This is a genomic window from Actinomadura flavalba DSM 45200 (genome assembly GCF_000374305.1).
GTDB lineage: Bacteria > Actinomycetota > Actinomycetes > Streptosporangiales > Streptosporangiaceae > Spirillospora > Spirillospora flavalba.
This window is the reverse complement of the sequence record NZ_KB894099.1, coordinates 166,442-220,331: the sequence shown is the minus strand read 5'-3', so window position 1 is coordinate 220,331 and position 53,890 is coordinate 166,442. Positions and strand designations below refer to the sequence as shown.

The window sequence follows — 53,890 nt, the reverse complement described above, 5'->3', positions numbered from 1 at the left end:
CGTCGAGATCAAGATCGACGGCCAGCTGGTCTCTGTCAAGGGGCCCAAGGGCACGCTGTCGCACACCGTCTCGGAGCCGATCTCGGTCGCTCTCGAGGACGGCCAGGTCAACGTCACCCGGCCCAACGACATCAACACGGTGCGCGCCCTGCACGGGCTGACCCGCTCGTTGATCAACAACATGGTCGTGGGCGTGACCGAGGGGTACAAGAAGACCCTGGTCATCCAGGGCGTCGGTTACCGCGTTGTGGCCAAGGGCAAGAACCTGGAGTTCTCGCTCGGCTACAGCCACTCGATCACGGTCGAGCCGCCGGAGGGCATCACCTTCACGGTGGAGAAGCCGACCCAGCTCACCGTCGAGGGCATCGACAAGCAGCTCGTCGGTGAGATCTCCGCTCGCATCCGCAAGCTCCGCAAGCCCGACCCGTACAAGGGCAAGGGTGTGCGGTACGAGGGCGAGCAGATCCGTCGCAAGGTCGGAAAGGCTGGTAAGTAGTCATGGCAGGCACCAAGACCCTGGCCGGAAAGGCCACGTCGGCGCGGGCCAAGTCCCGCAAGCGCCGGCACCTGCGGGTCCGGAAGAAGGTCGTCGGCAGCGCCGCGCGTCCTCGCCTGGTCGTGACCCGCTCCACCAAGCACGTGTTCGTCCAGGTCATCGACGACATCAAGGGCCACACGCTGGCCTACGCGTCGACGATGGAGGCGGACCTGCGCAACGACTCCGGCGACAAGACGGCCAAGTCGCGCAAGGTCGGCGAACTGGTCGCCGCCCGTGCCAAGGAGGCCGGTGTCTCCGCGGTCGTGTTCGACCGTGGCGGCAACAAGTACCACGGGCGCGTCGCCGCCGTCGCGGACGGTGCGCGCGAGGGGGGCCTGGAGCTGTGATGGCCGCCTTCCCGACCAACGAGAAGAGGAACCACTGATGGCAGCGCAGAGGCGCGGTGGCGGTCAGGGTGGCGACCGTCAGGGCCGCCGCGACGACCGCCGCGGTGGCGCCGACAAGGGTCAGTCGTACATCGAGAAGGTCGTGGCGATCAACCGTGTCGCCAAGGTCGTCAAGGGCGGTCGCCGCTTCAGCTTCACCGCCCTGGTGATCGTCGGTGACGGCAACGGCACCGTCGGTGTCGGCTACGGCAAGGCCAAGGAGGTGCCCGCGGCGATCGCCAAGGGCGTCGAGGAGGCCAAGAAGCACTTCTTCAAGGTGCCGCGCATCCAGGGCACGATCCCGCACACCGTGCAGGGCGAGGCGGCGGCGGGCGTGGTCCTGCTGCGTCCGGCCAGCCCCGGTACCGGTGTGATCGCGGGTGGCCCGGTGCGCGCCGTGCTGGAGTGCGCCGGTATCCACGACGTGCTGAGCAAGTCCCTCGGCACCGACAACGCGATCAACATCGTCCACGCGACGGTGGCGGGCCTCAAGTCGCTGAAGCGGCCCGAGGAGATCGCCGCCAAGCGCGGTCTGCCGATCGAGGACGTCGCCCCCGCGGCGATGCTCCGCGCCCGCGCCGCGGGCAGCGAGCCCCGGCAGGAGGTCGCGTCGTCGTGACCAATCTCAGGATCACGCAGACCAAGTCTGTGATCAGCGAGAAGCAGAACCAGCGTGACACGCTGCGCACCCTCGGCCTGAAGAAGATCGGGCAGAGCGTGGTCCGCGAGGACCGCCCCGAGGTGCTCGGCATGATCCGGACGGTGGCGCACCTCGTCGCCGTCGAGGAGGTCGACTGACATGGCGGACACCAACGAGGGCGCGCCCCTCGGGGTGCACGACCTGCGTCCGGCCCCCGGCGCCAACCGCAGCAAGACCCGCAAGGGCCGCGGCGAGGCGTCCAAGGGCAAGACCGCGGGCCGCGGCACCAAGGGCACGAAGGCCAGGAGCACGGTTCCGGTCGGGTTCGAGGGCGGTCAGATGCCCCTGATCCGGCGGCTGCCCAAGCTCAAGGGCTTCAAGAACCCGAACCGCGTCGAGTTCCAGGTCGTGAACCTGGACAAGCTCGCCGAGCTGTACCCCGACGGTGGCGAGGTCACCGCCGAGGACCTGGCGGCCAAGGGCGCGGTGCGCCGCGGCAAGCCGGTGAAGGTGCTCGGCCAGGGCGACATCTCCGTCGCCGTGCAGGTGAAGGTGCACGCCTTCTCCGGCTCGGCCAAGGAGAAGATCGCGGCGGCCGGCGGCAGCGCCGACGAGCTGTAAGCGGGCGATGGTGAACCGGGGCCGCTCCCGTCGCGCGTCACGGACCGTGAGGTCGGTGCGTGCGGGGGAGCGGCCCCGGTCACATCTGCTGTTAGAGTCACTTCGGTGAGGAGGGCCTGTCATGCCTCCCCGCTACTTCGAGTCCTGAAACCGGCCCCACGGCTGCCATGCATAAGTCAGTCGCGCAGGAGGAATGGTGCTGACCGCGTTCGCTCGGGCTTTCCGTACGCCTGACCTGCGTAAAAAGCTGTTGTTCACGCTGTTCATCATCGTGGTGTTCCGCGTGGGCTCGATGCTGCCGTCCCCTGGTGTGAACACCAAGGTGCTGTCCGAATCCGCCGACGCCGCGCGGGACACGAGCCAGCTCTACGGGCTCGTCGACCTGTTCAGCGGTGGAGCGCTGCTGCAACTCTCGGTGTTCGCGCTGGGCATCATGCCCTACATCACGGCGAGCATCATCCTGCAGCTCCTCACGGTCGTGATTCCCCGGCTGGAGGCCCTGAAGAAGGAGGGCCAGGCCGGTACCACCAAGATCACCCAGTACACGCGGTACCTGACGATCGGTCTCGCGATCCTTCAGGCGACCGGCATCGTCGCGATGGCGAGCACGGGGCAGCTCCTGCAGAACGTGCCGGGTGCCGAGAACATCCTGTACGAGAAGGACATGTTCACGATCATCACGATCGTCATCGTGATGGTGGCGGGCACCTCGGTGATCATGTGGCTCGGTGAGCTGATCACGGACCGGGGCGTCGGCAACGGCATGTCGATCCTGATCTTCACGCAGGTCGTCGCGGTGTTCCCCGCCCAGTTCTGGAGCATCTACCAGTCCAAGGGCGGCTTCGTCTTCGCGATGGTCCTGATCGTGGGCCTCGCCATCATGGCGGGCGTCGTGTTCGTGGAGCAGGCGCAGCGCCGCATCCCGGTGCAGTACGCGAAGCGGATGGTCGGCCGGCGCATGTACGGCGGCACCTCGACCTACATCCCGCTGAAGGTCAACCAGGCCGGCATCATCCCTGTGATCTTCGCCTCCTCGCTGCTGTACCTCCCGGTGCTGGCGACGCAGCTCTGGCCCGACACCAAGTGGCTCCAGAACATCCAGCCGTACCTCCAGCCCAGCAACGGCTGGCACATGGCGGTCTTCTTCGTCTTCATCATCTTCTTCGCCTTCTTCTACGTCGCGATCACCTTCAACCCCACTGAAGTCGCCGACAACATGAAGAAGTATGGTGGGTTCATCCCAGGTATCCGTCCGGGGCGGCCGACCGCCGAGTACCTCGACTACGTGCTGACGCGGATCACCACTCCCGGCGCGTTGTACCTGGGGCTCGTCGCCCTGATCCCCATGGTCGCGTTCGCCCTCCTGGAGGCGACCAACGACTTCCCGTTCGGTGGCGCGAGCATTCTCATCGTCGTCGGCGTCGGACTGGATACCGTGAAGCAGATCGAATCTCAGCTCCAGCAGCGCAACTACGAGGGTTTCCTCCGGTAGATGCGTATCGTTCTGGTGGGCCCCCCCGGCGCGGGCAAGGGGACGCAGGCCCAGTTCATCGCCTCGCATCTGTCGATCCCGAAGATCTCGACCGGTGACATCTTCCGCGCGAACGTGTCCGGTGGCACCGAGCTCGGCCGCAAGGCCAAGGAGTTCATGGACCGCGGCGACCTCGTCCCCGACGAGGTGACGATCGCCATGGTCCGTGACCGGCTGTCCGAGGACGACGCCCGCGACGGATTCCTGCTCGACGGGTTCCCGCGCAACGTGCCGCAGGCCGAGACGCTCAAGAAGATGCTCTCCGAGTGGGACGCCCGGCTCGACATCGTCCTGGAGCTCGTCGTCGACGAGGAGGAGGTCGTCCGCCGCCTCTCCGGCCGCCGCACCTGCACCAAGTGCGGCAAGATCTGGCACGTCGACTTCGACGACAAGCGCGACGACATCTGCGACGACTGCGGCGGCAACCTGTTCCAGCGTGACGACGACAAGGAGGACGTCGTCCGTCACCGGCTGGAGGTCTACCAGGAACAAACCGCCCCGCTCGTGCAGTTCTATGAGGACGAGGGCATCCTCGCCGGTATCGAGGCGACCGGTTCGGTCGAGGAGGTCACCGGGCGCGCGCTGGCGGCGCTGGCACCGCTGGAGAGCGCCTAGCCGTCCGGTAGGGCTCCGACGTACGTATCCCGCCTCGCAGACCGCACGGTCTGCGAGGCGGTCGTCTTCCCGGCCGCGGTGCCGCGGCCACCAACGCGTGAGGGGTTGCAGATGTTCAAGCGGCGCCGTCCGGCCGTCCAGATCAAGACGGCCGAGCAGGTCGAGCTGATGCGTGCCGCGGGCCTGCTGGTCGGCCGCACGCTGGAGTTGCTGCGGGCGTCGGTGCGGCCGGGCATCAGCACGCTCGACCTCGACACGGTCGCCGAGCAGCACATCCGCGACCACGGCGGCGTGCCGTCGTTCAAGGGCTACCACGGGTTCACCGGCACGATCTGCGCCTCGGTCAACGAGGAGATCGTGCACGGCATCCCCAACGGCGGCAAGGTGCTGCGCGACGGCGACGTGATCTCGATCGACTGCGGCGCGATCGTCGAGGGCTGGCACGGCGACGCGGCGGTCACCGTGCCCGTCGGGGAGATCACGCCCGAGCTGCGCACGCTGCTGGACGTCACCGAGACGTCCCTGTGGCACGGCCTGGCGGCCGGTCGAGCCGGGGCTCGTATGACTGACATGTCGCACGCGATCGAGACGTACGTGCGGTCTCAGGGCCCGTACGGCATCGTCGAGGGCTATGGCGGGCACGGCATCGGCACCGAGATGCACATGGACCCGCTCATCCCGAACCACGGCGCGCCCGGCCACGGCCCGGTGCTGGAGCCGGGCATGTGCTTCGCCGTCGAGCCGATGGTGAACCTCGGGACGAAGGACACGGTCGAGCTGGACGACGGCTGGACGGTCGTCACGGGCGACGGCCGGTATTCGGCGCACTTCGAGCACACGTTCGCCGTCACCCCGGACGGCCCCCGTGTGCTGACGGCCCTTGACGAGGGCCGGGAGTGGTTCGCCAAGCTGGGGATCACGGCGTCCGCCTGAGACGCCTCCGCTGACCTTGAGGAGCCTGGCCATGGCACCGAACCCTGAGATGCGGGCTTCGGACGTCGACCGCGACCGCGTCGCCGCGAGCCTGCGCGAGCACTGCGCGGTCGGCCGCATCACGACCGAGGAGCTCCAGGAGCGCATCGAGGCGGTCTACGCCGCCCGCACGCTCGGTGACCTGGACGAGGTGACCGCCGACCTCCCCGAGGAGGACCCGCACCGCGACCACTACCCGGTGCCGTCCTCGCAGCGGTACGAGACGTCCCCGGCCCACCGCGACGGCAGGCCGGTGGTGGCGCCCCCGGCGGGCACGGTCGCGTGGACGTCGTGGGCCGTCGTCAGCGGCCTCAACCTCGGCGTCTGGGCCATCCTCGCCCTGACCGGCACCCTGGTCTACCCGTGGTGGCTCTGGGTGGCGGGCCCCTGGGGCATCGTCCTGATCATCGGCACCCTGGCCCGCCGCGCCCAGCACTGAGCGGCTACTCCACGTCCATCAGGGGGCGGTAGTTGCCGGTGGGGACGAAGTGGGTCGTCGTGGTCGTGGTGGTGACGAGGTGGACGGCGAAGCCCGCGGGTTCGCCGGTGACGGCGGCGTGGCCGGGCTGGGTGAGGTCGAGGAAGAGCTGCCGGTAGGTGCTGGGGCAGGTCGTCGCGACGATGCCGCCGAGCGACCCGGCCGAGCCCCGGTGGACGTGGCCGCTGATGACGCGGACGACCTGCGGGTGGCGGCGCAGCACGCCGCCGAACGCGGCGGCGTTGGTGAAGCGCATGTCGTCGATGAAGCGGATGCCGACCGGGTAGGCCGGATGGTGCGTGGCGACGACGGTGGGACGGTCCGGCACGGCGGCGAGGGTCGTGTCGAGCCAGGCGAGGCGGTCGTCGTCCATGAACCCGTACGGCTGCCCCTGGACGCTGGTGTCGCAGCAGACGAGCCGGACGTCGCCGATGTCGACCGCGTACTGCAACGGGGCCCGCACCGACGTGCCGGTGGCGGAGACGGCGGGGTGGTCGGCGAAGACGGCGCGCAGCGCGTCGGGGTCGTCGTGGTTGCCGCACAGCGGGTAGACGGGCATCGGGAGCGGCGAGAGCAGCGCGTGCAGCCGGGTGTACTCGGCGGCCAGGCCCGCGTCGGCGAGGTCGCCGGTGAGCACGACGGCGTCCGGCCGGGCCGGCAGCGACAGCAGGCTCGACACGGCCGCGCGCAGCGCGCGGACGGGCCCGGAACCGTCGTCCACGGCCCCGTCGCGCCCGGCCGCGAGGTGGATGTCGCTGAGCTGCGCGATGATCGCCATTGATCTGTGCCCCCTTGTGTCGAGCGCGCCCGGCGGGACCGTCCGCCGGAAGCGCTGGAATGATCTTTACGTCTCCGTGATCAGCATGTCGACGCGGCCCGGGGAGACAAGGAACACCGGTGTCGTCCGACCACGGCCCGGATGGGGGAGACGCATGATGCGCGACAGGAAGGCCGCCGGGGTGGGTGCGTCACCGCTCACCGTACTCCCGGTGGCGTACCGCCGGGTCCTGGGCGGAGCGCGGCGATGATCCGGCACTGCCGGCTGGGTCCGGTCGGTGACCGGCGCCGGTGCGGTACGCCGGTCCTGCCCGAGTTGCCGCCGGTGCGTCCGCAGCCGCGTCCGCTGGCGGGCGAGCTGGGCGCGGCGCTGCCGAGCACGCTGGCGATCCCGTCGATCGGGGTGGCGTCGCCGCTGAGCGCGGTGGGCGGGGACGCGTCCGGCGTGATCGTCGCGCCGCCCGCCGCCGAGGACGGGCTGGCGGGCTGGTACGCGGCCGGTCCGACGCCGGGACGGCCGGGCGCGGCCGTGATCGTCGGGGGACGGGTGCTGGCCCGGCTGCGCGACCTGGTGCGCGGTGACATCGTCGGTGTCGTCCGCGCGGACGACACGGTCGCGGTGTTCCGGGTGACGACGGCCGAGCGGCTGCCCGAGGTGCCGTATCCGCGGGCGCGGCTGCTGGCGCCGTCCGACGAGCCGGAACTGCGCCTGCTGACGACGGCGCACGCGGTGCACGTCCTCGTCTACGCGACGTTCACCGCCGCCTACGCGCTGGACGACCTGGCGCTCACCGCGCCGGACGAGTGAGGCGGGGCCGGGTCAGGCGACGTGCACGACGGCGTCGAGCGCGGAGGTGACCTCGGCGGCGGCCGGGGCGATGTCGGGGACGACGTCGCGCAGCGCGAGCCATCCGTTGATGGCGCGGACGGTCGGGCGGGCCTCGCGCAGCACGGGGTCGTCCAGGCCGTACCAGTCGGCGACCTTGGACCAGCGCCAGAGCCGGTGCCCGCCGGTCGACATCTCGGCGGGCGGGAACCGGTCGTCGCTGCCGCCCCGGCCGGGGCCGCGCGCGCCGGTGATCGCCAGCCGGACCGAGTCGATGGAGCGGTGGGTGCGTTCGGCGATGTCGCGGATGGTCAGCAGCGGGTCGGCCTCGACGCGCAGCGCCCGCGCGCCGGGCGCGCTCTCCTCGACGTGCTCCAGGACCTCCATGATCGCGGCGGCGAGGGTGCGGCCCTGCCAGGCGCAGGAGGCGTTGCCCGGCCGGTCGGCGTGCCCGGGGTCGGTGATGATGGAGACGGTGACGCGGCCGTGGGTGCGGTCGAAGAGGCCGTCCAGCTCCTCCTCGAAGTACGGGCGGCTGAGGATCAGCGCGAAGTCATAGCTCGGCATGCCGACCCTCCCTGGACGTCTTCCCACTGGAAAGGTACAACGCGAACGCGGGGTATGCTGGTATCGGGAGCGGTCTCCGGTGCAGCGGTACGTGTTCGTTTCGCGTAAGGCGGCGCGGTGGCGTAGACTCCTGTGCCGGTCCGTTTTCGGCCGCCTTGATCCCCGGTGACCTTCCGTCACCGTGTGGAATGCGGCCGGTTCCCTCGGTGTTCCACACTCGGTGTGGTCTTGCCCTGGGCGGCCGACGTCCAATGAGCCGATCAGCGAAGCGCGGAGGACATGCCCAAGAAGGAAGGCGCCATCGAGATCGAGGGCACCGTCATCGAGTCCCTCCCGAACGCCATGTTCCGGGTGGAGCTCGACAACGGGCACAAGGTGCTCGCCCACATCAGCGGCAAGATGCGGATGCACTACATCCGAATCCTGCCGGACGACCGCGTCGTCGTGGAGTTGAGCCCCTACGACCTCACGCGCGGTCGGATCGTCTACCGCTACAAGTAGTACTCACCCCACTGGGGTTGCCTTCCCCGCGCGTGGCGGCGCGGGGGTGACCCTGAGAATTTCGAGGAGACCCAGTGAAGGTCAAGCCGAGCGTCAAGAAGATCTGCCAGAAGTGCCGCGTCATCCGCCGGCACGGCCGGGTCATGGTCATCTGCTCCGACCCGCGCCACAAGCAGCGCCAGGGCTGACGCCCTGTCGTGCAGTGCTTCCCCGCGCCTGCGGGGTTGATCCTCACGTATCGCTGCCTTCGCAGGACCGCCGTACGGCCTTGATCGGGTCGTACGGCTCGGTCGTGTGAAGGGACGACCCTCGGACGGAGGCCGAGGCCGCCACCCGGGCAGGGTGTGTGCGGACGCGATACGCCGATACCTCCGCCAATGAAGGGAACTGCCCACGATGGCACGCCTCCTCGGCGTCGATCTTCCGCGCGACAAGCGGCTGGAGATCGCTCTCACCTACATCTTCGGGATCGGCCGTACCCGTGCGCTGGAGACCCTCGCGGGCACCGGCGTCGACGGCAACCTGCGGGTGCACCAGCTCGGCGACGACGAGCTGGTGAAGCTCCGTGACTGGATCGAGACGAACTACAAGGTCGAGGGTGACCTTCGTCGCGAGGTCCAGGCCGACATTCGACGCAAGATCGAGATCGGGTCCTACCAGGGCATCCGGCACCGCCGCGGGCTTCCGGTCCACGGCCAGCGCACGCAGACCAACGCGCGCACCCGTAAGGGCAAGAAGAAGACCGTGGCCGGCAAGAAGAAGGCCGGCAAGAAGTAGTCCGCACGGACCTCATCCGGTCCGCCGGATCGACGACCTCACGAGTAGAGAGAGCAGATGCCTCCTAAGAGCCGTGTCGGCGCCAAGAAGGTGCGCCGCAAGGAAAAGAAGAACGTCGCTCACGGGCACGCCCACATCAAGAGCACGTTCAACAACACGATCGTCTCGATCACCGACCCCAACGGCAACGTGATCTCCTGGGCCTCCTCCGGCCACGTGGGATTCAAGGGTTCGCGCAAGTCCACCCCGTTCGCCGCGCAGCAGGCCGCCGAGGCCGCCGCGCGCCGCGCGATGGAGCACGGCATGCGCAAGGTCGACGTCTTCGTGAAGGGCCCGGGCTCGGGCCGCGAGACCGCCATCCGCTCGCTCTCCGCGACCGGTCTTGAGGTGGGCTCGATCCAGGACGTCACGCCCGTCCCGCACAACGGCTGCCGCCCGCCCAAGCGCCGGCGCGTCTGAGCCGAAGGGGAGATACAGGAATCATGGCTCGTTACACCGGTGCCGACTGCAAGCTGTGCCGTCGGGAGAAGATGAAGCTGTTCCTCAAGGGCAGCAAGTGCGATGGCCCCAAGTGCCCGATCGAGATCCGTCCTTACCCCCCGGGTGAGCACGGTCGCGGTCGGCCGAAGGAGACCGAGTACCTGCTTCAGCTCCGTGAGAAGCAGAAGGCCAAGCGCATCTACGGCATCCTTGAGCGCCAGTTCAGCAACTACTACGTCGAGGCGAACCGCCAGGGCGGCAAGACGGGTGAGAACCTGCTCACGCTGCTCGAGCGCCGTCTCGACAACGTCGTGTACCGCGGCGGTTTCGCCAAGTCCCGCGACATGGCCCGGCAGCTCATCCGCCACGGCCACATCCGGGTCAACGGCAAGAAGGTCGACATCCCGTCGTACCTCGTTCGCGAGTCCGACATCGTCGACGTCAAGGGCAAGTCGCAGGACATGACGCCGTTCCAGGTCGCCAAGGCCGAGGCCGGCGAGCGTCCCGTCCCGGCGTGGCTCGGGCAGGACTCGGAGAAGATGCGCATCCTCGTGCACTCGCTCCCGGTCCGCCAGCAGATCGACGCTCCCGTCCAGGAGCAGCTGATCGTCGAGCTCTACTCCAAGTAGCGGCTCCTCTCGGACGGGGGCCGGGTTCGTCCCGGCCCCCGTCCGGGCACATCGAAGAAGAGATCGCGGTCGTCAAATAGCGGGCACCGCGGGAAGAAGGAGCACTCATGCTCATCGCACAGCGTCCCACCCTCACCGAAGAGCAGGTGGACGAGTACCGCTCCCGGTTCACCATCGAGCCGCTGGAGCCGGGCTTCGGCTACACGATCGGCAACTCGCTGCGGCGCACGCTGCTGTCGTCCATTCCGGGCGCGGCCGTGACCAGCATCCGCATCGAGGGCGTGCTGCACGAGTTCTCGACCGTTCCCGGGGTCAAGGAGGATGTCACCGACATCATCCTGAACCTCAAGGAGCTGGTCGTCTCGTCCGAGCACGACGAGCCGGTCGTCATGTACCTGCGCAAGCAGGGGCCGGGCGACGTCACCGCCGCCGACATCGCGCCGCCGGCCGGTGTCGAGGTGCACAACCCCGACCTGCGCATCGCCACGCTGAACAACAAGGCGAAGCTGGAGATGGAGCTGACGGTCGAGCGCGGCCGCGGCTACGTCTCGGCGGCGCAGAACAAGCAGCCGGGGCAGGAGATCGGCCGTATCCCGATCGACTCGATCTACTCGCCCGTCCTCAAGGTGACCTACAAGGTCGAGGCGACGCGCGTCGAGCAGCGCACCGACTTCGACCGGCTCATCCTGGACGTCGAGACCAAGCAGTCGCTGCTGCCGCGCGACGCGGTCGCGTCGGCCGGTAAGACGCTGGTCGAGCTGTTCGGGCTGGCGCGCGAGCTGAACGTCGAGGCCGAGGGCATCGACATGGGCCCGTCCCCGACGGACGCCGCGCTCGCCGCCGACCTGGCGCTGCCGATCGAGGAGCTGAACCTCACGGTCCGCTCCTACAACTGCCTCAAGCGCGAGGGCATCCACTCGGTGGGCGAGCTGGTGGCCCGCTCCGAGCAGGACCTCCTGGATATAAGGAATTTCGGCGCCAAGTCGATCGAAGAGGTCAAGCAGAAGCTCAACGACATGGGCCTCTCGCTGAAGGACTCCCCGCCCGGGTTCGACCCGAGCGCGGCGGCCGACAACTACGGCGACGACGACGGCGGTTACGCGGAAACCGAGCAGTACTGACGAAAACCGCAGCGCAGCGGAGGTTTTCGGCAGTGCTGCTGCCGGGGGTCTGGGGGTTGTCCCCCCGAAGTGACACGCACAGTACTGACCCTCGGAGCACGACCCCCGGGGCCGCCCGGCCCCGGGGCAAGCTGACGTCGGTACCTGATACGGCCGGCGCAGGAAGGACGAGACATGCCTCAGCCCACCAAGGGTGCCCGCCTCGGCGGTAGCGCCGCGCACCAGCGTCTGATCCTCGCGAACCTGGCGACGTCGCTGTTCGAGCACGGCCGCATCACCACCACCGAGGCCAAGGCCCGCCGGGTCCGCCCGCTGGCGGAGAAGCTGATCACCAAGGCCAAGAAGGGCGACCTGCACAACCGTCGCCAGGTCGCGCAGGTCATTCGCGACAAGAGCGTCGTGCACGAGCTGTTCACGGTGATCGGCCCGCAGTTCGCGGCTCGTCCGGGTGGCTACACCCGCATCACCAAGCTCGGCCCGCGCAAGGGCGACAACGCGCCCATGGCCGTGATCGAGCTGGTGCAGGAGCCCCTGGCGGCGGCGACCGGCACGACCGCCAAGTCGGCTCCGGCCGAGGACACCACCGCCAAGGCGGACGCCGCCGAGGCGAAGGCGGACGCCGCGGAGGCCAAGGCCGAGGCCGCGGAGGCGAAGGCGGAGGCCGCGGAGGCCAAGGCGGACGCCGAGGCCGACGCCGAGAAGTAAGAGATCGCGCGACATGCGCAAGGGCCCGCCGTTCCGCTACGGGACGGCGGGCCCGATCTTTGCGAGACTGGTGCCCCCATCCGAACGGCACGGCCAGGGCGAAGGAGACACCCCCGCGATGACCGCACTCGTGCGACTCCGGCTCGACATCGGCTATGACGGTGCCGGTTTCGCGGGCTGGGCACGGCAGCCCGGCCAGCGCACGGTGCAGGGGGTCATCGAGGACGCGCTCGCCAAGCTGCTGCGGCTCGACCCGGCTCCGATGCTGACGGTCGCGGGCCGCACCGACGCGGGCGTCCACGCGCGGGGCCAGGTCGCGCACGTGGTGCTGCCCGTCGCGGCGTACTCGGCGGTCGGCGCGGCGATGCCCCGGCGGCTGGCGGGACTGCTGCCCGCCGACGTCCGCGTCTGGAACGTCTCGGTGGCGCCCGACGGCTTCGACGCCCGGTTCTCCGCGCTGACGCGCCGGTACGTGTACCGCGTCTGCGACGACCCGGTCGGCGTCGATCCGCTGCGCCGCCACGACGTCGTCTGGCATCCGCGTCCGCTGAACATCGAGCGGATGAACGACGCGACCGCGCTGCTCGTCGGCGAGCACGACTTCGCGGCGTACTGCCGCAAGCGCGAGGGCGCCACGACGATCCGCGAGCTGCTGCGCTACGAGTGGACGCGCGAGGCCCCGCGCCTGGCGTCGGCGACGGTCGAGGCCGACGCGTTCTGCCACTCGATGGTCCGCGCGCTGGTCGGCGCGCTGCTGGTGGTGGGCGACGGGCGGCGCGACGTGGAGTGGCCGTCGCAGGTGCTGTCGGCGCGGGTCCGCGACTCGTCGGTGAACGTGGCCCCGGCGCACGGGCTGACGCTGGAGGAGGTCCGCTATCCCGACGCGGAGAACCTCGCGCAGCGCGCGCAGCAGACCCGCCGGGTCCGCACGTTCTCGCCCGCCGTCGCGGTGGAGGACGTCTGACCGCTTGACCTCGACCAAACTTGAGGTTGAACGATGGTCTCGTCCGTTGTTGAACGAACGAGAGGGGGCCGTCATGCGCGCGGTCGTAGTGCGTGAATTCGGTGGACCGGACGTGCTGACGCCGGTGGAGCTGCCCGATCCGGTGGCGGGGCCGGGAGAGGTCGTGGTCGAGCTGGCCGCGGCCGACGTCATCTTCCTCGACACCCTGCTCCGGCAGGGCTGGGGCGGGGACACCTTCCCCCGCGAGACACCGTACGTCCCCGGTGGCGGGGGCGCGGGCGTGGTCGTGGCAGTCGGGGAGGGCGTCGATCCGGGCTGGGTCGGGCGGCGCGTCGCCGCGCGGTCATCGACCGGGTACGCCGAGCGGATCGTGGCGTCGCTGGACGGGGTCGTCCCCGTCCCGGACGGGCTGGACCTGCGCACGGCCGCGGCCGTGCTGCACGACGGTGTGACCGCGCTGTGGATCGCGTCGCTCGGGGAGATCGAGCCGGGCGCGTGGGTGCTGGTCGCGGCGGCGGCCGGGGGCGCCGGGTCGCTGCTGGTGCAGCGGGCGCGGGACGCGGGGGCGCGCGTCGTCGGGGCGGCGCGCGGTGAACGGAAGCTGGCGCTGGTGGAGGAGTCCGGCGCGGAGATCGCGGTGGACTACTCCGAGCCCGGCTGGGTGGAGCGGGTCCGCGAGGCGACCGGGGGCGGCGCGGCCGTCGTCTTCGACGGCGCGGGCGGCGCGCTCGGCCGCGCGGCGTTCGACGCGGCCGCCGACGGCGGGCGGTTCGTCACCTATGGGGCGTCGGACGGTCTCACCGAGATCGACGCGGCGGAGGCGTCCAAGCGGGGCGTGACCGTGGTCGCGCCGCTGCTGGACGGGCCGCCCGAGGCGGCCTCGGCGCTGGAACCGCTGGCGCGGGCGCTCGAACTGGCGGCGGCCGGGCGGCTGCGGCCCGCGATCGGGGCCACGTATCCGCTCGACCGCGCCGCCGACGCGCACGCCGCGCTCGCGGAGCGCGCGACCGTCGGCAAGTCGCTCCTGATCATCTGAGGCCGGTCGCGGTTCAGGAGCGGGCGTCGATCGGGCGGACGGTGTAGTCGATGAAGCGGGCCGTCGCGGCCTTCAGGGCGGCGGTGTCGGTGTCGGGGCGGCCCGTGGGGTGCTGGGCGTAGGCGTAGATGACGTAGCGGCCCCGGACCGTCGCGGCGGCGTAGCCGCCCGCGCGGTCGATCTGCTGGGAGCGCTTGCCGCCCATGCCTCGGAACCACTCGTAGCGGCTCGGGTCTCCGGCGCGGCCGACGCGGAGCGCGGCGGCCTTCGTCGGCAGGACGGCGACGCCCGCGGTCACCGCGACCGATCCCGCCCGCTCCAGGAACGTGACGCGGACGACGCTGCCGCACTTCTCCCGGAGCAGCGCCGCCGCCATCGCGCCGCGCGCGGTCAGCCGGCAGTCGTGGTTGACCGAGGCGCGGTCGCGCACGTAGGCGCGTCCGTCCAGCGTCACCGCCGACGCGGGGAACACCTCGGTGAGCGCCAGCGGACGCGGGTCGGTGCGGGCGCTGTCGATCCGGGACGCCTCCGCCGGGGCGGTCGGCCGCAGCGGGGGCTGTCCGGCGGGCGTGGTCGGCGCCGGGGCGGGGCTGCGCGTCGGCGCCGCGACGGGCTCGTCCTCGCCGCCGAAGGCGAGGGCGAGGGCGCCCGCGCCGAGGATGACGGCCACGGCCGCTCCGGCGGTGATCACGGCGACCCGGCGTCGCTTTCCGGCGTTGGCGGGCTTGTGCGGCGCGTCCGGCACGAAGCCGGGCACGACGGACTCTCCGGACGTGGACGCTCCGGCGTTCACCGCCCACGGGGCGGGCGGGACGCCGGGCGTCGCGGGGAGATCGGTGCGGGTGGGCGTCTCGGTGTCGTCGCGGGGCTTCTCGGGAGCCGCCGCGGGGAGGTCGGTGCGGGTGGAGGCGTCCGCGTCGTCGCGGGGGCCTTCGCCGGTGGACGCGTCCGCTTCTTCGCCGGGATCGTCGCTGCGCGTCGGGGCGTCGTCCCGCTCCGGCGGGGCGAGGGTCGGGATTCCGTCCGGGTCGGTGTCGGGGTAGGCCGGGGACTTGGAGACGGCCGGCGGGCGCGGGACCGCGCCGCGGCTGTCGATCTCCGGGGAGCCCGCGCCCGCGACGAGCCGTCCCGGCGGCACCTCGGGCCGCTCGGCGGGCTCCTCGTCGGGTGACGGGGCCGCGTCGTCGGTCGCCCACCAGGGCTTCTCCAAGGCGCGCGGCTTGATGCGGAGGACGGGTTCGTCCGCGTCCGCCGCCTCGTCCGGGCTACCGAAGCCGGGCGGGACGGGGGGCGGGGACGCCGGGTCGCGGGGGTCGACTGGTTCGGGCATGAGTTCTGCGTACCGCTCAGTTCTTGAAGGGGACGCCTTCGGTCTCCCGGTAGGCGAGGGCGAAACCGAGGTTGCTTCCCTTGATCATCTGCTGGCCGAACGTCGCGACCGTCTTGTGGTGCGCGGCCGGGATCTTCTTGCCGTCCGGCCGCTGGACCCACGTCATCACGAGGTAGTGCCCGCGCGCCTGCGCGGTGCCGAGCGCCTCGCCCTTGCCGATCGTCCGGCTGTGCCCGCCGCCCGGGACGGGCCGCAGGTAGGCGTTCTGCGCGGCGGCGGCGCGCTCGGCGTACTTGGCGCCCTTCTCGGTCTTGAGGTTGAGGACGCCGACGGTGCCGACGAGCTTGCCGTCCTTGCGCGCGTAGGTGGCGCGGAGCGTCTGGCTGCACCCGGCCTTCTTGACCGCCGCCGCGAACGACGCGCCGGTCACCGCGCCGGTGCACGAGCCCGACTTCCACGCCGTCCGCGTGTACTTCTGGCCGCCCGCCGTGTACGTCGCCTTGCCGAACGCCTCGGCGAGCGTCATCGGCTTGGGGTCGGTGGCGCGGCTCTTGAGCTTGACGGGGTCGAGCGGGGACACGCTCGGCTTCGGTGACGCCGACGGCTCGGGCGTCTCGGCGGCGGGCGCCGCCTGGGGGGCGGGCTTCTTCTCGTCGTCCTGGAGCATGGACGATCCCGCGTATCCGGCGCCCATCAGCACCAGGCCCGCGACGGCGGCACCGGCGATCACGAGCGGCAGCCGCCGCGACCGGCGCGGGGCGTCGTCGCCGCGGTCGGTGAAGCCCTCGTCGGGCGGGCCCTCGTAGCGTCCGCCGTCGTAGGGGCCGGGGTCGTCGTACGCGCCGCCCTGTTGCTGCCAGGCGGCGCGGCCCGCGACGGGGAGGCCCTCCGGCGGTTCGGCGCCGAACGCGCTCGGCGGCGCGTGCCGGGTGGCCGCGCCCGGGTCGTCGAAGCGGTCGTCGTGGGGCGGACCGTCCATGCGGGACGCCGGTCCGACGACGGGCTGCCCGCCGGTGTGGCCGCCGCCCTGCGGCGTCCAGCCGTCGTCGCCCCGGGGGGCGCCGCCGGACCGTTCCGCGTCGGGAGCCCACGGTTCGCGCCGCTCCCACGGAACGCCGCCGGGATTGCCTTGATCGCCCGGGTAACCCATGGCCGTGACCTTACCCAACCGTGCCCGGAGCCTGGGCCGGAACGGACCCGGCCCGGCCTCGGACGACGTGCCGTCGCACGGTCACGACCAGCCGAAGTTCTGCGTCCAGTACGGTCCGCCACTGCTCACCATGCCGACGCCGATGGCCTTGAGCTTGCAGTTGAGGATGTTCGCGCGGTGTCCCGGGCTCTTCATCCAGGCGTCCATGACGGACGCGGCCGTGCGCTGCCCCTTGGCGATGTTCTCGGCGCCGGGGCTGCGGTAGCCCGCGTCCTCCATCCGCTTCCACGGGGAGTCGCCGTTCTGCGAGTCGTGGGAGAAGTAGTTCTTGGCGGACATGTCGGCGGAGTGCCGTCGCGCGGACGTCATGAGCCGCGCGTCGGTGCGCAGCGCGGGGCAGCCCGCCTTCGCGCGTTCCTTGTTGGTGAGCGACACCACGGCCACCTCGGCGGCGTTGCCACCGCCGCCACCACCGCCACCGCCACCGCCGGACGGCGGCCTGGGCGCCGGCGCGCCGCCTCCGCCGCCGTTGCCGGAGCCTGGACGGGCGGACGTGGACGGCGACGCCGACGCGGACGCCGACGGCTTCACGACGGGCCCGCGCACGGCCTTGAGCGGCGGCGCGGTCGCGAATCCGGGCCGCGCGGCGGCGGCGCGGGTGGGGTCGGCGGCGCGCGGCGCGAGCTCGTCGGCCGCCAGGGGGTCGGCGGCGGGACGTTCGGCGGCGCCGTCGGTGGACGCGGCGGGTGCGGTGCGCACGTCGGGCAGCAGGACGCGGTCGAGCACGACGCCGGTCGCGACGGCCAGTCCGGCGGCGGTGACGGACGCGATGAGCACGCCGGAGCGGGAGCGGCGCGGCGGGCGCGGGGCGGGCCGCAGCTCGCCCGGCCGGTCGCGGCCGTGCTCGTCGAGATGGGCGAAGGGGTCGGAACGGCGGGGGCGGCGGGAGGAGGGCAGGGGGTGCTCCTCGGGACGGGCCGGGTCATGCCGGCGGGGGACCGGTCGGGCGGCACCCTACCGTCTTCGTCCCAGATGCGCCCGGATTCTTGTTAAATGACCGTTCGACCGGGGGAGCGCCGCCGTCCCGGCGGTCCGCGCACCCGCCGGAACGTGGCCGGTGTGGGCGGTTCCCGGTTGCTTTGACGTGCGTCCGCGCGGGCGGATATCCTGGCGGGCCGTGGTCTGTGTCGTCGCCGTGCCCCGTCCGGGCAGGTGAGAACGCAGGCCCGTGTGCCGGCCACCGGTCCCTCGTTCGGACCGGGTTCCGGCCTCCGCGAGCGCCAAGTCCAAGCCGTCCCTCGGTCGGCGGGACGTCTACGCCGCCGCAAGGCGCCCCTCCACCCGTGGTGGGGCGTGCCGACAGCCGACAAGGAACGAAGGTCCACGACCGTGCGCACGTACACCCCTAAGCCCGCTGACGTTCAGCGTCAGTGGCATGTCATCGACGCGACCGACGTCGTGCTCGGCCGGCTCGCCAGCCAGGCCGCGCAGTTGCTGCGGGGGAAGCACAAGCCGATCTACGCTCCGCACCTCGACACCGGTGACTTCGTCGTCATCATCAACGCCGACAAGATCTCCCTCTCCGGCAACAAGCGTGAGCAGAAGCGCGCCTACCGCCACTCGGGCTACCCGGGCGGACTCCGCTCGGTGTCCTACGGCGACCTGCTGGAGAAGAACCCCGAGCGCGCCGTCGAGAAGGCGATCAAGGGCATGCTGCCCAAGAACAGCCTCGGCCGCCAGATGTTCGGCAAGCTGAAGGTCTACGCCGGTCCGGAGCACCCGCACCAGGCGCAGAAGCCCGAGGCGTTCGAGATCAAGCAGATCGCGCAGTAACACCCGCAGCACCCCGTACGACCTTCCGCAACAGTGGCCGCCGGGGCGCCCGCACGCACGCGGGTCCGCCGCCCTGGCCAGAAGACCTTCCTAGGAGAACCGTGACCGAGCAGTCCGGCACCGAGACGCCCGTCGAGGGCGCCGAGATCGACACGTACGAAGACGCCCCGTCGGAGTACAGCACCGAGAGCCCCGACGCCGCCGAGGCCGGCCTCGTCGGCCAGCCCGTCGCCACCGGCCCCGCCGCCGGCACCGGCCGCCGCAAGCAGGCCATCGCCCGCGTCCGGATCGTGCCCGGCACCGGTCAGTGGACGATCAACGGCCGCTCCCTCGACCAGTACTTCCCGAACAAGGTGCACCAGCAGATCGTGAACGAGCCGTTCGTGCTGCTCGGCCTGGAGGACCAGTTCGACGTCCTCGTCCGCGTGTCCGGCGGCGGCACCACCGGCCAGGCCGGTGCGCTGCGCCTCGGCATCTCCCGCGCCCTCCAGTTCGGCAACATCGACTACCGCCCCGCGCTGAAGAAGGCGGGCTTCCTCACCCGCGACGCGCGCGTGCCCGAGCGTAAGAAGGCCGGTCTCAAGAAGGCCCGTAAGGCTCCGCAGTACAGCAAGCGCTGACCCGTGGCACGAGCCGTCGTGCCCCTCGCTTTCCCGATCCGGTTTCGGCCGGACGGGAACGCGGGGGCGCGGCGGCTCGTCTGCGTTTCCGGGGGTATGTAGACACCAGCTTCGACCACGCGACGGCCGGGGGGCGGGTTCGCGCGGTCTTTCGTCTTTCCGGGAGTGGAACTGTGGGTCGTCTGTTCGGGACCGATGGCGTGCGCGGGCTGGCCAACCGCGACCTGACGGCGCCGCTGGCCATGGACCTGTCCGTCGCGGCGGCGCGGGTCCTCGGCGAGGCCGGGGCGTTCGAGGGGCACCGGCCGCTGGCGGTGGTCGGGCGCGATCCGCGCGCCTCGGGCGAGTTCCTGGAGGCGGCCGTCGTCGCCGGGCTCGCGTCCGCCGGAGTGGACGTGCTGCGGCTCGGCGTCCTGCCCACCCCCGCCGTCGCCTACCTCACCAGCACGCTCGACGCCGACCTCGGCGTCATGCTGTCGGCGTCGCACAACGCGGCGCCCGACAACGGCATCAAGTTCTTCGACCGCAGCGGCTACAAGCTCGCCGACGAGATCGAGGACCGGATCGAGGCCGCGCTCGGCACCGACTGGACGCCGCCGACGGGCGCGGGCGTCGGACGCGTCCGCGACGCGCACGGCGCCGTCGAGCAGTACGTCGCGCACCTGCTGACGACGCTGCCGGTGTCGCTGCACGGGCTCAAGGTCGTCGTGGACTGCGCGAACGGCGCGTCGTGGGAGGTGGCTCCCGAGGCGCTGCGCCGCGCGGGCGCCGAGGTCGTCACGATCGGCGCCGCGCCGGACGGGCTCAACATCAACGACGGCTGCGGCTCGACGCACCTGGACGCGCTCGCGGAGGCCGTCCGCAAGCACGGCGCCGACGCGGGCATCGCCAACGACGGCGACGCCGACCGGTGCCTGGCCGTGACGGCGGCGGGCGACGTCGTCGACGGCGACCAGATCATGGCGATCCTGGCGCTGGAGCTGCGCGAGGCCGGGAAGCTGGCGGGCGACACCGTCGTGGCGACCGTGATGTCCAACCTCGGCTTCAAGATCGCGATGCGGGACGCGGGGCTGAACGTCGTGGAGACGGCCGTCGGTGACCGGTACGTGCTGGAGTCGATGAAGGAACACGGCTACAACTTCGGCGGCGAGCAGTCCGGGCACGTCATCATGCTCGACTCCGCGACGACCGGCGACGGCGTGCTGACGGGCCTGCACCTGCTCGCGGCGGTCGCGCGGAGCGGCCGTCCGCTGGACGAGCTGGCCAAGGTCATGACGCGGCTGCCGCAGGTGCTGGTCAACGTCCGCGACGTCGATCGCACGCGGGTGAAGACGTCGCCGGAGCTGTCGGCGGCGATCGAGGCGGAGGAGGCGGCGCTCGGCACCACCGGCCGCGTGCTGATCCGGCCGAGCGGCACCGAGCCGATGGTGCGCGTCATGGTCGAGGCGCCGACGCAGGAGGAGGCGGGCTCGGCGGCCGAGCGGCTGGCCGACGTCGTCCGCACCGCGCTGCGGTAGAACGTTCCGGGCCGTCCCCGGGCGGGGCGGCCCGGTCCGGGTCAGCAGCGGCTGAGGAAGTCCTGGAGGGCGTCGTGGTCGGCGCGGGTGACGGGCAGCCCGTAGGAGTCGGCGACCTGGACGTAGCGGACGCCGTAGGCGCACTGGAACGCCTTCTGCGGCTTCCAGTCGGCGGGGCCCTTGTCGCTCTTCTGCCGGTTCGGCACGCCCCAGACGGCCAGCAGGTTCGCGGGGTCGTTGGCGAACTTCTCCCGCTTGTCCTCGGCCCACCGCGCGGCGCCCATGCGCCAGGCGAGCGCGAGCGGGATGACGTGGTCGATCTGCACTTCGGCGGCGTCGGCCTTCCGGAAGCTGATGGACTTGCCGCTGTAGGGGTCGTCGAGTTTCCCGGCGACGACGACGCACTTGCCCTGCCGCTCGACGGACTCCAGATCGCGCGCGAGGACGTCGTTGCGCTGGTCGCAGCCGTTGCGGTCGGTGTCCTTCCACCGCACCCCGAACTCGGTGCGCGCGTACCCGGACCCCGACCCCTCGCTCGCGATCCGCAGCCCGGACAGCGCCGAGCGCGCCTTCCGCACGTCCTGCCCGGCCGGTTTGGCGCTCGGCGCTCCGCCGTCCGCGCCCGCCCCCGGCTCGGTGAGGCCGACGTCCCCCTCGCACCCGGCCACCCCGGTCAACGCCACCGCCACGCCCAGTGCCGTCGCGACAGTCCGCGACCGGAGCCCGTTCCGCACCTCAAGCCCACCCATCTTCCGCTGTGCGCCCACACATTCCCCATCCGAGCGCCCTAAACGTGCCATAACGCGGGCGCCGATGCTACGTGCGACGGTGCGGGGCCCCTACCTCCGTCGCAGTCACGGGCCGGGATGAGTCGGCCGTGAGGCGGTGGGGAAAGGGCCGAAAGGCTGAGGTCGGGGCGGGCGGGAGCCGCTAGGTTCGGGGACATGCCGATCATTGCCGCCGAAGGGCTGACGATGAGGTTCCCCAGGGTGACCGCCCTGGACGACCTCACGTTCGCCGTGGAGCCAGGTGTCGTGGGCCTGGTCGGGGCCAACGGCGCCGGGAAGTCCACGCTCATCAAGATCCTGCTGGGGCTGCTGCCGCCGTCCGCCGGACGCGCCGAGGTGCTCGGGCTCGACATCGCCCGGCAGGGCGCCGAGATCCGCGCGCTCGTCGGGTTCATGCCCGAGTACGAGTGCCTCCCGCCGGACGTCTCGGCCACCGAGTTCGTCGTGCACATGGCGCGGATGAGCGGGCTGCCCGCCACGGCCGCCCGCGAGCGCGCCGCCGACGTCCTGCGCCACGTCGGCCTCTACGAGGAGCGGTACCGCCCCATCGGCGGCTACTCCACCGGCATGCGGCAACGGGTCAAGCTCGCGCAGGCGCTCGTGCACGACCCGCGCCTGGTCTTCCTCGACGAACCCACCAACGGCCTCGATCCGGCCGGGCGCGACGAGATGCTCGCGCTCATCCGCCGCATCGGCGCCGAGTTCGGCATCAGCGTCCTGGTCACCTCGCACCTGCTCGGCGAGCTGGAACGCGTCTGCGACCACGTCGTCATCATCGACGGCGGGCGGCTGCTGCGCTCGCAGGCGGTCGCGTCGTTCACCGAGGCCAGCGGCACCCTCGTCGTCGAGGTCGAGGAGGGCCGCGACGTCCTCGGCGAACGGCTGCACGCCGCGGGCGCCGCCGTCCGGCCCGACGGCCGCGTCCTCGCCGTCGAGATCGCCGGCGAGCAGACCTACGACCTCATCCGCGACACCGTCGTCGACCTCGACCTGCGCCTGGTCCGGCTCGAACAGCGCCGGCACCGCATCGAAGAGGTCTTCACCGCGCCGGTTCCCCCGCCCGCGCCGCCCCAGGGAGCGATGCGATGACGAGCGCCATCCACGACATCGGCTACCGCCACTACGACGGTCCCCGGCTCGGCCGCGGCTACGTGAGGCGGTCGCTGTACCTGCACAACCTGCGCGCGGCGTGGGGGCTCGGCCGTCCCGCTCGGTCCAAGGTGCTGCCGTTCCTGCTCGCCGCGATCGTGCTGCTGCCCGCGCTGGGCTCGGTCGCCATCGCGGTCGCCACCAAGATGCCCGGCGAGCTGATCCGCTATTCGGCGTACGCGATCTACCTCCAGGTCGTCGTCGCGATCTTCCTGGCGACGCAGGCGCCGGTGCTCGCCTCGCGCGACCTGCGCTTCCACGTCGTCCCGCTGTACTTCTCGCGCCCGGTCGGCCACCTGGACTTCGTGCTCGCCAAGCTCGGCGCGATGGCCACGGCGCTGTTCGTCCTGCTGGCCGCGCCGGTGATCACGCTCTACATCGGCTCGCTCATCGCCAAGACGCCCGACCGGGGCACCCAGGCGCTCGAAGCCGCCGGGGCCCTGGTCGGCTGCGCGGTGTTCGCGCTGGTGCTCGCGTCGCTCGGTCTGGTCATCGCGGCGTTCACGGCGCGGCGCGGGCTCGGCGTCGCGGCCGTCATCGCCTTCTACATGATCAGCACCGCGTTCGTCTCGATGCTCCAGGGCATCGCCGAGGCGCGGACCAACTTCACCCTCGTCGGCTGGCTGGGGCTGCTGTCGCCGTTCAACCTGGTCGACATCGTCCAGGTGCGGCTGCTCGGCGCCGAGCTGACGGCCCTCGGCGCGCCGTCCGGCATCGGCGGCGGCCTCGCCGCGCTGGCGATCTGCGTGGCGATCGTCGCGCTGGCGATCCCGATCCTGGGCCGCCGGTACCGCAAGGCGGGGCTGTCGTGAGCACCGTGGACCGCCCGGCGACGAGGGCCCGCACCGACGGAGGAGACGCGTGAGCGAGCTGAGACTGGACGGCGTCTCGCGGTGGTACGGCAACGTCGTCGCCGTGAACGGCGTCTCGATGACGATCGGGCCCGGCGTGACGGGGCTGCTCGGCCCCAACGGCGCGGGCAAGTCCACGATCATCCACATGATGGGCGGCTTCCTGGAGCCGTCGTCCGGCACGGTCGCGCTCGACGGCGCCCCCGTCTGGCGCAACCCCGACGTGTACCGCACGCTCGGGCTCGTCCCCGAGCGCGAGGCCGCCTACGACTTCCTCACCGGCGGCCGGTTCGTGCGGGCCATGGCCGAACTGCACAAGCTGCCCGATCCAGGCGCGGCGGCCGCGCGGGCGATCGCGCTGGTCGAGATGCAGCCCGCCGCCGACCGCTCGATCGGCACGTACTCCAAGGGCATGAAGCAGCGCATCAAGATGGCGTCGGCGCTCGTCCACGACCCCGCCGTCCTGCTGCTCGACGAGCCGTTCAACGGCATGGACCCGCGTCAGCGCCTCCAGCTCATGGACCTCATCCGGCGGATGGCCGCCGAGGGCCGCACGATCCTGTTCAGCTCGCACATCCTGGAGGAGGTCGAGCGCCTCGCCCAGCACATCGAGGTGATCGTCGCCGGGCGGCACGCCGCCTCCGGCGACTTCCGCGAGATCCGCCGCCTCATGACCGACCGCCCGCACCGCTTCACCCTGCGCTCCACCGACGACCGCGCCCTCGCCGCCGCACTCATCGCCGACGGCTCCGCACGCAGCGTCAACCTCACCGCGCAGGGCGTCGAGATCGAGGCCGTCGACTTCGCCCGCTTCACCTGGCTCCTCCCGCGCCTGGCCCGGGACGCGTCCATCCGCCTGTGGGAAGTGGCCCCGTCCGACGAGTCCCTGGAAAGCGTCTTCTCCTACCTGGTGGCACGATGAACTCGACGATCGCGATGATCACGTTCCGGGCGATGCTGGGGCGCCGCCGCGCGGTGCTGCTGTTCCTGCTGCCGGGGGCGCTGCTCGTCCTGGCGCTGCTGCTGCGCGTCACCGGCACCGCCGACCTCGACATCTCCGCGAACGTTCTGCAGGCCCTCGGCGTCGCGACGCTGCTGCCGCTGCTGGCGCTCATCGCGGGCACCGGCGTCATCGGCCCGGAGATCGACGACGGCCAGATCATGTACGTCCTGACGACGCCCGTCCCGCGCCGCACGGTGATCATCACCAAGTTCGTGGTGGCGCTGGTGCTCGTCGTCGGGTTCGCGGTCGTCCCCGTGACGCTCGCCGGGCTGATCCTCACCGGCACCACGGCGGGCGTCGTCCCGGCCTACGCCGTCGCCATGCTCGCGGGAGCCGTCGCGTACACGGCCGTGTTCACCGCCCTGGCGGTCGCCAGCCGCAACGCCGTCGCGATCGGCCTGATCTACGCGCTGGTCTGGGAGGCGCTGCTCGCCAGCTTCGCCCCCGCCGCCGGAACGGTCTCGGTCCAGCAGTGGTCGCTGTCCATCGCCGACGCGCTCACCGGCGCCTCCCAGATCGACTCGTCGGTCTCCCTCCCGCTGTCACTGACCCTGCTCGCCACCGTCACCGTCGCCGGCGTCCTGCTGGCCATCACCCGCCTCCGCTCCCTGACGGTCGCCTCCGCCGACTAGCCGTCAGACGCGGCGGAGGCGGATGCGCTGCACGGCGTGGTCGCGGTCCTTGGCGAGGACGAGCCGGGCGCGCTCGCGGGTGGGCAGGATGTTGGAGACCAGGTTGACCTCGTTGACGTCGCGCCAGACGCGGTGGGCGAACGCGGCCGTCTCGTCCTCGTCGATGTGGGCGTAGCGGTGGAAGTAGGAGCGCGGGTCGGCGAAGACGGTGCGGCGCAGCGCGAAGACGCGGTCGATGTACCAGCGGCGGATGTCCTCGATGCGGGCGTCCACGTAGATCGAGTAGTCGAAGAGGTCCGCGATGCCGAGCCGCCCCGGCGCGGGCGCCTGGAGCACGTTCAGGCCCTCGACGATGAGGATGTCGGGCCGCCGCACGACGTGCCGCGCCCCCGGCACGATGTCGTACGCCAGATGCGAGTACACGGGCACGGCCGCCTCCGGCGCCCCGGCCTTGACCGACGCGACGAACCGCACCAGCGCCCGCCGGTCGTACGATTCGGGGAACCCCTTGCGGTCCGCGAGCCCGCGCCCGGCCAGCTCCGCGTTGGAGTACAGGAAGCTGTCGGTCGTCACCAGGTCGACCGCGGGGTTGCCGGGGCCGCGCGCCAGCAGCGTCCGCAGCAGCCGCGACACCGTCGACTTCCCGGCCGCGACGCTGCCCGCCACGCCCACGATGAACGGCACGGGCCGTGCCGTCTCGCCGAGGAACGCGGCGACGGCGCCGTGCACACCGCCGTTCGCGTCGCGCAGCGAGCTCACCAGCCGCGCCAACGGCAGGTAGATCTCCCGGGTCTCGGTGAGGCCGATCGGCTCGCCGAGGCCGCGCAGCGCCGTCAGTTCGGCGTCGGTGAGGGGCAGCGGCGTTCCGGCCGCCAGGTCCCGCCACGCCTCGCGTGACACGTCCGCATAGAGGCCCGGCACGTCGACGGTCATAACGGAACCCTGGCACGACGGCGGACCCGGCGCGCGCATGTCAGGCCCGGGGCCACGGTCGCGTGTGGTCGATGTCACTGATCGGCAAGCGTCCGGGCGGGCCGTGTGGGAAACACCCCGGCGACGACATAGGCTGGCCGCCATGTGCGGAATCGTGGGGTACGTCGGTGGGCAGCCGGCGCTGGACGTCGTCGTCGAGGGTCTCGCGCGGCTGGAGTACCGGGGTTACGACTCGGCCGGCGTCGCGCTGGTCGCGGGCGGCGAACTCGCCGTCGAGAAGCGCGCGGGCAAGCTCGTCAACCTGCGCAAGGCGCTGGACGAGGCGCCGCCGCCCGCCGCGTCCACCGGCATCGGGCACACCCGCTGGGCGACGCACGGCGCCCCCAACGACACCAACGCGCACCCGCACGCCGACTGCTCCGGCACCGTCGCGGTGATCCACAACGGCATCATCGAGAACTTCGCCGCGCTCCGCGCCGAACTCGCCGAGAACGGGCACACGCTGACGTCCGACACCGACACCGAGGCCGTCGCGCACCTCCTGGAGGACGAGGTCAAGGCCGGTGCGGGCCTGGCCGACGCGATGCGCCGCGTCTGCGGGCGCCTGGAGGGCGCCTTCACGCTCGTCGCCGTGCACACCGGCGAGCCCGATCTGGTCGTCGGCGCCCGCCGCAACTCGCCGCTGGTCGTCGGCCGCGGCGACGGGGAGAACTTCCTCGCCAGCGACGTCGCCGCGTTCATCGCCCACACCCGCGACGCGATCGAACTCGGCCAGGACCAGGTCGTCGAGCTGCGCGCCGACGGCGTCGTCGTCACCGACTTCTCCGGCGCCCCCGCCGACGTCACCGAGTACCACGTCGACTGGGACGTCTCCGCTGCCGAGAAGGGCGGCTTCGACTACTTCATGCTCAAGGAGATCGCCGAGCAGCCCCGCGCCGTCGCCGACACCCTGCTCGGCCGCATCGGCGCCGACGGGCGCCTCACCCTCGACGAAATGCGCATCTCCGACGCGCAGCTCCGCGAGATCGACAAGGTCGTCATCGTCGCCTGCGGCACCGCCTACCACGCGGGCCTCATCGCCAAGTACGCCATCGAGCACTGGGCGGGCCTGCCGTGCGAGGTGGAGCTGGCGCACGAGTTCCGCTACCGCGACCCGATCCTCACCCGGTCGACGCTCGTCATCGCGATCTCCCAGTCGGGCGAGACGATGGACACGCTGATGGCGGTCCGGCACGCGCGCGAGCAGCGCGCCCGGGTGCTCGGCGTCTGCAACGTCAACGGCTCGACGCTGCCGCGCGAGTGCGACGGCGTCCTCTACACGCACGCCGGGCCGGAGATCGCGGTCGCGTCCACCAAGGCGTTCCTGACGCAGCTCGTCGCCGTCTACCTGATCGCGCTCTACCTCGGCCAGGTGCGCGGCACCAAGTTCGGCGACGAGGTCCGCGACATGATCAAGGTGCTGTCCGGCATGCCCGACAAGCTCGACCAGGTCCTGGAGACGATGGGACCGGTCCGCGAACTGGCGCGGTCGCTCGCCAACGAGCACTGCGTGCTGTTCCTCGGCCGCCACGTCGGGTTCCCGGTCGCGATGGAGGGCGCGCTCAAGCTCAAGGAACTGGCCTACATGCACGCCGAGGGCTTCGCCGCCGGTGAGCTGAAGCACGGGCCGATCGCGCTCATCGAGCAGGACCTGCCCGTCGTCGTCGTGGTGCCGCCGCGCGCCCGCGACGTCCTGCACGACAAGATCGTCTCCAACATCCAGGAGATCCGCGCGCGCGGCGCCCGCACGATCGTGATCGCCGAGGAGGGCGACACGTCCGTCGAGCCGTACGCCGACACGCTGATCAGCGTGCCCGCCGTGCCGACGCTGCTCCAGCCGCTCGTCGCGACGGTGCCGCTCCAGGTGTTCGCGTGCGAGCTGGCCACCGCCAAGGGCCACGACGTCGACCAGCCCCGCAACCTGGCCAAGTCCGTCACGGTCGAATAGCCGGGAACCGCCGCGCGCCATGGCGCATCTCACCTTCCGACGCGGGAGGTGGCGGTGGACGACGGCATCGCGGTGCGGCAGGTGACGCGCCGGTTCGGCACCCACGAGGTCGTGCGCGGCGTCGACCTCGCCGTCCCCTACGGGCGGATCACCGGGCTCATCGGCCCGAACGGCGCGGGCAAGACGACGCTGATGCTCATGCTGGCGACGCTCCTCGCCCCCGACTCGGGCTCCGTCCACATCGCCGGACGCGACGCCGCGACCGACCCGGGCGGCGTCCGCGACATGCTCGGCTGGATGCCCGACACCCTCGGCGTCTACGACCGGCTGAGCGCCGCCGAGTACCTGGCGTTCTTCGCCGCCGCGCACCGCACCCCCCGCGCGGAGCGAGCCCGGCGCCTGCGCGCGCTGCTGGCGCTGGTCCGCCTGGAGGAGTACGCGGACGTCCCCGTGCACGTGCTCTCGCGCGGCCAGAAGCAGCGGCTCGGCGTCGCGCGGGCGCTCGTGCACCGGCCCCGCGTCCTGATCCTGGACGAGCCCGCCTCCGGGCTCGATCCGCACTCCCGGCTGATGCTGCGCGACCTGCTGCGCAGGCTCGCAGGCGACGGGATGGCGGTGCTGCTGTCCAGTCACGTGCTGGCCGACCTGGAGGAGACGGCCGACGAGGTCGTGCTGATGAACGGCGGCCGGATCGCCGCGACGCACTCGTCCGCCGCGCCCGCCGCGCAGCGCGTCCGGCGCCGCGTCCACGCCCTCGACCCCGCCGCGCTGACGGCGGCGCTCGCCGCCCGTCCCGGCGTCGGTGAGATCACCTCCCTGCCCGGCGGCGCCGAGGTCGGGCCGCTCACCGACGCCGACGCCGCCGCGCTGCTGGCCTACCTGACGGCGCGGGACGTGCCCGTCGTCGATTTCGCGCCCGCCCGGGGCGCCCTCGACTCGGCTTACCTCGCGATGACGGAAGGCGGAGCGGCATGACGCTCGCAGGCATCGGGCTCATCGCCCGGCAGGAGTTCCGCACCCGCATCCGCACCGGCCACTGGAAGGCGCTGCTGGCCGTGTGGTTCGTCCTGGTCAACGGCCTCGGGCTGCTGTTCCGGCTGACGATCGGGGTGGGCGACGACGCGGCGCTGGTGATGTTCGGCAGCGTCATGCTGGCCGTCCTGGTGCTGGTGCTGCTCATCGCGCCGGCGCTGTCGGGCCAGGCGATCAACGGCGACCGGGAGCGCGGCACGCTCGCCGCCCTCCAGGTCACCCGGCTGAGCCCGGCCGACATCGCGCTCGGCAAGCTCGCCGCCGCCTGGGGGACCGGCACGACGGTCCTGGTGCTCGCGCTGCCGGTGACGCTGGTGCCCGTGCTGGAGGGCGCGGTGAGCCCGTTCCACCACCTCGCGGTGGTCGGCATCATGATCGTGCAGGTCGGCGTCGTGGTGACGCTCTCCCTCGGCTGGTCCGGCGTGGTCGCGCGGGGCGTCACGTCGGTGCTGCTGTCGTACCTGACGGTGTTCGGGCTGCTCGTCGGGACGATGGTGGTGGGCGCGATCTTCGACGGCCTCGCGACCCGTGGCGGGGACCTGGACGGACCCGGGACCGCACGCAACCACGCGTGGTGGGTCATGTCGCCCAATCCCGTCGTGGTGCTGGCGGACGCCGCCCCGCGACTGGAGGCGCGGCACGAGATCGTCACGCTGCGGAGCGGGCGGCGCGTCGTCGTGGACGACGACGTCGACGGCGACCTGCTCGGCGAGCTGAGCCGGGACCTGCGCGAGATGCGCGAGCCGAAGCCGTCCTACCGGCCGGACGGCTCGTACCGGACGGACCCCGGCGAGGGCGGCCCCGTCTGGCCGTACGGCCTCGCGGTGCAGCTCGCCCTCGCCGGCCTGGCCCTCGGCTCGGCCGTGCGCGGCCTCCGGACTCCCGTCCGCATCCTCCCGTCCGGCGTCCGCATCGCCTGATCCGACGGCGTCGTGCCCCGCGCGGCTCGGGGCGGCGGTCAGCGGCCGCCGGGGCGGCCCGGCAGGTCGGCCAGACCTGCCTTGAGCCCGTGGGCGAACGCCCGCCAGGCTGCCGGGTCGAAGGTCAGGACATGGTCGGACGTCGTCTCGGGCACCGTGGTGTCACGCATGCCGATGAGGCGCGGGCCGACGAGGGCCACGGCGACGCACGTTCCGGTGGCGGCGCAGCGGCTGCTTGTTCTCCAGTGGGGGACGGGCGTGCCTTGTCTCGGCATCGGGCCTCCTGCCGGGGGGTGGAAGTGATCTGGCCGGAGTGACGCCATCGTCAGCGGAACTGTACCCACCGGCCGAAGTTGATCATCTGGCCCCGGGGACTCGGCTTCCTGGCCGCGCGGATACCCAGGCGTTGATGTCCGGGGAAGTGCCGCTGCGGCGTTTCGTCGTGTTCGACACCTGGCGTTGCAACTTTCACGGTACCTGTCGTCCCGGGAAAGGTACGCGGGGCCGACGCGGTCATTCATCGTGGAGTGCCAGAAATGATGCTGATCGGTCTTGTCCGCGTGGCGACTTTGATAGCCCGCTGAGTGATTCGACGATCAGGTTCGCGTCCGTCGTCCGTCGTCCGCCGAACCGGGGAGGGCGCAGGGCCGAGCCGATCGACTCGGCCCTCGATCGTCGTGCGTGCGGGACGCGGGAGCTTACAGGTCGTAGGCCCCGTCCTTGATCCCCGACAGCAGGGTGCGCCACTCGCCCCCGTTGAAGGCGACGATCGGGCTCTGCTCGCCGCGCTTGGTGTCGCGGGCCGCGATCGTCGCGACCGCGCTCGGCAGGGCGGCGACCTCGACGCACGTCCCCGTGGTGGTGCAGCGCGAGCTGCGTCGCCAGGCCGGGCCGGCGGATTCAGCAACAGACAAGGCAACCTCTTGGTTCTGGCGGCGCATGGGAAAGGCCGCAGTGGACACCAAAGGCCGACTGCCGGGATTGTCCGGAGTCGGCGGATGGCTTTTCGGCTCGCCGTTGAAGAGGCGGTGCACGGTCATGCATAACCTACGGCGGGCTAACCAGGGATGTGGTCGAACACTATCAGCTATTGCGGCCAGGATCTGCGCGCGGAGAGTCGTCTTCGTCACGGGCGAGCCATCGGTCGCGGAGTGCCATTAGCAGCGCCTGTGTCTCGGCGACGGGAAGGCAGACTTCCGACATACTGCGATGCGCGAGGCGATACATATGCGTATCTGCCTCATTCTCCAGGTAACTAAAGGTAAGGCTCTCAATGTGAACTATGTCCGGGAACGTCACCTCGTGGAACGGGGCGAACTCCAGGAGCGCGAACGACGTCGCGAGGATGGGGTGCACGCCGTCGAGGGGAAGGATGCGGAGGTTCACCGTGGGGAGCGCCGAAACCGTGCGCAAGTGGTCGATCTGTTCGGCCATCACGCGCGCCGTCCCGACCTTGCGGTGCAGGACCGACTCGTCCAGGATCGCGTCGATCACCAGCGGGGAATCGCGCGTCAGGACGTGCTGACGGCGCAGCCGCACCTCGATCCAGCGTTCGATCTCGGCGGGCGTCTTGGTGGCCACGATGTTCCAGGCGCCGACGATGTGGCGCGCGTAACCCTCGGCCTGGAGCAGGCCCGGGACCAGCATCGTGTCCCACAGCAGCGCCGCGTCGGCCTCGGACTCCAGCGAGATCAGTTCCGCGTAACCCGGCGTCAGCGCCGGATAGTCCTCCCACCAGCCGCGCCGGGTCGCCTCGGTGGCGAGCGTGACGAGTTCCTGGAACCGCTGGCCCTGGACTCCGTAGAGTTTCAGCAGGTCGGCGACGTCCGAAACGCGCGCTCCCGTGCGGGCGTTCTCCAGCCGGCTCACTTTGGCGGTCGACCAGGAAAGCCGCGTGGCCACTTCGTCGCCGGTCAGCCTGCTGTGTTCGCGGAGTCGTCGCAGTTCGAGCGCCAGGCGCCGCTGGGTGACGGTCGGGCCGCTGATCCTGCTCATGGCTGGCTACCTTCGCCGGGAGGGGTGCCCATACGATGCAGTGTGCCGTAAAACACCTTGATCACTGGTGCGGACGGATGATGCGTCACCGGAGCGATAGCGACTGACGCCTCATTTCCTCCATGGCACTGGAAGTTGCACCAAATCAGACGCTAGCGCACCGTCACGGCCTTAACCAGGGTTCAAATGGTGAAGGGACGCCAGTGACGCATGATCTCCATGGCACTCTGGGTAGGTGATCGTGGGCGTGGGAATCGATGTCGCGGACATCGGACGGTTCGAGGCGGCGTTGCGGCGCACCCCCGGTTTGCGGACGAGACTGTTCACACCGGGCGAACGCGACCTGCCGACGCGGTCGCTCGCCGCGCGGTTCGCGGCCAAGGAGGCGCTCGCCAAGGCGCTCGGCGCGCCCGGCGGCCTGCTCTGGACCGACGCCGAGATCCGCCGGGCCGCCGGAGGTCCGCCCACGCTGCACGTGACCGGGACGGTCGCGTCGGCCGCCGCCGCCCGCGGCGTCACCGACTGGCACGTCTCGCTCAGCCATGACGGGGGCATCGCCACGGCGGTCGTGATCGCCGAGGCGCGCCAGACGAAGCGGGGGGCGTGAGATGCGGTACGCGCACGAGGTCGGGAAGGTCCGGGCCGCCGAACGCGCCCTCATGGCCCGCACACCGGACGGCGAGCTGATGCGCCGCGCCGCCGCCGGGCTCGCGGGCGTCTGCGCCCGGCTGCTGCCGCACGTGTACGGGGCGCGGATCGTCCTGCTGATCGGCGGCGGCGCCAACGGCGGCGACGCTCTGTACGCCGGGGCGCGGCTCGCCGGGCGCGGCGCGCAGGTCGTCGCGGTGCTGGCCGGATCGTCCGCGCACGAAGGCGGCCTCGCCGCCCTGCGCGCCGCGGGCGGGCGCGTCGCCGCGCCCGCCGACGCGCCCATCGACGCCGCCGACCTCATCATCGACGGCCTCACCGGCATCGGCGGCGCCGGGGGCCTGCGCGAACCGCACGCCGCGCTCGCCCGGCGGGCCGCGCTCGCGGCGGGGGTCGTCGTCGCGTGCGACGTGCCGTCCGGCGTCGACGCCGGGTCGGGACGCGTCGAGGGCGCCGCCGTGCACGCCGACGTCACCGTCACGTTCGGCACGCACAAGCCCGGGCTGCTCATCGACCCCGGCGCCGCGTACTGCGGCGTCATCGAACTCGTCGACATCGGCATCGGGCCCCACCTGGCCGACCCCGACGTCGTCGCGGCGCGGCCCGACGACGTCCGGCCGCCCGAACCCGGGCCCGAGTCCGACAAGTACCGGCGCGGCGTCGTCGGCGTCGTCGCGGGCGGCGACGAGTACACCGGCGCCGCCGTCCTGTGCACGGGCGCGGCCGTCCACGCCGGGGCCGGGATGGTGCGGTTCGCGTCCAGCGCGCACCCCGTCGAGCTGGTGCGGAACCGGTGGCCGGAGGCGATCACGTCCGTGCTCGGCGGCGGGCCCGGAATGCTCGACGCGATCGGACGCGTGCAGGCGTGGGTCGTCGGGCCCGGGCTCGGCACCGGCGACGCCGCCGAGGAGATCGTCGCGGCGGCGCTCGCCACCGAGCTGCCCGTCCTGGTCGACGCCGACGGGCTCACCGTCCTGTCCCGCCGCCGCGACCTGCTGCGCCGGGAGGCGCCGACCGTCCTGACGCCGCACGCGGGCGAGCTGGCGCGGCTGCTCGGCGCCGACCGCGACCACATCGAGGCGCGGCGGCTGGAGTTCGCGCGGCGCGCGGCCGTCGAGCTGGACGCGACCGTCCTGCTCAAGGGCTCGACCACGCTCGTCGCCGAACAGGACCGGCCCGTCCGCGTCAACCCGACCGGCACGCCCTGGCTCGCCACGGCGGGCACCGGCGACGTCCTGTCCGGCCTCATCGGCGCCCTGCTCGGCGGCGGCATGCCCGCGCTGGAGGCCGCCGCCGCGGGCGCCTACCTGCACGGTCTCGCGGCCCGGATCGCCGCCGGCGGCGACGGTCCCGGCGAGAGCCCGATCAGCGCCACCGACGTCATCCGGTCCCTTCCGGCGGCCTTCCGCACGCTGGACTGACGCGGGTTCCCCGGGCGCGCGTCATCGCACGTCGGGAAGTCCGAAGAAAGTTATCCACAGGGTCGGGAGAACGCCCCGGGCAGGTGTCGGGGGCGGGCACACTTGGTGACCATGAGGAGTCCAGTAGAGGCCCGCGTCGATCTCGGGGCCATCGCCGGGAACGTCGCGCTGCTGCGCGAGCGGGCGGGCGGTGCGGCCGTGATGGCGATGGTCAAGGCCGAGGCGTACGGGCACGGGCTCGTCCCGGCGGCGCGGGCGGCGCTCGCGGGCGGCGCGACGTGGCTCGGCGTCGCCCGGGTCGCCGAGGGTCTGGCGCTGCGGTCCGCCGGGGTGGCCGGGGCGCCGGTGCTGGTCGTGCTGAGCGTGCCGGGCGAACCGTACGCCGAGGCCGTCGCGGCCGGGCTCGACCTCACCGTCGGCGCCCCCTGGATGATCGACGAGTTGCGCGCGGCCGTCGTCGCCGCCGGGCGTCCGGCCCGCGTCCACCTCAAGGCCGACACCGGCATGTCGCGCGGCGGCACCGGTCCGGCCGAGTGGCCCGCCCTGGTGGACGCCGCGCTCGCGGCCGAGGCCGCCGGGGTGCTGCGCGTCGTGGGCGTCATGTCGCACTTCGCGTGCGCGGACGAGCCCGGCCATCCGTCGATCGCCCGGCAGGTGGCGGCGTTCACCGAGATGACCGAGCTGGCGGAGAAGGCCGGGGCGCGGTTCGAGGTGCGGCACCTGGCCAATTCGGCGGCGGCGCTCACGCTGCCCGAGGCCCGGTTCGACCTGGTCCGGCCCGGCATCGCGGTCTACGGCCTCACGCCCGTCCCGGCGCTGGGCACGTTCGGGCTGCGCCCGGCGATGACGCTCACCGCCGAGACGGCGCTGGTCAAGCGCGTCCCGGCGGGCAGCGGTGTCTCCTACGGGCACACCTACGTCACCGAGCGCGCGACCACCCTCGCGGTCGTCCCGGCGGGCTACGGTGACGGCGTCCCGCGGCACGGCTCCAACACGCTGGAGATTTTGGCCGCCGGGCGCCGCCGCCGCATCGCGGGCCGCGTCTGCATGGACCAGTTCGTCATCGACCTCGGCGACGACGACCTCGCCGCCGGTGCGGAGGTCACCCTCTTCGGGCCCGGCGACCACGGCGAGCCCACCGCGCAGGAATGGGCCGAGACGCTCGGCACCATCTCCTACGAGATCGTCACCCGCGTCGGCGCCCGCGTTCCCCGCGTCTACACGGGCCTCCCCACCGTGGAGGGCGCCGCTGACGGGTGAGGCGAACGGTCAGGGAGACGGGTGCGCGTACGGGGGCGGGGCCGGTGGGTGAGAAGGGCGCCGCGGCGGGGATGCCGCCGGGGGCGGGTCGCAGTGTGCGGAAGATGCGAAGGGAAGGGGCCGGGATGGTCAGCAGGCGCAGGAAGGCGGGCATCGCCGGCATCGTCGCGGGCGTCGGCGCCGCCGGGGTCGGCGCGGCGATGGGGGTGCGGCACCTCGCCGTGGGGCGCGTCCGGATGCGGCCCGACCCCGAGGCCGACGAGCCGTTCGGGCTGCTCAGCGGGGAGACGGTGCCCGTCACCGCCGACGACGGGTTGCCGCTGCACGTCGAGGTCGAGGGCCCCGGCGACGCCGCCCTCGCGGTCGTGTTCTGCCACGGCTACTGCCTGACGCAGCACACCTGGCACTACCAGCGGCGCGATCTGCGCGCCGCCGCCGAGTCGGGCGACCTGCGGCTCGTCTTCTGGGACCAGCGCAGCCACGGCCGGTCCGGCCGCAGCGACCCGCTCAGCGCCACGATCGACCAGACCGGCGCCGACTTGGAGAAGGTGCTGAGCGCGGCCGTCCCGGCCGGGATGCCCGTCCTGCTCGTCGGGCACTCCATGGGCGGGATGTCGATCATGGCGCTGGCCGACCGGCGTCCCGAGCTGTTCGGCGACCGGGTCGTCGGGGCGATCCTGGTGAACACCTCGTCCGGCGACCTCCGCGAGATGACGCTCGGCCTGCCGCTCGCCGTCGCCAAGATGCTGCGGCCGCTCACGCCCGGCACGCTGCGCGGCCTCGGCCGCCGCGCCGCCCTCGTCGAGCGCGCCCGCGCCGTCGGCGGCGACCTGGCGTTCGTCATCACCCGCCGGATGGCCTTCGCCGACCCGCAGATCAGCCCGTCCGTGGTCGACTTCCTCGAACGGATGATCCGCGCCACTCCGATCGACGTGATCGCGGAGTTCTATCCATCGCTCACCGGCCACGACAAGCTGGCGGCGCTCAACGCGCTCGCCCGCGTCCCGACGGTGGTGCTCGTCGCCGAGGCCGACCGCTTCACCCCGGCCGAGCACGGGCGCGCGCTGGCCAAGGCGCTTCCGGGCACCGACCTGGTCGAACTCGCCGACGCCGGGCACATCCTTCCGCTGGAACGTCCGGCGGACGTCACCGACGCGGTCCGCCGCCTCATCACCCGGCTCCGGCCGGAGCTCGAACAGGCGGTGTCGTGATGCCGGGGCGGCGGTCGGCCGGGAAGGGTGAGCAGGGCGTGGACGTGAAGGTGCCCGACGCCGAGGCGATGCAGGCGCTGGGGGAGCGGCTGGCCGGGCTGGTGCGGGCCGGTGACCTGATCGTCCTCACCGGTGACCTGGGCGCGGGGAAGACCACGTTCACCCAGGGGCTCGGGGAGGGGCTCGGGATCAGGGGGCCGGTCACCTCGCCGACGTTCGTCATCGCGCGGGTGCATCCGTCGCTCGTCGGCGGGCCGGGGCTCGTGCACGTCGACGCGTACCGGCTCGGGGGCTTCGCCGAGCTGGACGACCTCGACCTCGACGCCTCCCTGGAGGAGTCCGTGACCGTCGTCGAATGGGGGGAGGGCCTGGCCGAGGGGCTGGCCGAAGATCGACTGGAGATGATCATTTCTCGGAAGGCGGAAGAAGGCGATGAGGAGCGGGTCGTCCGGATCGACGGGATCGGCGGCAGGTGGGCGGGTCTGGCCGATGATCTCCGTTGAGTCCGAGAATCCTTCGCTTTTTTCTGTAAGTGCTGGCGGACCAGATTACGTGGAGATGTCGTACTCTTTGCCGGAACGAACACCTCACCTTCGTCACATGAACTGATTCCCAGCGGGAGTGCATCCGGTGAGTGGCAGCCAACGCGACGGCGACCGTCGCGCGGACGGCCACCGCGAACCGGGCGGCGGCCAGGACGCGGCAGGCGGCGGCCACCGCGCCGGCCGTGGTGAGCAGCGGCGCGGATTCCCGGCCGGTGAGTACCGCACGGCCTTCCCCGCGCCGGACGACCGGTCCACGGGAACCCCGGGTCAGGGCGAGACAGGAGATCGACGCGTCGCAGGGGGCGGCGCGACGGGGGCGGCCGGGCAGCCGGGCGTACCCGGTGACCGGGAGACGCTTCCGGAAGAACGAGCAACGAGCGGAACCGTCCGGTCGGCAGCGGCCGGACGCCAGGAGAGGCCGGGGGGCCACCATGGGACAGCGCAACCGACCGGACGGGATCAGTCCGTGACTCCGCCGCACGAGGACGAGCACCGGCTCACCCGGTCCGGCGAAGCCGACCCCGCCCGCCAGGACCCGCTCGCCTACGACCCCCTCCGTGGCACGCCGCTCGCGTCCTCGCACCCGGCACCGTCCCCGCGCGCGGACGCCTATCCGCCGAGCCCGCTGGAGAGCGGCGCCTACGAGGCGATCTACGAGGCCGCCCGCCGCTCCCTTCCGCCGTCCGGCGCGCCCTACCACCCGGCCCCGACGCACACCACCGGGTCGACCGCCTATCCGGGCGGCTTCGAGCCCGGCACGGGCGGCCACCGCGCCGTGTCCGGTCCTCCGGCTCAGGACGTCTCCGGCTATGAGCACCCGACCTATCCCGGCCTTGTGCCGGGTGACGAGCGTCCTGCCGCGCCTTCCCCTTCGGGCACCGGGGTCTATCCGAGCGCACGCGATGCGGGCGCCGCGTATCCCGGCGAAGACCTCTCTCGTCCTGGTGGGACCTCGGGAACGGGTGCGTACCCGAGTGTGAGTGCTGCGTCGTCGGGCGGCACCGGTGCGGGGCAGGAGCGCGACCCCGGCGCGGGCCTCCCCGGGTCGGGGGCGTATCCGAGCGCACCTCGTGAGGGCGCCCGTTCGGGCGGCGTACGTTCCGGAGAGCGCGCTGATGACGTGAACTCCTCGGCGACCGGCGCGTATCCGGCCGCGCAGGCGCCGTCCGGCGGTGGGTACGGCGGGACCGAGCTGTTCCGGGAGTCGGCGTCGTCGAGTACCGGCCCGCACCGGAGCGTGCCCGGGGCGGGGTACGAGAACCCCGCACGGGCGGGCGGGGTCCAGCCCGGCGAACGTCTCCGGGAGACGGGTTCGTCGGCCAGGGGGAGTTACCCGGGCCAGGACCGGCCCGGAAGCACGAGTTCGCCGGGGACCGGCGGTTACCGGCAGGTGTCCGCGTACGAGGATTCCCGGGCGGCGGCGCGACCGTATCCCGCCGCCGAGCCGGACACGCCCTCGTTCGAGAGCGGCGGCCACCGCAACGTGCCCGGCCACGGATACGAGAACCCCGTACGAGCCGGGGAGACGCCCGCCGAGCGCGAGCGTCCCGGCACGTCGGACACGGGCGGCCACCGGAACGCGCCCGGCGAGGGCTCCGCGCGGGCGGGCGCCTCGGGGACCGGCGGGCACCGGAGCGCGCCCGGCGAGGGCTACGAGGACTCCGCGTGGGCGGGTACTTCCGGGACGGGCGGGCAGCGGATCGTGCCCGGCGAGGGCTACGAGGGCTCGGCGTGGGCGGGTACTTCGGGGACCGGCGGGCAGCGGAGCGCGCCCGGCGAGGGCTACGAGGACTCCGCGTGGGCGGGCACATCCGGGACGGGCGGGCACCGGAGCGTGGCCGGGTACGGCTACGAGCGTTCCGCCGGGTCGTCCTCGCACGACGAGCGCGCGACGGGCGTGGAGCCCCTCGGCTCGGGCGGCTACCCGAGCGCGCCGGCCGAGGGATACGAGACACGCGCGAGCGGGAGCCACGCCGGGAACGAGCCCGTCCGGGACGTGAGCGCGCCCGGACATCGCGGCGGCCAGGAGTACCAGAACCCGGTGTACTCGCCGAGCGGCAGTGGACCCCATCCCGGGGACGAGCGCGTCGGCGGCGCCATGGGCAGCGGCGGCCACCCCGGCCTGCGGGGCTCCCCCTACGAGAACCCGGTGCGCACCGGACCCGCCGCCAGCGGCGGCCACGCCCGCGACACGTCCGAAGACCCGTTCCGAGCACGGCCACGGGACACCAGTCCCGAGCGCAGCGCAAGCGCCTCCGGCGCGCCGGAGACCGGCGGCACAGCGACACACAGCGGCGCCTACGAAACGGGGCCGCAGGACGCCGAACGCAGCGGCGCCTACGGCTCCGGCGCGCTGGAGACCGGCGGCACAACGACGCACAGCGGTGCCCACCGAACAGGCGCGTGGGACGCCGAGCGCAGCGGCGCCTACGGCTCCGGCGCGTCGGAGACCGGTGGCACAACGACGCACAGCGGCTCCCACGAAACGGGTGCGCGGAACCCGGAGCGCAGCGGTGCCTACGGCTCGCTGGAGACCGGGGGTGCCCCTACGCACAGCGGAGCCCACGGGACGGGCGCGCGGGGCGCCGAGCGCAGCGGCGGCTACGGCTCCGGCGCGTCGGAGACCGGGGGCATCGCGACGCACAGCGGTGCCTACGCGTCGGGCGCTTGGGAATCCGAGCGTGGCGCGAGTGGTAGTGCCTACGGGGCGGAGGCCCGGGAGTCCGAGTACGGGACGCGCGGTGCCGCGACGCGGGAGGCCGGACGCGGTGGCGCGTACGACTCCGGGACGCGGCGGGCCGGGTACGGCTCAGGGTCGCGGGAGACCGAGCGCGGGGTGGCGTCGCGCGCGGGCGGGTACGGTTCCGGCGGCTACGAGCGCGGCGACGAGATCCGCGAGCGGGAGTCGCGGCGGAGCGGCGCCGGGTCGCGTAGCGGTCACCACCGGGTGGCGCGCCAGGGGCGCGGCGCGGGACGGCGGACGCTCATCGTGCTCGGCGGCGTCGCGGCGGGCATCGGCGCGTGCGTCCTCGCCGTCCTGGTGATCCTCAGCGGCACCGGCACGACGGGCGACCGGGACGGCGGGACGGTCGTCGGCAGCGGCGCGGCGGGCAACACCGACGTGCCGAACGGCGAACGGGCGCAGGTCCCGGAGGCGTGCGAGGCGTTCCCGGCGGCGACGGCCGGCAGGCTCGCGCCGGGCGCCGACCGGATGCCCGCCGACAACTACCAGAGCAACGACCGCCAGAACCAATGCGTCTGGGGAGCCCTCACCGGCAAGCGCAAGCGCCTGCTCACGGTCGAGTTGCGCGCCGTCTCCGGCGACGGCGCCGCCTCCGCGACGGACGCCGCCCGCAAGACCTTCACGACCGAACGCCGCGACGACGAATCCGGCAAGGCCCTGCTCGCCGGCCGCGAACTCACCGAGAAGAGCCGCCCCGAGGGCGTCGGCGACGAGGCGTACACCGTCTACAGCGTCGACCGCAGGGAGGGCCAGGGCGAAGCCGTGACCAACGCCCGCGCCGGCAACGTCCTCATCACCATCCGCTACTCCGGCAACGACGACGGCGACCCCCTAGCAGCCAAGCACGCCATGAACGGCGCCCAACAAGCAGCCGAAGCCATGATCACCGCCCTGACCTAACCACCCAAAAACCCAGCCGTCCCTAACCGAACAGCCCCACCCCACCCGCCCACGAAGTCCCGAACTGCGGTCGGCGCGCAGGGTGAGGTAGTGGGCGCCGACGCGGCGCAGCGCACACGGATGTGGCGCTGCTGGGCGGCGGTGCCGTACCGTTCGCGGACGCGGCGGGACAGGACCCCACCCCTCCGCCGCCGCACCGAGCCACGCGGTACGCTCCCGCCTTGCGTCGTGCCGCGCCGCACTCTCCAGCCCAACACGTGCCACACCGTGCCGCGCCGCGCTCTCCCCGTCCGGCGCCGCACGCTCCCGGCCGACGCGTGCTGTGCCGCGCCGCGCGCTCCTGCTTGACGCGTGCCGCGCCATGCCATGCCGTGCTCGGGTCTTCTGCCTTGTGTTGGGGCGTTCTGTGTTGTGCTTCTGTCCGGTGTCGTGGCGTGCTCGTTGGGCTGGTGGCTGGACTACGCTCTGGGGTCGTGCTGGTTTTGGCTTTCGATACTGCTACCGCCGCTGTCGCCGTTGCTCTTTACGAGTGGGTGCCGGGGGAGGGGGTGCGGGCTCGGGCCGTTGCCGAGGGTGTGGAGGAGCGGCGGCACACCGAGGTGCTGACGCCTGCGGTGGCCGGGGTGCTCGCCGAGGCGGGGGCCGTCCCGGCGGAGTTGAGCGCCGTCGTCGTCGGGGTCGGGCCGGGGCCCTACACCGGGCTGCGGGTGGGGCTCGTCACGGCTCGGGCGCTGGGGGACGCGTTGCGCATCCCGGTGCACGGGGTGTGCACGCTGGACGCGATCGCGTGGGGGTCCGGGCGGGACGCGCCGTTCGCCGTCGCGACCGACGCCCGGCGCAAGGAGGTCTACTGGGCGCGGTACGCCTCGCGCGGAGTGCGCGTCACCGGCCCGCACGTCGGCCCGGCCGCCGACGTCCTCGACGGAGCGCCCGACCTGCCCGTCATCGGTGAGGGCGCGACGCTCTACCCGGACGTCCTCGGCACGTCGCAGCTCGGCGCGGAGCCGCTGCTGCCCTCGGCGTCCGCGCTGGCGGAGCTGGCCATCGCGCGGCTGTCCGGCAAGAAGGGCCCGGCGCTGCTGCCGCCCGAACCGCTCTACCTGCGCCGTCCCGACGCGGTCGCCCCGGGCCCGCGCAAGAAGGTCACCCCGGCATGACGCTCCGTCCGATGACCGCGGACGACCTCGACGCCGTCCACGCCCTGGAACGCGTGCTCTTCCCCGACGACGCCTGGACGATGGGCATGCTGCGCGGCGAACTGCGCGACCAGCCCGCCACGCGGCACTACGTCGTCGCCGAAGAGGACGGGCAGATCGTCGGCTATGCCGGGCTCGCCGCCGCAGGCGGGCAGGCCGACGTGCAGACGATCGGCGTCCGCGCCGACCAGCGCGGCAAGGGCCTCGGCGCCGCGCTGCTGACGGAGTTGCTCGCCGAGGCCGGACGCCGCCGCAGCGAGGAGGTGTTCCTGGAGGTCCGCGCCGACAACCCGGCCGCGCAGCGCCTCTACGAACGGTTCGGCTTCGTCCGGATCGGCCTCCGCCGCGGCTACTACCAGCCGTCCGGCGTCGACGCGATCGTCATGCGCCACGTGCCGCACCGCACGCCCACAGGCTTCACCCGGGAGGACCGATGATCACGGACTCGACGCCGATCGTGCTCGGCATCGAGACGTCCTGCGACGAGACCGGTGTCGGGATCGTGCGCGGGCACACGCTGCTGGGCGAGTCGCTGGCGTCGAGCGTGCAGGAGCACGCCCGGTTCGGCGGCGTCGTGCCGGAGGTCGCGTCGCGGGCGCACCTGGAGGCGATGACGCCGACCGTCGACCGCGCCCTCAAGGACGCCGGGCTCGCGCTCGCCGACGTCGACGCGTTCGCCGTCACGGCCGGGCCGGGCCTGCCGGGCGCGCTGATGGTGGGCGTCGCGGCGGCGAAGGCATACGCGCTGTCGCTCGGCAAGCCGCTGTACGGGGTGAACCACCTGGCCGCGCACGTCTGCGTCGACCAGCTCGAACACGGGCCGCTGCCCAAGCCGTGCGTGGCGATGCTGGTGTCGGGCGGGCACAGCTCGCTGTTGCTGGTGCCGGACGTGGCCAGCGACGTGCGGTCCCTCGGCACGACCGTGGACGACGCGGCGGGCGAGGCGTTCGACAAGGTCGCCCGCGTCCTCGACCTGGGCTTCCCCGGCGGCCCGTTCGTCGATCGCGCCGCCCGCGACGGCGACCCGGCCGCGATCGCGTTCCCGCGCGGCAAGTACGCCGACGGCACCTACGACTTCTCGTTCTCGGGCCTGAAGACGGCCGTGGCGCGCTGGGTGGAGGCGAAGGAGCGCGCGGGCGAGCCGGTGCCGGTCGCGGACGTCGCCGCGTCGTTCCAGGAGGCCGTCGTGGACGTCCTCACCCACAAGGCCCTGAAGGTCTGCAAGGACAACGGCGTCCACGACCTGCTCATCGGCGGCGGCGTCGCGGCCAACTCGCGCCTGCGCGCCCTGGCTCAGGAACGCTGCGACGCGGCGGGCGTCCGCCTCCGCGTCCCGCGCCCCAAACTCTGCACCGACAACGGCGCGATGGTCGCCGCCCTCGGCGCCGAACTCCTCGCCGCGGGCCTCCCCCCGTCCGAACTCACCCTCCCCGCCGACTCCAGCCTCCCCGTAGAAACCGTCACCCTGACCTAACCACCCACCCCAAACCACACCCGACCACCCGGATACCACCAAACCCCCCCGCACCGTCCCGCGCTCTGCCGCACCGTCCCGCGCTCTGCCGCACCGCGCCGCGCTGTGCCGGGACGCGCTGGCCCCGGCCGTGCCGACCGGGCACGGCCTAGCGCGCCGCGCGTGCCCGTACCGCGCCGCGTTGCGCCGGTTGTGCCGTGCCCGATCCGGTCGTGCGGTGCCGGTCGTGCGGTGCCGGTCGTGCCGTGCCGCGTCGTGCCGTGCCGCGCCCTGCCGTGCCGCGCCCTGCCGTGCCGCGCCGGGACGCGCCGGGACGCGCCGTGCCGCGCCGGGACGCGCTGTCCCCGGCCATGCCCGGCCGGGCACGGCCTACCGCGCCGCGCGTGCCCGTACCGCGCCGCGTTGCGCCGATCCGGTCGTGCCGTGCCGGTCGTGCCGCGCCCGTCGGGTCGCGCCGCCCCGGGCCGCGCTGTGCCCGCGCCGCGCTGAGTCGCGCCGCGCTGTGCCCGCGCCGCGCGGGGCCGTGCCGTGCCGCGTCGCGTCGCGTCGGGTCGCGCCGCGCTGCGCCGTGCCGGGTTGCGCCGCGCTGTGTCCGCGCCGGTCGCGCCGGTTGCGCCGTGCCCGCCCCGCCCCGCCCCGCGCCGAGCCGCGCTGCCCCGAGCCGCGCTGCCCCGAGCCGCGCTGCCCCGAGCCGCGCTGCCCCGAGCCGCGCTGCCCCGAGCCGCGCTGCCCCGAGCCGCGCCGCGCCGCGCCGCGTTGCGGCGGGCCGGGCCGCGTCGGGTCGTGCCCGCGCCGTGTTGGGTTGCGCCGTGCTGGGTTGTGCCGGGTGGGGCCGTGACGTGGCGCGTTGTTGCGGGTCGTGCGGGGTGTGGCGTGTGGTGTTGCGTTGGTTTGGGATGCGCCGTGCTGTCGTGTTCGGCCGGGTCGTGCCGTGCCGGGTGGTGTTGGATTGTGTCGTTTTGGGATGTTTCGTGCTGGGTGTGTTTGGGTTGGGTTCAGCCTGTTGTTGGGGCGCCTAGTTCGGCTAGTAGGGCGTCCAGGTAGTCCTCTTGGGCGGCTGTTTGGTCGGGTTCCAGGGGGGAGGTGGGGTCTTCGGGGAGGAGGTCCAGGACGGTGCGGAGGTCCCAGTACGGGTCGTGGGTGTGGCCGCCGGAGACCTGGTCGAAGACGTCGCGGAAGCGTTCGGCGATCGCGAGGCCGTAGCCGATGGCGAGGGCGTGCCGCATTGACGCGACGTCCACCGCAGGCGGGCCGTAGGACGCGACGGACCAGTCGACGACGCCGCTGAGGCGGCCGCCCTGCCACAGCGTGTTGTCGTAGCGGTAGTCGCGGTGCAGGAACCGCGACGGCTCCTGCGGGGCCGCGCCCGCCGCCGTCTCCATCGCGCGCTCCCACAGCGCCGGGCGCAGCGCCCACCGGGGCGGGAGCCGCACGTCGAGCCGGTTGGCGGGCACGTACGGCGGCATCGACGCCGCGCCGCGCAGGGTGTGCACGGGCAGCAGGGCCGCCGCGAGCTGGATGAGGAACTCGGCCATGCCGCCGCCGGTGGGCCCGCCGGGACGGCCGGGCAGCTCGGTGAGCAGCAGCGCGGGCGCCTCGGTGTAGGCGCCGGCCGGGTCGGCGGCGACGAGCGACGGCGTCGTCAGGTCGCAGCCGGCGAGCAGCGTGAGGGCCGCGATCTCCCGCTCGGGGGAGAACTCGGCGGCGGCGATGCGGTCCTGCGGCAGCCACCGGCGCAGCACGAGGTGCAGCGCGGTACCCGAGCGGGTCTCCACGACGAGCGCGTGGTTGAGGTGCGCGCGCCCGCCGAGCGGGCGGACGTGGCGGACCGTCGCGCCGGGTCCGCAGCATTCCTCGATCCAGCGCAGCGTCCGCCGGCCGGGCGGGCGGTGCGTCACGTCCGAGTCGATCACAAGCTCCATCAAAACGGATTCCGGTGGGCATGGGGAGTGATTTTGCGAAGACGGAACGTCACAATGTGCACGCCAGGGGTGGCGCCGGGGGGCGCGGACGCGACGGGGCGCCGCAGGAGACCCCGCGGCGCCCCGGACGGACCCGGTGTCAGTCCTTGCCCTCCCGGCGGGGCCGCAGCAGGGCCTCGGCGAGCGCGAGCATGGTCTCCTCCAGCGTGGACAGCCGCTTGAGGACGTCCTCGTGGACGGCGGTGACCTGCTTGGTGACGTCGTCGTGCACGGAACCGACGCGGCGGCCGACCTCGTCCTGCACGTCCTCGAAACGGCGGCCGACCTCGGTCTGCACCTCCTCGGCACGGCGGCTGACGGCCTCCTGCATGCCTTCGACCTTCTTGGCGAACTCGTCGTGGACGCCGCCGACCTGCCGGGTGACGTCCTCCTGGAGGGAGCCGACCTGCCGGACGACGTCGTCCTGGAACGTCCCGACCTGCTTGGTGACGCTCTCCTGGAAGGAGCCGACCTGCTTGGTGACGTTGTCGTGCACGTCTCCGATGCGCTTGCTGACGTCCTCGTGGACGCCGGTGACCTGCTTGGCCATCTCGGTCTGCACGGACTCGACCTGCTTGGCGACGTCCACGTGGACGGACTCCACGCTGCGGGACACCGCGTCGACCTGGTGGGTGAACTCCGCCAGGGCGCCGTCGACCTTGCTGGTGACCTCCGCGTGGATGCCCTCGATCCGGGTGCGGATGTTCTCGTGGACGTCCTCGAAGCGGCGGGAGAACTCGTCCATGCGCTTGGCGACGTCGCTGTAGGCGGTCTCGGCGATCTGCGACATGGTGGCCTTGACCTCGTCGCGGTCGGGCCGGGCGCGCAGTTCCTCGCGCAGCGGGTCGACGGCCTCGGCGAGGTGCTTCTCCAGGGCGTCGAACCGGTCGGTGTGGTCGATGACCGGGCGGCTCGTCAGTTCGGCGAGGCGGCGGTGCAGTTCGCTGACCTCCAGTAGCGCGGGGAGTTGGCCGATGCGGTCGTTGACGCCCTCGACGCGGTCGTCCAGGCCCTCGAAGCGGCCGTCGAGCCCGTCGAGCTTGCCGACGAGGCCGCTGAGGCGCCCGTCCAGGCCGTCGAGGCGGCCGCCGACGCCCTCGACGCGGCCGTTGACGGCCTCCAGGCCCTGTTCCATCCGCTCGGCCATCTCGCCGAGGGACTGGTCGACCCGGGTGGTGACGCCGGTGATGGAGTGTTCGAGCTTCTCGCTGCGGTGGCCCAGCTCGGCGAGGGACTTGTCGAGGCGGTTGAAGCGGACGGAGGACGCCTCCATGCTGCCCTGGAGCTTGTCGAGCCGCTTGGACATCTCCGTCATGCGCTGCGTCGCCTGCTGGGTGGCGTCGCTGATGTGCTGCGCGGAGTCGAGCACGGCCTGGATGCGGGACAGGCCCTCGTCGACGTGCTCGGCGACGGCGCCGACGTCGGCCCACAGCGCGGGAAGTTCGGCGACGGGTTTGACCCGTTCGCCGACGGTCTCAATGTGCGCGGCGATCCCGGCGGCCCAGTCCGGGGTCTTGCCGGTGAGGTCGTCGACCTGCCCGCGCACGGTGTCGAGCTGCCCGGTGAGCCCGGTCAGCTCCCGCTCGCGCACCTCGCGCAGCAGCCATTCCATGCCTTCCAGCCGCTGACGGATCTCGTCCAGCACCTGACCCTGTGAGCGCTGTTCGTAGACGTGGTCCTGCGCCGCACGGGCGAGCAACTCCCGCATCCGGTCCGAGACCGGCTGACCCCCCGTCTGCAGGAAGTTGTGATTCGTTTCCACCCGATGCTCCTTCGTGTGCCGAACGGGGAAATGGTGTCCGGCAATGAATCGTGAAGGTTTCACTGTAGTGCGTTACGGGCAGTGCTTAAAGACCGTGCTGGGAACATTATGAGTTCGGGTGATGCGGGGGTTTTTCGCCGCATAATCGGGGGCCTGGACCCCCTGTCTGACCGGCCTTGCGCGGCCTTCTGCCCCTTATGGGAAGAACGTGGCTGCGGGCTCGTTCTTTGGCTCTGTTCCGCTGGGAAAATGGGGGGCAGGCGTCCTCTTGCCGGACGGGCTGCACGCGTGATCCGAATGGGCGCACAATTTGCGTGATCATGGTGTGCCGCCCGGTCTTTCTTGGTGAAGTCGGGGCCCCGGGAAGATCTTTGGGCGACGCGCCCTCAGCGGGGCCGGACGAGCACCGCGAACGGCGCCGCGCCGACCCGCGTCAGCACCACCGTCATCGCCTCCGCGCCGCGCGGGGCGCGCCGCGCGAAGCCCAGATCGCGGCGCAGCCGGTCCACGTCCACGGCCGAGCCGCGCTTCTTGATCGTCAACGCGCCGACGTCGCGCCGCCGCAGTTCGGCGCGCAGCCGCTTGAGCGAGAACGGCAGCACGTCCAGCACCTCGTACGCGGCGGCGAACGGCGTGGGGACGAGCGCGTCCGACGTCACGTAGGCGATGCGCGGATCGGCCAGCCCGCCGGCCACGGCGGACGCGACCTCCGCGACGAGCCCGGCGCGGATGACGGCGCCGTCCGGTTCGTACAGGTAGCGGCCGAACTCCCGGACGGACGGCTCCCCGAGCCCCGGTTCGGGCGTCAGCGTGGCGACGCCGCCCGCGCCGTCCAGCAGCGTCGCGCGGCGCGCGACCGTCCCGGCGAGGCCGCCGAGCCACAGCGCGGCCTCCTTCACCTCCCCGGACACCGAGATCCACTCGGCCTCGGCGCCGTCCGGGACGGCGTCGTGCGGAATCCCCGGCGCGACCTTGACGCACGCGGCCGGAACGCGCCCGGCCAGTTCCAGCACGGTGTCGAGCGGCGGTTCGTAGGAGCGCGGGTCGAAGACGCGCCCGCGCGCCGTCCGCCGCCCCGGGTCGGCGAAGACGGCGCCGTGCCCGGACGGGTCGGCCGCCGTCGCGTCGCCCGTCACGACCTCGGCCGTCCCGGCCACGCCGAACGCCGCCAGGTTCGCCCGCGCCACCGACGCCGTCAGCGGGTCGCGCTCGACGCCGGTCCCGGAAACCCCGGCGAGCGCGCGGTACAGCAGGTCGGCGCCGATGCCGCAGCCCAGTTCCAGCACCCGCGACGGCGCGTGCCCGGCGAACCGCCGCGCCCGGTGCGCCGCGACCGGCGCGCGCGTCGACTGCTCCAGCCCGTCCGGCGTGAAGTACATGCGCGCGGCGTCGGCGCCGAACTTGGCCCGGCCGCGCTCGCGCAGCCGCACCTGCGTCAGCGCCGCCGCCACGAGCCCCGCCGGATACCGCTCGCGCAGCCGCGACGCCGTCGCCAGCAGCGCCCCCTCGGACACGTCCGCCGCCTCCGCCGCCGCCAGCACCTCGGTCCCGGCCGGTGTCAGCAGCCCGGCGAACTCCTCGTTGTCCATAGAGTGGACCGTAGCGAGCCGCCGTCCTATGATTTCGCCGTTGGCACTCGCCACGGTAGAGTGCCAAACACAGCGACAAAGGTCGGTCTGGCACCCGCGACGACAGGCCGGTCCGTGGTCGCCTCTTCTACCAATACGTGCCGGCCGGCTCATGGCCGGTCGAGGACCATCGAAGGGGAGGTCAGATCGTGACGACCGCCACCAAGGTTGTTCTCAAGCCGCTCGAGGACCGCATCGTCGTCCAGCCGCTTGAGGCCGAGACCACCACCGCGTCGGGACTGGTGATTCCCGACACCGCCAAGGAGAAGCCGCAGGAGGGCACGGTTCTGGCCGTGGGCCCCGGCCGCTTCGACGACGACGGCGACCGCATCCCGCTCGACGTGAAGGTCGGCGAGGTCGTGCTCTACAGCAAGTACGGCGGCACCGAGGTCAAGTACAACGGCGAGGAGTACCTCGTCCTCTCCGCCCGCGACGTGCTCGCGGTCATCGAGAAGTAACGTCACCGAGCCAGTGACGCGCGCCGCCCCGGCCCAGCCCCTCGCGGGCCGGGACCGGGGCGGACCGCGTTAGCGCTCCCCGATTTTTTCACGGAGAGGTGGATTCTTCGGCCATGGCCAAGATCCTGGAGTTCGACGAGGGCGCCCGCCGCGCCCTGGAGCGCGGCGTCAACGCGCTCGCCGACGCCGTCAAGGTGACGATCGGCCCGCGCGGCCGCAACGTCGTCATCGACAAGAAGTTCGGCGCGCCGACCATCACCAACGACGGTGTCACCATCGCCCGCGAGGTCGAGCTGGAGGACCCGTACGAGAACCTCGGCGCGCAGCTCGCCAAGGAGGTCGCGACCAAGACCAACGACATCGCGGGCGACGGCACCACCACCGCGACGGTCCTGGCGCAGGCGCTGGTCCGCGAGGGCCTGCGCAACGTGGCCGCGGGCGCGTCGCCGCTGAGCCTCAAGCGCGGCATCGACGCCGCCGCGCAGTACGTCTCCGACCAGCTCCTCAAGGCCGCCCGCGAGGTCGGGGAGAAGAGCGACATCGCGGGCGTCGCGACGATCTCCGCGCAGGACGCCCAGATCGGCGAGCTGATCGCCGAGGCGTTCGACAAGGTCGGCAAGGACGGTGTCATCACCGTCGAGGAGGCGCACACCTTCGGCCTGGAGCTGGAGTTCACCGAGGGCCTCCAGTTCGACAAGGGCTACCTGTCGCCGCACATGGTGACCGACTCCGAGCGCATGGAGGCCGTCCTGGAGGACGCCTACGTGCTCATCGTCGACGGCAAGATCTCCAACGTGCAGGAGTTCCTGCCGCTGGCGGAGAAGGTCGCGCAGACCAAGAAGCCGCTGCTGGTCGTCGCGGAGGACGTCGAGGGCGAGGCCCTGGCGCTGCTCGTCGCGAACAAGATCCGCGGCACGTTCACGTCGGTCGCCGTCAAGGCGCCCGGCTTCGGTGACCGCCGCAAGGCGATGCTCGGGGACATGTCCATCCTGACGGGCGGCCAGGTCGTGTCCGAGGCGATCGGCCTCAAGCTCGACTCGGTCGGCCTGGACGACCTCGGCCGCGCCCGCCGCATCACGGTCACCAAGGACGCCACCACCATCGTCGACGGTGAGGGCGACTCGTCGGAGATCGCGGGCCGCGTCGCGCAGATCAAGGTCGAGATCGAGAACAGCGACTCCGACTGGGACCGCGAGAAGCTCCAGGAGCGGCTGGCCAAGCTGTCCGGCGGCGTGTGCGTACTGCGCGTCGGCGCCGCGACCGAGGTGGAGCTGAAGGAGAAGAAGCACCGCCTGGAGGACGCCATCTCGGCGACCCGCGCCGCCATCGAGGAGGGCATCGTCTCCGGCGGCGGCTCCGCGCTGGTGCACGTGGCCAAGGCCGACTTCGCCGCGCTCGGCCTGTCGGGCGACGAGGCGACCGGCGCCGAGGCGCTGCGCCGCGCGCTCGTCGAGCCGCTGCGCTGGATCTCGGAGAACGCGGGCCAGGAGGGCTACGTCGTGGTCTCCAAGGTGCGCGAGCTGGACGCGGGCCACGGCTACAACGCCGCGACCGGCGAGTACGGCGACCTGGTGGCGCAGGGCGTCATCGACCCGGTGAAGGTGACGCGTTCGGCCGTCACCAACGCCGCGTCGATCGCCGGGATGCTGCTGACGACCGAGGCCCTCGTGGTCGAGAAGCCGGAGGAGGCCGAGCCGGCCGCCGGTGGCTCGGGCCACGGGCACGGCCACGGTCACTGATCGTCGGTGTCACGCCGAGCGGGGCCCGCGCGAACGCGCGGGCCCCGCTGCATGTCCGGGACGGGTCGTTCGTTCTCCGTGGGTCCTTGTTCGGGATGCTCCTCGTGCGGGGCCTCGTGTGTTGATTAGGGCGGCGGCTGGGGGTTTCGGTGGCTTGTTTCGCGGGTTTGCGGTGATTCGGCTCTCACGCTGCGGCGCGACCCGACCGCGCGGAGTGCGACGGCGCGCACTGTGACCATTCCGTTGTCTGCCCTAGGGGCGACACGCCCGGGCGGGCTGGGCATCATGCTTGCGTGACCGAGGGACTCTTCGCCGGGACCACGTCCACGCGCGCAACCGCACCCTCGGGGGGGCCCGCACCTCCGCCACCCCCGGGCGCGGGACGGATCGTGCCGCTGCGCGCCGCCGACGAGCGCCGCGCCGGGGAGGCCGACCTGGCGGACCTGACGGCGCTCGCCGTCCAGGGCGACCCCACCGCCATCGAGGTGCTGATCACGCGCATCCGCCCGATGGTCGTGCGGTACTGCCGGGCCCGGCTCGGCCGGGTGTCGGGGCAGTACCACATCGCCGACGACGTCGCCCAGGAGGTGTGCATCGCGGTGCTGTCCGCGCTGCCCCGCTACCGCGACATGGGACGCCCGTTCGCGTCGTTCGTCTTCGGCATCGCCGCGCACAAGATCGCCGACGCGCTGCGCAGCGCGGTCCGCGCGGCCGTCCCCACCGAGGACCTCCCGGACGGGCCGGACGACCGGCCCGGCCCGGAGGAGACGGTGGTCCGCTACATCGAGGCGCAGCGCGCCCGCGACCTGCTGACGCGGCTGCCCGAGCACCAGCGCGAGCTGGTCCTGCTGCGCGTGGTCGCCGGATTGTCGGCTGAGGAGACCGGTAATGTGCTGGGCATGTCCGCGGGTGCGGTACGGGTCGCGCAGCATCGGGCCCTGGCCCGGCTGCGCGCGATGGCGCGAGAGGAGTCGATCGCTTGACGGAGCGGAGCCCGTCGGCGCCGGACCCGGCCGCGCACCCCGGCTCCCCGCCCGCCGGCCGGGCGGTGGTGCCGTGGCCCGAGCACGATCCCGATTCCGATTCCGCCGAGCTGCGCCGTACCGACGCCCTCTTGGACGCCCTGGCGGCACGCTCCGCTGCCGGCTCTGACGCGCTGCCCGCCGCCGACCCGGCGGTGACGCTGCTGCGCGCGCTCGTCGCCGACGTCGCGGAGATCGCCCCGGTGCCGGACGAGCCCGCCGCCGAGCCGCCGCGCGGACGCCGCCGCGGTTCCCGGACGATCGTGGCGCTCGGCGTCCTGAGCACGGTCCTCGGCGGCTCGGGCGTCGCCGCCGCCCGCGACGGCCTGCTGCCCGCCCCGCCTCCGGCCGCCGTGGCCGAGGCGCCCGCTCCGGCGCCCGTCCCGGCGGAGAACGCGCCCGGCTCGCTGCTTCCGTCGCCGGGTCCGAGCGTGCCGCGTGCGCCGTCGCCGCGTCCGCCCGCCCCGTCCGCGCGTCCGGTGGCGTGGACGCCGCCGCCCGCCACGCCGTCCGCCCGTCCGCGCCCGCCGCGCGAGACGGCCGGTCCGGACGACCGGCGCGGGCGCCCGCCGTCCGTCCGGACGCCGCGTCACCGCGCCACCGACGGCCACCCCCGGCGCCACCCCGAGCACCGCCACCGCGGCGGCCACCGGCACGGTCCCGGCGACCGCCGCTGACGCGCGGTCAGCCGACGCGCACCGACCTGAGCAGCCGGGGGACGTCCGGCCAGAGGCGCCGGTGGGTGTCGGGGATGTTGATCAGCACGTAGGAGGGGCGGGGACGGCCGGTGTCCACGACGACGACGGCGGCCAGGTCGAGGCGCGCGCGCACGTCCGGCGCGGAGAAGCGGATCTCGCGGGCCGTGATCCAGCCGCGCCGGGCGCCGACGCGGACCGGCTGCGAGGCGACGTCCCGGCCGCGCCCGGTGGCGTTGAAGCTCCTGGCCTGATGCTTGTCCAGGACGCCGCCCGCCAGGTCGCGGAGGCGCGAGCGGCCGGTCGCCCGCGCCGCGAGGTCGCCGCCGACGAGGCCCGACGCGATGAGCGCCTCCCACTGGGGCTCGGTGTCGAACGACTGCTTGCGCGTGTACCCGGAGAGCTGCGGATCGACGGCGCGGCTGGGGCCCCAGTCGCCGCCCAGTTCGACGTAGGACAGCCTCGGGTCGCCGTCCTCGACGCGCCGGACGACGGGCGAGCCCGCGCCCGGGTAGCGCTTGAGGGGGACCGTCCCGGTCAGCCGGGTCTCGCCGGGCAGCAGGCCGTCGCCCTGCGCGGGGACGGTCGCGCCGCGCAACGGCGGATCGTCGGTCTCGACCGGGCCGCAGGTGGCGATCTCGTGCAGCCCGGCCTCCGACGTCTTCTGCGCCAGCACCCGGTCGCCGGCCAGCACCGTGCAGGTGACCCGGCCGTGGCCGTTCTTCCAGCGGTTCTGCACGGACACGACCAGCCAGCGGCCGGAGTCGGCGGGGAACGTCCGCCGCAGCGGGAGGGCGGCGTCCTCCACCTTCTGCTGGCCACCGGACGGCGGATGGAACGTCACGTCGGCGGTGCGGCGGTCGCCGGTGACGACGACCGTCAGCGCGGCGGGCGGCTCGGCGCGCGGCGGCCTCGGCGCCTCGGGCCCGTCCGCCAGCGCGAGGCTCACGGCCGTCGCCACCTGGACCACCAGCAGGACCATGCTCAGGACGACCACCCACGCCGGTGTCCGTTCCCACAGCCGCTGTCCGCGCGGGGACATCATGCCGTCCTCCCGGTGAGCACGTCCGCCGCGCGCCGCGCCTCGGCGAGGGTGTCGCGCAGCGGGGCGAGGCCGGAGCGGTCGGCGAGCCCGTCGATCTCGGCCACGGCCAGTTCGTCGCGGACGGTGCGGGCGAGCACGTCGCGGGTCTCGTCGCCGAGTTCGGCCAGTTCCTGGAGCGTCCGCCACTCGCGGTAGGCGGTGTCGGCGGCGCGGGTGCGGGACGCGTAGCGTTCCAGCGCCTCGACGCGTTCGGCCAGCGCCGAGGCGGCCGTGGTGAG

At 72.8% G+C, this 53,890-nt stretch carries 57 protein-coding genes (2 of these 57 cut by a window edge); 42 read left to right on the top strand and 15 right to left on the bottom strand.

Features of this window, described 5'->3' with window-relative positions; translation table 11 throughout:
• The 9 genes from rplF to C229_RS0123540 all read left to right on the top strand — a co-directional run.
• Positions 1-496, top strand: partial view of a 50S ribosomal protein L6 gene (gene rplF / locus C229_RS0123580; RefSeq protein WP_026314100.1) — the 3' portion only. The gene continues 41 nt to the left of window position 1, outside the view; the window shows 496 of its 537 coding nt (coding positions 42-537); its start codon lies beyond the left edge, outside the window; the stop codon is at positions 494-496.
• A 2-nt stretch (positions 497-498) separates the two neighbouring features.
• Entirely contained in the window at positions 499-885 is a 387-nt protein-coding gene (rplR, locus tag C229_RS0123575) for a 50S ribosomal protein L18 (protein WP_018657582.1), read from the top strand.
• Between the two features lie 37 nt (positions 886-922).
• Complete coding sequence (gene rpsE / locus C229_RS0123570; protein ID WP_018657581.1) at positions 923-1,543, top strand: 30S ribosomal protein S5; 621 nt, start codon at positions 923-925, stop codon at positions 1,541-1,543.
• Positions 1,540-1,722 carry a 50S ribosomal protein L30 gene (gene rpmD / locus C229_RS0123565; protein ID WP_018657579.1) on the top strand — a complete coding sequence of 61 codons (183 nt, stop codon included), beginning with the start codon at positions 1,540-1,542 and terminating at the stop codon, positions 1,720-1,722. Before rpsE ends, rpmD begins: the two co-directional genes overlap by 4 nt.
• A gap of 1 nt (position 1,723) precedes the next feature.
• Positions 1,724-2,185, top strand: coding sequence for a 50S ribosomal protein L15 (gene rplO / locus C229_RS0123560; protein WP_018657577.1), 462 nt, complete (start codon positions 1,724-1,726; stop codon positions 2,183-2,185).
• A 196-nt stretch (positions 2,186-2,381) separates the two neighbouring features.
• The gene (gene secY / locus C229_RS0123555) at positions 2,382-3,677 is read left to right on the top strand and encodes a preprotein translocase subunit SecY (protein WP_026314097.1); all 1,296 of its coding nucleotides are present in this window, start codon (positions 2,382-2,384) and stop codon (positions 3,675-3,677) included.
• The gene (locus C229_RS0123550) at positions 3,678-4,331 is read left to right on the top strand and encodes an adenylate kinase (protein ID WP_018657573.1); all 654 of its coding nucleotides are present in this window, start codon (positions 3,678-3,680) and stop codon (positions 4,329-4,331) included.
• Between the two features lie 111 nt (positions 4,332-4,442).
• Entirely contained in the window at positions 4,443-5,264 is an 822-nt protein-coding gene (map, locus tag C229_RS0123545) for a type I methionyl aminopeptidase (protein ID WP_018657572.1), read from the top strand.
• A gap of 31 nt (positions 5,265-5,295) precedes the next feature.
• Complete coding sequence (locus C229_RS0123540; RefSeq protein ID WP_026314096.1) at positions 5,296-5,742, top strand: DUF1707 SHOCT-like domain-containing protein; 447 nt, start codon at positions 5,296-5,298, stop codon at positions 5,740-5,742.
• A gap of 4 nt (positions 5,743-5,746) precedes the next feature.
• Here the strand turns inward: C229_RS0123540 and C229_RS0123535 are convergent, their stop codons facing one another.
• Complete coding sequence (locus C229_RS0123535) at positions 5,747-6,559, bottom strand: phosphodiesterase (RefSeq protein ID WP_018657570.1); 813 nt, start codon at positions 6,557-6,559, stop codon at positions 5,747-5,749.
• A gap of 246 nt (positions 6,560-6,805) precedes the next feature.
• On the opposite strand from C229_RS0123535, the gene C229_RS33145 reads away from it, so the two are divergent.
• Positions 6,806-7,366, top strand: a complete 561-nt coding sequence (locus C229_RS33145; protein ID WP_018657569.1) for a sortase domain-containing protein — start codon at positions 6,806-6,808, stop codon at positions 7,364-7,366.
• A 12-nt stretch (positions 7,367-7,378) separates the two neighbouring features.
• Here the strand turns inward: C229_RS33145 and C229_RS0123525 are convergent, their stop codons facing one another.
• On the bottom strand, positions 7,379-7,951 hold the full coding sequence (locus C229_RS0123525; RefSeq protein ID WP_018657568.1) for a hypothetical protein: 573 nt from the start codon (positions 7,949-7,951) through the stop codon (positions 7,379-7,381).
• A 279-nt stretch (positions 7,952-8,230) separates the two neighbouring features.
• Here C229_RS0123525 and infA point away from each other — a divergent pair, with 279 nt between their 5' ends.
• The 9 genes from infA (at position 8,231) to C229_RS0123480 (ending at position 14,164) form a co-directional block, all read left to right on the top strand.
• A complete protein-coding gene (gene infA / locus C229_RS0123520) occupies positions 8,231-8,452 on the top strand; it encodes a translation initiation factor IF-1 (protein ID WP_018657567.1) in 222 nt (73 codons plus the stop codon).
• Positions 8,453-8,526: 74 nt separating this feature from the next.
• Positions 8,527-8,640, top strand: coding sequence for a 50S ribosomal protein L36 (rpmJ, locus tag C229_RS0123515; protein ID WP_018657566.1), 114 nt, complete (start codon positions 8,527-8,529; stop codon positions 8,638-8,640).
• A 208-nt stretch (positions 8,641-8,848) separates the two neighbouring features.
• Positions 8,849-9,229 carry a 30S ribosomal protein S13 gene (gene rpsM, locus C229_RS0123510; RefSeq protein WP_018657565.1) on the top strand — a complete coding sequence of 127 codons (381 nt, stop codon included), beginning with the start codon at positions 8,849-8,851 and terminating at the stop codon, positions 9,227-9,229.
• Positions 9,230-9,286: 57 nt separating this feature from the next.
• Positions 9,287-9,688 carry a 30S ribosomal protein S11 gene (gene rpsK / locus C229_RS0123505; protein WP_018657564.1) on the top strand — a complete coding sequence of 134 codons (402 nt, stop codon included), beginning with the start codon at positions 9,287-9,289 and terminating at the stop codon, positions 9,686-9,688.
• Between the two features lie 23 nt (positions 9,689-9,711).
• Positions 9,712-10,338, top strand: a complete 627-nt coding sequence (rpsD, locus tag C229_RS0123500; RefSeq protein ID WP_026314095.1) for a 30S ribosomal protein S4 — start codon at positions 9,712-9,714, stop codon at positions 10,336-10,338.
• A 107-nt stretch (positions 10,339-10,445) separates the two neighbouring features.
• The gene (locus C229_RS0123495; RefSeq protein ID WP_018657562.1) at positions 10,446-11,459 is read left to right on the top strand and encodes a DNA-directed RNA polymerase subunit alpha; all 1,014 of its coding nucleotides are present in this window, start codon (positions 10,446-10,448) and stop codon (positions 11,457-11,459) included.
• A 174-nt stretch (positions 11,460-11,633) separates the two neighbouring features.
• Positions 11,634-12,164, top strand: coding sequence for a 50S ribosomal protein L17 (gene rplQ / locus C229_RS0123490; RefSeq protein WP_018657561.1), 531 nt, complete (start codon positions 11,634-11,636; stop codon positions 12,162-12,164).
• A gap of 118 nt (positions 12,165-12,282) precedes the next feature.
• Positions 12,283-13,128, top strand: coding sequence for a tRNA pseudouridine(38-40) synthase TruA (gene truA / locus C229_RS0123485; RefSeq protein ID WP_018657560.1), 846 nt, complete (start codon positions 12,283-12,285; stop codon positions 13,126-13,128).
• Positions 13,129-13,201: 73 nt separating this feature from the next.
• Positions 13,202-14,164, top strand: coding sequence for a zinc-binding dehydrogenase (locus C229_RS0123480; RefSeq protein WP_026314094.1), 963 nt, complete (start codon positions 13,202-13,204; stop codon positions 14,162-14,164).
• Positions 14,165-14,177: 13 nt separating this feature from the next.
• Here C229_RS0123480 and C229_RS0123475 read toward each other — a convergent pair whose 3' ends face one another.
• The 3 genes from C229_RS0123475 to C229_RS0123465 form a co-directional block, all read right to left on the bottom strand.
• Positions 14,178-15,494 carry a hypothetical protein gene (locus C229_RS0123475; protein ID WP_020608195.1) on the bottom strand — a complete coding sequence of 439 codons (1,317 nt, stop codon included), beginning with the start codon at positions 15,492-15,494 and terminating at the stop codon, positions 14,178-14,180.
• A 16-nt stretch (positions 15,495-15,510) separates the two neighbouring features.
• Positions 15,511-16,644, bottom strand: coding sequence for a hypothetical protein (locus C229_RS0123470; RefSeq protein WP_018657558.1), 1,134 nt, complete (start codon positions 16,642-16,644; stop codon positions 15,511-15,513).
• A gap of 81 nt (positions 16,645-16,725) precedes the next feature.
• Positions 16,726-17,481 (bottom strand): CAP domain-containing protein, encoded by a 756-nt coding sequence (locus C229_RS0123465; RefSeq protein ID WP_018657557.1) that lies wholly within the window; start codon positions 17,479-17,481, stop codon positions 16,726-16,728.
• Positions 17,482-18,033: 552 nt separating this feature from the next.
• Between C229_RS0123465 and rplM the strand changes: the two genes are divergently transcribed.
• The 3 genes from rplM to glmM all read left to right on the top strand — a co-directional run bounded on the left by rplM (position 18,034) and on the right by glmM (position 20,614).
• Positions 18,034-18,477, top strand: coding sequence for a 50S ribosomal protein L13 (gene rplM / locus C229_RS0123460; protein WP_018657556.1), 444 nt, complete (start codon positions 18,034-18,036; stop codon positions 18,475-18,477).
• A gap of 101 nt (positions 18,478-18,578) precedes the next feature.
• On the top strand, positions 18,579-19,097 hold the full coding sequence (rpsI, locus tag C229_RS0123455; RefSeq protein WP_018657555.1) for a 30S ribosomal protein S9: 519 nt from the start codon (positions 18,579-18,581) through the stop codon (positions 19,095-19,097).
• Positions 19,098-19,270: 173 nt separating this feature from the next.
• Positions 19,271-20,614, top strand: a complete 1,344-nt coding sequence (glmM, locus tag C229_RS0123450) for a phosphoglucosamine mutase (RefSeq protein ID WP_026314092.1) — start codon at positions 19,271-19,273, stop codon at positions 20,612-20,614.
• 41 nt (positions 20,615-20,655) lie between these two features.
• Here the strand turns inward: glmM and C229_RS0123445 are convergent, their stop codons facing one another.
• Entirely contained in the window at positions 20,656-21,303 is a 648-nt protein-coding gene (locus C229_RS0123445) for an HNH endonuclease family protein (RefSeq protein ID WP_018657553.1), read from the bottom strand.
• A gap of 255 nt (positions 21,304-21,558) precedes the next feature.
• Here C229_RS0123445 and C229_RS0123440 point away from each other — a divergent pair, with 255 nt between their 5' ends.
• The 4 genes from C229_RS0123440 to C229_RS0123425 are packed head-to-tail and all read left to right on the top strand — an operon-like array spanning position 21,559 to position 25,037.
• Entirely contained in the window at positions 21,559-22,491 is a 933-nt protein-coding gene (locus tag C229_RS0123440; protein WP_051109062.1) for an ABC transporter ATP-binding protein, read from the top strand.
• Entirely contained in the window at positions 22,488-23,363 is an 876-nt protein-coding gene (locus C229_RS0123435) for an ABC transporter permease (RefSeq protein ID WP_018657551.1), read from the top strand. Before C229_RS0123440 ends, C229_RS0123435 begins: the two co-directional genes overlap by 4 nt.
• Before the next feature lie 49 nt (positions 23,364-23,412).
• The gene (locus C229_RS0123430) at positions 23,413-24,324 is read left to right on the top strand and encodes an ABC transporter ATP-binding protein (protein WP_018657550.1); all 912 of its coding nucleotides are present in this window, start codon (positions 23,413-23,415) and stop codon (positions 24,322-24,324) included.
• A complete protein-coding gene (locus C229_RS0123425) occupies positions 24,321-25,037 on the top strand; it encodes an ABC transporter permease (RefSeq protein ID WP_018657549.1) in 717 nt (238 codons plus the stop codon). Before C229_RS0123430 ends, C229_RS0123425 begins: the two co-directional genes overlap by 4 nt.
• Before the next feature lie 3 nt (positions 25,038-25,040).
• Here C229_RS0123425 and coaA read toward each other — a convergent pair whose 3' ends face one another.
• Positions 25,041-25,970, bottom strand: a complete 930-nt coding sequence (coaA, locus tag C229_RS0123420) for a type I pantothenate kinase (RefSeq protein WP_018657548.1) — start codon at positions 25,968-25,970, stop codon at positions 25,041-25,043.
• Between the two features lie 142 nt (positions 25,971-26,112).
• Between coaA and glmS the strand changes: the two genes are divergently transcribed.
• Genes glmS through C229_RS0123405 form a run of 3 tightly spaced genes read left to right on the top strand, consistent with a single transcriptional unit; the run spans position 26,113 to position 29,909 of the window.
• Positions 26,113-27,957 carry a glutamine--fructose-6-phosphate transaminase (isomerizing) gene (gene glmS / locus C229_RS0123415; protein ID WP_033424698.1) on the top strand — a complete coding sequence of 615 codons (1,845 nt, stop codon included), beginning with the start codon at positions 26,113-26,115 and terminating at the stop codon, positions 27,955-27,957.
• Between the two features lie 54 nt (positions 27,958-28,011).
• A complete protein-coding gene (locus C229_RS0123410) occupies positions 28,012-28,932 on the top strand; it encodes an ABC transporter ATP-binding protein (protein WP_018657546.1) in 921 nt (306 codons plus the stop codon).
• Positions 28,929-29,909 (top strand): ABC transporter permease, encoded by a 981-nt coding sequence (locus C229_RS0123405; protein ID WP_018657545.1) that lies wholly within the window; start codon positions 28,929-28,931, stop codon positions 29,907-29,909. Before C229_RS0123410 ends, C229_RS0123405 begins: the two co-directional genes overlap by 4 nt.
• 38 nt (positions 29,910-29,947) lie before the next feature.
• Here C229_RS0123405 and C229_RS34465 read toward each other — a convergent pair whose 3' ends face one another.
• The 3 genes from C229_RS34465 to C229_RS0123390 all read right to left on the bottom strand — a co-directional run bounded on the left by C229_RS34465 (position 29,948) and on the right by C229_RS0123390 (position 31,904).
• Positions 29,948-30,184 (bottom strand): DUF397 domain-containing protein, encoded by a 237-nt coding sequence (locus C229_RS34465; protein WP_026314090.1) that lies wholly within the window; start codon positions 30,182-30,184, stop codon positions 29,948-29,950.
• Positions 30,185-30,607: 423 nt separating this feature from the next.
• Positions 30,608-30,949, bottom strand: a complete 342-nt coding sequence (locus C229_RS0123395) for a DUF397 domain-containing protein (protein ID WP_240487376.1) — start codon at positions 30,947-30,949, stop codon at positions 30,608-30,610.
• A 43-nt stretch (positions 30,950-30,992) separates the two neighbouring features.
• Complete coding sequence (locus C229_RS0123390; RefSeq protein ID WP_018657542.1) at positions 30,993-31,904, bottom strand: helix-turn-helix domain-containing protein; 912 nt, start codon at positions 31,902-31,904, stop codon at positions 30,993-30,995.
• 247 nt (positions 31,905-32,151) lie between these two features.
• Here C229_RS0123390 and C229_RS0123385 point away from each other — a divergent pair, with 247 nt between their 5' ends.
• From C229_RS0123385 to tsaD, 9 genes are all read left to right on the top strand, one after another.
• Positions 32,152-32,511 carry a holo-ACP synthase gene (locus C229_RS0123385; RefSeq protein WP_240487375.1) on the top strand — a complete coding sequence of 120 codons (360 nt, stop codon included), beginning with the start codon at positions 32,152-32,154 and terminating at the stop codon, positions 32,509-32,511.
• A 1-nt stretch (position 32,512) separates the two neighbouring features.
• Entirely contained in the window at positions 32,513-33,973 is a 1,461-nt protein-coding gene (locus C229_RS0123380; protein WP_018657540.1) for a bifunctional ADP-dependent NAD(P)H-hydrate dehydratase/NAD(P)H-hydrate epimerase, read from the top strand.
• Between the two features lie 111 nt (positions 33,974-34,084).
• Positions 34,085-35,233 carry an alanine racemase gene (alr, locus tag C229_RS0123375; protein ID WP_018657539.1) on the top strand — a complete coding sequence of 383 codons (1,149 nt, stop codon included), beginning with the start codon at positions 34,085-34,087 and terminating at the stop codon, positions 35,231-35,233.
• Positions 35,234-35,358: 125 nt separating this feature from the next.
• Complete coding sequence (locus C229_RS0123370; protein WP_026314088.1) at positions 35,359-36,444, top strand: alpha/beta fold hydrolase; 1,086 nt, start codon at positions 35,359-35,361, stop codon at positions 36,442-36,444.
• The gene (tsaE, locus tag C229_RS0123365; protein WP_051109073.1) at positions 36,444-36,947 is read left to right on the top strand and encodes a tRNA (adenosine(37)-N6)-threonylcarbamoyltransferase complex ATPase subunit type 1 TsaE; all 504 of its coding nucleotides are present in this window, start codon (positions 36,444-36,446) and stop codon (positions 36,945-36,947) included. Before C229_RS0123370 ends, tsaE begins: the two co-directional genes overlap by 1 nt.
• 508 nt (positions 36,948-37,455) lie before the next feature.
• The gene (locus C229_RS33140) at positions 37,456-40,632 is read left to right on the top strand and encodes a hypothetical protein (RefSeq protein ID WP_155885011.1); all 3,177 of its coding nucleotides are present in this window, start codon (positions 37,456-37,458) and stop codon (positions 40,630-40,632) included.
• A gap of 473 nt (positions 40,633-41,105) precedes the next feature.
• Positions 41,106-41,789 (top strand): tRNA (adenosine(37)-N6)-threonylcarbamoyltransferase complex dimerization subunit type 1 TsaB, encoded by a 684-nt coding sequence (tsaB, locus tag C229_RS0123355; protein ID WP_026314087.1) that lies wholly within the window; start codon positions 41,106-41,108, stop codon positions 41,787-41,789.
• Between the two features lie 11 nt (positions 41,790-41,800).
• Positions 41,801-42,265, top strand: a complete 465-nt coding sequence (gene rimI / locus C229_RS0123350; RefSeq protein WP_240487374.1) for a ribosomal protein S18-alanine N-acetyltransferase — start codon at positions 41,801-41,803, stop codon at positions 42,263-42,265.
• Positions 42,262-43,302, top strand: coding sequence for a tRNA (adenosine(37)-N6)-threonylcarbamoyltransferase complex transferase subunit TsaD (gene tsaD / locus C229_RS0123345; RefSeq protein WP_018657534.1), 1,041 nt, complete (start codon positions 42,262-42,264; stop codon positions 43,300-43,302). Before rimI ends, tsaD begins: the two co-directional genes overlap by 4 nt.
• A 995-nt stretch (positions 43,303-44,297) precedes the next feature.
• Here tsaD and C229_RS0123340 read toward each other — a convergent pair.
• From C229_RS0123340 to C229_RS0123330, 3 genes are all read right to left on the bottom strand, one after another.
• A complete protein-coding gene (locus C229_RS0123340; RefSeq protein WP_155885010.1) occupies positions 44,298-45,224 on the bottom strand; it encodes a phosphotransferase family protein in 927 nt (308 codons plus the stop codon).
• A gap of 139 nt (positions 45,225-45,363) precedes the next feature.
• On the bottom strand, positions 45,364-47,025 hold the full coding sequence (locus tag C229_RS0123335) for an apolipoprotein A-IV repeat region-like domain-containing protein (RefSeq protein ID WP_018657532.1): 1,662 nt from the start codon (positions 47,023-47,025) through the stop codon (positions 45,364-45,366).
• Between the two features lie 386 nt (positions 47,026-47,411).
• Complete coding sequence (locus tag C229_RS0123330) at positions 47,412-48,614, bottom strand: class I SAM-dependent methyltransferase (RefSeq protein WP_018657531.1); 1,203 nt, start codon at positions 48,612-48,614, stop codon at positions 47,412-47,414.
• A gap of 188 nt (positions 48,615-48,802) precedes the next feature.
• Between C229_RS0123330 and groES the strand changes: the two genes are divergently transcribed.
• From groES to C229_RS0123310, 4 genes are all read left to right on the top strand, one after another.
• On the top strand, positions 48,803-49,111 hold the full coding sequence (gene groES, locus C229_RS0123325; protein ID WP_018657530.1) for a co-chaperone GroES: 309 nt from the start codon (positions 48,803-48,805) through the stop codon (positions 49,109-49,111).
• Between the two features lie 113 nt (positions 49,112-49,224).
• Positions 49,225-50,850 carry a chaperonin GroEL gene (gene groL, locus C229_RS0123320; RefSeq protein ID WP_018657529.1) on the top strand — a complete coding sequence of 542 codons (1,626 nt, stop codon included), beginning with the start codon at positions 49,225-49,227 and terminating at the stop codon, positions 50,848-50,850.
• Between the two features lie 389 nt (positions 50,851-51,239).
• Positions 51,240-51,833: a sigma-70 family RNA polymerase sigma factor gene (locus C229_RS0123315; RefSeq protein WP_018657528.1), complete on the top strand. Its 594-nt coding sequence runs from the start codon at positions 51,240-51,242 to the stop codon at positions 51,831-51,833.
• On the top strand, positions 51,830-52,549 hold the full coding sequence (locus tag C229_RS0123310) for a hypothetical protein (protein WP_026314086.1): 720 nt from the start codon (positions 51,830-51,832) through the stop codon (positions 52,547-52,549). Before C229_RS0123315 ends, C229_RS0123310 begins: the two co-directional genes overlap by 4 nt.
• A gap of 7 nt (positions 52,550-52,556) precedes the next feature.
• On the opposite strand, the gene C229_RS0123305 is transcribed toward C229_RS0123310, so the two are convergent.
• Together C229_RS0123305 and C229_RS31560 are read right to left on the bottom strand one after the other, a co-directional pair.
• Positions 52,557-53,612, bottom strand: a complete 1,056-nt coding sequence (locus C229_RS0123305) for a hypothetical protein (protein ID WP_155885009.1) — start codon at positions 53,610-53,612, stop codon at positions 52,557-52,559.
• Positions 53,609-53,890, bottom strand: the 3' portion of a protein-coding gene (locus tag C229_RS31560; protein ID WP_018657526.1) for a hypothetical protein. Its footprint extends 687 nt past the window's final position; 282 of the gene's 969 nt are visible here — the last part of the coding sequence; the start codon falls outside the window, past its right edge — the gene reads right to left on this strand; its stop codon occupies positions 53,609-53,611. The genes C229_RS0123305 and C229_RS31560 overlap by 4 nt, the downstream gene beginning before the upstream one ends.

What these genes read in the sequence shown, in the direction of transcription:
- rplR (WP_018657582.1), top strand. Translation starts at nt 499, where the DNA reads ATGGCAGGCACCAAGACCCTGGCCGGAAAGGCCACGTCGGCGCGGGCC.
- rpsE (WP_018657581.1), top strand. Translation starts at nt 923, where the DNA reads ATGGCAGCGCAGAGGCGCGGTGGCGGTCAGGGTGGCGACCGTCAGGGC.
- rplO (WP_018657577.1), top strand. Translation starts at nt 1,724, where the DNA reads ATGGCGGACACCAACGAGGGCGCGCCCCTCGGGGTGCACGACCTGCGT.
- C229_RS0123550 (WP_018657573.1), top strand. Translation starts at nt 3,678, where the DNA reads ATGCGTATCGTTCTGGTGGGCCCCCCCGGCGCGGGCAAGGGGACGCAG.
- map (WP_018657572.1), top strand. Translation starts at nt 4,443, where the DNA reads ATGTTCAAGCGGCGCCGTCCGGCCGTCCAGATCAAGACGGCCGAGCAG.
- C229_RS0123540 (WP_026314096.1), top strand. Translation starts at nt 5,296, where the DNA reads ATGGCACCGAACCCTGAGATGCGGGCTTCGGACGTCGACCGCGACCGC.
- C229_RS0123535 (WP_018657570.1), bottom strand. Translation starts at nt 6,559, where the DNA reads ATGGCGATCATCGCGCAGCTCAGCGACATCCACCTCGCGGCCGGGCGC.
- C229_RS33145 (WP_018657569.1), top strand. Translation starts at nt 6,806, where the DNA reads ATGATCCGGCACTGCCGGCTGGGTCCGGTCGGTGACCGGCGCCGGTGC.
- C229_RS0123525 (WP_018657568.1), bottom strand. Translation starts at nt 7,951, where the DNA reads ATGCCGAGCTATGACTTCGCGCTGATCCTCAGCCGCCCGTACTTCGAG.
- infA (WP_018657567.1), top strand. Translation starts at nt 8,231, where the DNA reads ATGCCCAAGAAGGAAGGCGCCATCGAGATCGAGGGCACCGTCATCGAG.
- rpsM (WP_018657565.1), top strand. Translation starts at nt 8,849, where the DNA reads ATGGCACGCCTCCTCGGCGTCGATCTTCCGCGCGACAAGCGGCTGGAG.
- rpsK (WP_018657564.1), top strand. Translation starts at nt 9,287, where the DNA reads ATGCCTCCTAAGAGCCGTGTCGGCGCCAAGAAGGTGCGCCGCAAGGAA.
- rpsD (WP_026314095.1), top strand. Translation starts at nt 9,712, where the DNA reads ATGGCTCGTTACACCGGTGCCGACTGCAAGCTGTGCCGTCGGGAGAAG.
- C229_RS0123495 (WP_018657562.1), top strand. Translation starts at nt 10,446, where the DNA reads ATGCTCATCGCACAGCGTCCCACCCTCACCGAAGAGCAGGTGGACGAG.
- rplQ (WP_018657561.1), top strand. Translation starts at nt 11,634, where the DNA reads ATGCCTCAGCCCACCAAGGGTGCCCGCCTCGGCGGTAGCGCCGCGCAC.
- truA (WP_018657560.1), top strand. Translation starts at nt 12,283, where the DNA reads ATGACCGCACTCGTGCGACTCCGGCTCGACATCGGCTATGACGGTGCC.
- C229_RS0123480 (WP_026314094.1), top strand. Translation starts at nt 13,202, where the DNA reads ATGCGCGCGGTCGTAGTGCGTGAATTCGGTGGACCGGACGTGCTGACG.
- C229_RS0123475 (WP_020608195.1), bottom strand. Translation starts at nt 15,494, where the DNA reads ATGCCCGAACCAGTCGACCCCCGCGACCCGGCGTCCCCGCCCCCCGTC.
- C229_RS0123470 (WP_018657558.1), bottom strand. Translation starts at nt 16,644, where the DNA reads ATGGGTTACCCGGGCGATCAAGGCAATCCCGGCGGCGTTCCGTGGGAG.
- C229_RS0123440 (WP_051109062.1), top strand. Translation starts at nt 21,559, where the DNA reads ATGCCGATCATTGCCGCCGAAGGGCTGACGATGAGGTTCCCCAGGGTG.
- C229_RS0123435 (WP_018657551.1), top strand. Translation starts at nt 22,488, where the DNA reads ATGACGAGCGCCATCCACGACATCGGCTACCGCCACTACGACGGTCCC.
- C229_RS0123425 (WP_018657549.1), top strand. Translation starts at nt 24,321, where the DNA reads ATGAACTCGACGATCGCGATGATCACGTTCCGGGCGATGCTGGGGCGC.
- coaA (WP_018657548.1), bottom strand. Translation starts at nt 25,970, where the DNA reads ATGACCGTCGACGTGCCGGGCCTCTATGCGGACGTGTCACGCGAGGCG.
- glmS (WP_033424698.1), top strand. Translation starts at nt 26,113, where the DNA reads ATGTGCGGAATCGTGGGGTACGTCGGTGGGCAGCCGGCGCTGGACGTC.
- C229_RS0123405 (WP_018657545.1), top strand. Translation starts at nt 28,929, where the DNA reads ATGACGCTCGCAGGCATCGGGCTCATCGCCCGGCAGGAGTTCCGCACC.
- C229_RS34465 (WP_026314090.1), bottom strand. Translation starts at nt 30,184, where the DNA reads ATGCCGAGACAAGGCACGCCCGTCCCCCACTGGAGAACAAGCAGCCGC.
- C229_RS0123395 (WP_240487376.1), bottom strand. Translation starts at nt 30,949, where the DNA reads ATGACCGTGCACCGCCTCTTCAACGGCGAGCCGAAAAGCCATCCGCCG.
- C229_RS0123390 (WP_018657542.1), bottom strand. Translation starts at nt 31,904, where the DNA reads ATGAGCAGGATCAGCGGCCCGACCGTCACCCAGCGGCGCCTGGCGCTC.
- C229_RS0123380 (WP_018657540.1), top strand. Translation starts at nt 32,513, where the DNA reads ATGCGGTACGCGCACGAGGTCGGGAAGGTCCGGGCCGCCGAACGCGCC.
- alr (WP_018657539.1), top strand. Translation starts at nt 34,085, where the DNA reads ATGAGGAGTCCAGTAGAGGCCCGCGTCGATCTCGGGGCCATCGCCGGG.
- C229_RS0123370 (WP_026314088.1), top strand. Translation starts at nt 35,359, where the DNA reads ATGGTCAGCAGGCGCAGGAAGGCGGGCATCGCCGGCATCGTCGCGGGC.
- tsaE (WP_051109073.1), top strand. Translation starts at nt 36,444, where the DNA reads ATGCCGGGGCGGCGGTCGGCCGGGAAGGGTGAGCAGGGCGTGGACGTG.
- rimI (WP_240487374.1), top strand. Translation starts at nt 41,801, where the DNA reads ATGACCGCGGACGACCTCGACGCCGTCCACGCCCTGGAACGCGTGCTC.
- tsaD (WP_018657534.1), top strand. Translation starts at nt 42,262, where the DNA reads ATGATCACGGACTCGACGCCGATCGTGCTCGGCATCGAGACGTCCTGC.
- C229_RS0123340 (WP_155885010.1), bottom strand. Translation starts at nt 45,224, where the DNA reads ATGGAGCTTGTGATCGACTCGGACGTGACGCACCGCCCGCCCGGCCGG.
- C229_RS0123330 (WP_018657531.1), bottom strand. Translation starts at nt 48,614, where the DNA reads ATGGACAACGAGGAGTTCGCCGGGCTGCTGACACCGGCCGGGACCGAG.
- groL (WP_018657529.1), top strand. Translation starts at nt 49,225, where the DNA reads ATGGCCAAGATCCTGGAGTTCGACGAGGGCGCCCGCCGCGCCCTGGAG.
- C229_RS0123305 (WP_155885009.1), bottom strand. Translation starts at nt 53,612, where the DNA reads ATGATGTCCCCGCGCGGACAGCGGCTGTGGGAACGGACACCGGCGTGG.